The sequence below is a fragment of the Streptococcus sp. SK140 genome, assembly GCF_000259525.1.
Taxonomy (GTDB): domain Bacteria; phylum Bacillota; class Bacilli; order Lactobacillales; family Streptococcaceae; genus Streptococcus.
Map to the genome: position 1 here is coordinate 1 of NZ_AJML01000002.1, position 53,552 is coordinate 53,552.

Here is a 53,552-nt window from a genome sequence, read left to right on the forward strand (position 1 = left end):
TACTGGACTGTTGCCCCATTTGCAACACGATTAGCAATATAGTCCTCTGGTTCGTTTTTCAATAGATTTTCCAGTCCAACATTCTTCAAGTATTCGTTTTCACTTGCTTTTTTGAGATCCAGTGTTTGGAAATCATAGCTAGTCTTGGTTTCCATCTCTTTCTCATTTAAAAGAGTCGTTTCGATGGTAAATCCTGAAATTTTTCGAGCCGCTTGAACAGACTCATCCTTGTCCTCAGCTTCTTTTAGAGCTTTTTTAGCTTCATCTAATCCTCGCTCAGAAATATAATTTTTTAAATCTTCTGATACTGGACGCTTTTGCTGAATGGTCAAGCTTAAAAATTGATTGCCTTTGTAGGTAATGATTTGAGTTTGCTGTGCTCCACTCTCATCAGCTGGCAAAACCAAGGTCTTGGTAACAACTGTATTCTTGGTTGCATTTTCTAATACGGGCAAGGTAGACTGTAGGGCTTCTTGAGAACTCTCAGTAGTTGAAGCTGCTGTTTCTTTTTTCTGACCACATCCAACGAGCAAAAATAGTGCTGCGAATGTTCCAATAACTAACTTTTTCATAAATCCTCACATGTTATCCAATTTAAATATTAGAGAAGGCCAGGAGTCACTCCCAGCCTTGATGTTTTATAGAGCCGCACGTAAACGCGCTTCTGCATTTTCCACATTACGGACAGAGCGTGGCAAAAAGGCACGGATATCGTCTTCTTTATAGCCGACTTGTAGGCGTTTCTCATCTACAAGAATCGGACTTTTCAAGATACGTGGTGTTTCCATGATTAGGTTGAGCACTTCATTGACACTCAAATCTTCGATATCAACACCAAGAGCCTTTGCATAACGATTTTTCGATGATACGATACTTGCAATTCCATTGTCTGTTTTTGTCAAAATATCAAGTAGTTCTTCTCTCGTGATTCCTTCCTTACCGAGGTTTTGTTCTTTATAACTTAACTGGTGGGCATTGAGCCAGGTCTTCGCTTTTTTACAGCTAGTACAACTTGAGACTGTATAAATTTTGATCATGTACCTACCCCTTTCGCTACATGTTACTATCAGTTTAGACTATTATACCATAAAAAACATCGGACTTGCGACCTATTTTTAAAAATTTTTAACTTTTTTGGCAATTTTTGAACTTTTTTCTTGACAAAATACGAACTATAACCATTCTTTATACTTCTTAATGTAAAATTTCTTAATAACTGTAACGCTAAACATATACAAGAAAATAATACAGATTAAGAACAAGAAGTAAGGAAATCCTAAGGGTGCTAGACGAAGGATATTTACTAGTGGTCCATAAGGTAGGCTGGTTACGAAAAAGGCTGCAATCAGAGTCATCAAAATCACAAGCCAAGCTGGTCTGCTTTGTAGAAAAGGAACTTTTGCTGTACGAAGCATATGGATGACCATGGTTTGAGACCACATAGATTCGATGAACCATCCTGTTTGGAACAAGATAATAAACTGAAGGGCAGATTCAGATCCATGAACATAGTGATGGCCTGTCACCAAAGGAACAATGATAAAGTAGAGGAAGATAAAGGTCAAAATATCAAAGACAGATGAGATTGGTCCCATCCAAACCATAAATCGCGTAATGGATTTTGCTTCCCATGTATGGGGTTGTTTAAGGAAGTCTTGATCCACATTATCAAATGGCAATGCCACACAAGACAAATCATAGACTAGGTTTAGGACAATGAGATGAACAGGAGCCATTGGTAAAAATGGTAAGAAAATACTCGCAACAAGGAGTGAGAAGATATTCCCAAAGTTTGAACTAACGGTCATCTTGATGTACTTGGTCATGTTGGCGTAGACCTTACGACCCTCAACGATACCAGTTTCAAGAACCATGAGATCCTTGTCTAGCAAAATAACATCCGCAGTTTCCTTGGCGATGTCTACTGCTGTATCTACAGAAATACCGACATCTGCCACCTTCATGGATGGAGCGTCATTAATACCGTCACCCATATAACCAACACCGTGACCATTTTTCTTTAACTGTAGAATGATACGGGCTTTTTGATCAGGAGACAATTTAGCAAATACTGTTACACTTTCAACCGCTTCTGCCAATTCTTGATCTGTCATTTGGTCAATGTCAGCCCCTAAGAGCATATGCTCAACGTCCAAACCAACCTTTTCACAAATGGCTTGGGTTACTTTTTCGTTATCCCCAGTTAAAATTTTTGTTTTGACACCATGCTCAAGTAGAGCTTGAATGGCTGGTGCTGCAGATGGTTTTGGCGGATCCAAAAAGGCAAGGTAACCTGTAAGGATCATGTCACTTTCATCAGTCACAGCATAGGCATAATCTTCACGTAGACCTGACTTGTAACCAACACCTAAAACACGCAAACCTTGACGGTTTAATTGACCAACTTCTGCTAATACTTCTTGGCGAATGTCTTCGGTTAGGGGAATGATTTCTCCGCGATATTCCACATGAGTCGAAATGTTCAACATTTCTTCCAAAGCACCTTTAGTAACCATACTAACGACATTGCTGTCGTCTTTGACGATGACACTCATGCGTCTGCGTTCAAAGTCAAAAGGCAGTTCATCAATCTTTTGGAAGATTTTATCCAAATCTTGTAGAATAGCGTGTTCTTTGGATTCTTTTTCAGTTCTACTGATAATGGCACGGTCCATCAAGTTTTTCAAACCTGTTTGGAAATGTGAATTTAGATAAGCTCTTCTTAAGACCGCCATATCCAAATCACCATGGATATCCAAGGGATATTCTAAGACAATCTCATCTTGCGTTAGAGTTCCTGTTTTGTCCGTACATAGGATATCGATTGCTCCTAGGTCTTGAATAGCATTGAGTTTTTTGATAACCACCTTTTCCTTGGCCATGATAATGGAACCTTTGGCCAAGCTGGCTGTGATAATCATTGGAAGCATTTCTGGTGTCAGTCCGACACCGACACTCAAGGCAAAGACTCCAGCCTCTAGCCAGTCTCCATCGGTCAACCCATTTGCAAAAAACACAATCGGAACCATGACAAGCATCAAGCGGATCAAGAGCCAAGAAATGCTGTTCATTTCACGTTCAAAAGAAGTTGGCTCATCATAGGTGTTGAGAGTTTGCTCAATAGCTCCCATCATGGTGTCATCACCAACAGCGAGAACCATAGCTGTAGCACTTCCTGAGATAACGTTTGTCCCCATGAATGCCAAAGATTCTGCTTCTAAAAGACTCTCTATATTTTGACTAGTGGCTTTATTTAAAGCAAGCTTTTCGACTGCATCGCTTTCTCCAGTCAAACCTGACTGTTGAACAAAAAAGTCGCGGGATTCAAACAAGATAACATCTGCAGGAATCATATCTCCCGCACTCAATTTCACGAGGTCTCCCACAACCAACTCATCGATAGGTAACTCTTGTTCAAGACCATCGCGAATAACAGTTGCTGTGTTGACAATCATTTTTGAAAGATTGGTTGTTGCCTTATCGCTTCGCAATTCTTGGACAAAACGGATGCCTCCTGAAATCAAAACCAAGACAACGATAATGATAGATGTCGTTGGATCTTCTTGACCAGGTTTGGCAAGCCAGACATTTGTAACGAGAGAGATAAAGGCAATCACAAGCAAAATGATTGTGAAAGGATTGATAATGGACTCATAAATCTTTTTAAAGATGGAATCCTCTTGACCCTTGGTAATGGTGTTTTCACCATATAAGTCACGGTTTTCTTGAACTTGTTCTGAATCTAAACCTTTTTGACTTGTATGGTAAAAAGCTAGACTATCTTTTAATGGGGTTTGAATAGCTGCTGCTAGTCTTTCTTTTGTAGTTTTCATTGGTTTCTCCTATCTGTATGAATGGTAATTTCATACACAGGGACCAATCACTTTATAAGGACAAAACGACACAAATCAGCGATTGGCTGTGTATGTGCGGTTCTGGATGATCGTCAATTTGCATCGTTTGTCTCCTTTCTTCTAAAACAGCAGAAAGTCCTGCCATAAAATGGCAGGACTAAAAAACTTATGATCTGTTTTCGTTCAAGCTTTAACTCCATAGGGCGATGTAATGAGCTTAGTCTTGACCTTCGCGACCAGGACTGTTGACCAACGAGTAGTGTCTCCACTGCTTTGCGGTAGTCATCCGTATCCCTATGGTAGCCTCACCTACCGTTTTCGCCTTTCAGTATAAACCTTTAACTCGTAAAAGTCAACAATTTATCTCATTTTTCTTAGATTACGATTAATTCTTTTGGAGCAAGGGTTAATAACTCACAACCTGTATCTGTAATCAGGATATCATCTTCGATACGAACCCCGTATTTACCTTCAATATAAATACCTGGTTCATCAGTCAAGACCATACCAGTTTTGATAACTTCTTTGGAAGTTTGGCTAAAGTACGGTTCTTCGTGGATATCAAGTCCGATACCGTGCCCGATACCGTGTGTAAAGTATTCTCCATAGCCTGCTTCCACAATGATATCACGAGGGATTTTATCAAAATCACGGAAACCTAAGCCAGCCTTAGCTTGGTCAATCAATGCTTGGTTAGCCTTCAAAACGGTGTTGTAGATTTCTGCTTGTTCATCACTGACATGACCTAGGTAGATGGTACGTGTCATATCACTGACATAATGGTCATAAAGACAACCGAAGTCCATGGTAATAGCTTCGCCTAGTTCTACTGGCTTGTGCATTGGGTGGGCATGAGGTTTAGAAGAGTTGATCCCACTAGCTAGAATCGTGTCAAAAGACAAACCAGCAGCGCCTAAGTCACGCATACGGAAGTCCAGGAAGTTGGCAATTTCAATTTCTGTCTTACCTGGCTTGATAAAGTCAAGGGCATCGTGGAAAGCTTGGTCTGAGATGGAACAAGCCTTACGAATCGTCGCGATCTCTGTCTCATCCTTAATCATACGAAGGGTTTCAACAAACTGAGTTTGTGGAACTAGTTCCAAACCTTCAAAAGTAGCTTGCATACGGTGGTAATAAGAAACTGAAATCTCATCTTCAAAACCGATGCGAGAAAGACCCATATCTTTTGCAATCTTTGCGATAGTTGCCAACTCGTCACGCTCTGCAAAAATCTCAAAACCAGTTACTTCTTGCTTAGCAGCGATAATATAGCGGGCATCTGTCACCAAGACTTGACGGTCACGACTGATAAAGACTGTCCCATTTGAACCCCAAAATCCTGTCAAATAGTAGACATTTTTAAGGTTATTGATAATGATTCCATCTAGTTCTTTTTCTTGCATTTTATCTAAAAATACTTGCACACGTTTATTCATGATGTAACTTTCCTTTCAAATACTGTCCTGTATAGCTAGCTTCATTGGCAGCTACTTCCTCTGGTGTTCCTGTTGCGATAATAGTTCCGCCACCGACACCACCTTCTGGTCCTAAGTCGATAATATGGTCTGCTGTTTTGATGACATCCAGATTGTGCTCGATCACGAGAACTGTATTTCCATCATCGACAAAGCGAGACAAAACGGTGAGTAGGCGAGCAATGTCCTCGGTATGCAAACCAGTTGTCGGTTCATCTAAAATGTAGAAAGACTTACCTGTCGAGCGTTTGTGGAGTTCACTAGCTAACTTCATACGTTGCGCTTCTCCACCAGAAAGAGTTGTGGCAGGTTGTCCCAAGGTCACATAACCTAGACCTACATCCTTGATTGTCTGGAGTTTGCGTTGAATTTTTGGAATGTGTTTGAAAAATTCTACCGCATCGTTGACGGTCATATCCAATACTTGCGAGATATTCTTTTCCTTGTAGTGAACTTCTAGCGTTTCACTGTTGTAGCGAGTCCCATGACAGACTTCGCAAGCTACGTAAACATCTGGCAAGAAGTGCATCTCAATCTTGATAATCCCGTCACCCGAGCAAGCTTCACAACGCCCACCCTTGACGTTGAAACTGAAACGCCCCTTCTTATAACCACGAATCTTGGCTTCATTTGTCTGAGCAAAGAGGTCTCGAATGTCATCAAAGACACCTGTATAGGTCGCAGGATTAGACCTCGGTGTCCGTCCGATTGGACTTTGATCAATATCTATCAGACGGTCGATATGCTCGATTCCTGTAATGGTTTTAAACTTACCAGGCTTGTCTGAATTGCGATTGAGTTTTTGAGCAATAGCTTTTTTGAGAATACTGTTAATGAGGGTCGACTTCCCTGAACCAGATACCCCTGTCACTGCAATGAATTTCCCGAGTGGGAAGCGAGCGGTGATATTTTGCAAGTTGTTCTCACGCGCACCTGTCACTTCGATAAAACGTCCATTTCCAACGCGACGTTCTGACGGCACTGGAATCGCGCGTTTCCCTGACAGATACTGTCCTGTAATGGATTTGCTGTTGCGAGCTACCTGCTTAGGCGTTCCTGCAGCAACAATTTCTCCACCAAAGACTCCCGCTCCAGGACCGACGTCAATCAGATAATCAGCTTCTCGCATAGTGTCTTCATCGTGTTCTACCACGATCAAGGTGTTCCCCAAGTCACGCATCTTTTTCAGACTGGCAATCAAACGGTCATTGTCCCTCTGGTGAAGACCGATGGACGGCTCATCAAGGATATAGAGAACTCCTGAGAGATTGGAACCAATCTGGGTCGCTAAGCGAATACGTTGACTCTCCCCACCTGATAGGGTTCCTGCCGAGCGGGATAACGTTAAATAGTTAAGGCCCACGTTATTTAGGAAAGTCAAGCGGTCCTTGATTTCCTTGAGGATAGGACGAGCAATGATAGCTTCATTTTCAGATAAGGTTAGCTGGTCAATAACTTCCAAATGGTCTGCAATGGAGAGGTCTGAAATTTCTCCGATATGGAGTCCTTTTTCTCCCCCTACTCGAACAGATAAGGCCTGGTCATTGAGACGATAACCATGACAGGTGCCACAAGTCAGCTCGTTCATATAAAGACGCATCTGTGTACGAGTGTAGTCGCTATTGGTTTCATGATAGCGACGCTTGATATTGCCAAGCACTCCCTCAAATGGAATATCGATATCACGAACTCCACCAAATTCATTCTCATAGTGGAAATGGAATTCTTTCCCATCTGAACCATAGAAAATGAGATGTTTATCCGCCTCAGACAAGTCCTCAAAAGGCCTATCCATATCCACTCCAAAAGCTGTCATAGCTTGTTCCAGCATGTTTGGATAATAGTTAGAAGAGATAGGGTTCCAAGGCGCCAAAGCGCCCTCGCGAAGAGTCTTGCTAGCATCTGGCACTACCAAGTCCGTATCAACCTCTAGCTTGATTCCCAAACCATCACACTCACTACAGGAGCCAAAGGGTGCATTGAAGGAGAAGAGACGGGGTTCTAGCTCTGGAACTGTAAAACCACAGACTGGACAAGCGTAGTGTTCTGAGAAGAGCAACTCTGAATCATCCATAGTATCAATAACGACATAACCTTCAGCGATACGGAGAGCTGCTTCAATCGAATCGAAGAGACGACTACGGATACCTTCTTTGATAATGATACGGTCTACCACCACATCAATGTTGTGTTGCTTATTCTTTTCAAGTTCAGGAACTTCAGTCACGTCGTAGACAACTCCATCGACACGGACACGGACGTAACCATCCTTTTGAATCTTTTCAATCAGCGTCTTGTGTTGCCCTTTTTTCTTACGAATGACAGGAGCCAAAATCTGCAAGCGTTGGCGTTCTGGCAATTCCAAAACCTTATCCACAATCTGCTCTACAGACGAAGCCTTGATAGCCCCATGTCCATTGATACAGTAGGGTGTCCCTACACGTGCATAGAGAAGACGTAGATAATCGTTGATTTCCGTCGTTGTTCCAACCGTCGAACGAGGATTTTTACTGGTCGTTTTCTGGTCAATGGAAATGGCAGGGCTGAGACCATCGATAGAATCCACATCTGGCTTTTCCATATTGCCCAAGAACTGACGAGCATAGGCTGACAGACTTTCAACGTAGCGACGTTGTCCTTCTGCATAAAGGGTATCAAAGGCCAAACTAGACTTTCCTGATCCAGATAGTCCCGTCACCACAACTAGCTTGTCACGCGGAATTTCCACATCTATATTTTTTAAATTATGGGCGCGTGCCCCATGGATGACAATCTTATCTTGCATATTACTTCTTTCTAGTTCATTGTTGCTTTCCATTATACCAAAAAAAGTGAAATTCTATTACCAAAAAAGCCGATTTTGTAGTATAATAGTACGGTGTCAAAAATCACTGAAACACGGATTAGATTAGGAAAGGATAGGAGATATGAAACAAGTCTTTCTCTCAACAACAACTGAATTTAAAGAGATTGATACGCTCCAGCCGGGCACTTGGATCAATCTCGTCAATCCTACTCAAAGCGAATCGATGGAAATCGCCTCAGCCTTTGATATTGATATCGCCGATCTCCGTGCACCACTCGATGCGGAAGAGATGTCACGTATCACCATCGAAGATGAGTACACTTTGATCATCGTAGACGTCCCAATCACAGAGGAAAGAAATAACCAGACCTACTATGTGACTATTCCCTTGGGGATTATCATCACAGAAGAGGCTATTATTACCACTTGCTTGGAGCCTCTACCACTTCTTGATGTCTTTATCAATCGTAGGCTTCGAAATTTCTATACCTTCATGCGTTCGCGCTTCATCTTCCAAATCCTCTACCGCAATGCGGAGATTTACCTAACAGCCCTCCGTTCAATCGAACGTAAGAGTGAGCAGATTGAAAGCCAACTTCACAAATCTACTCGAAACGAAGAATTGATTGAACTCATGGAGTTGGAAAAGACTATCGTCTACTTCAAAGCTTCACTTAAGACAAATGAGCGCGTGATTAAAAAATTGACCAGCGCAACTAGCAATATCAAGAAATATCTCGAAGACGAAGACTTACTGGAAGATACCTTGATTGAAACGCAACAGGCCATCGAGATGGCGGACATCTATGGAAACGTCCTTCACTCTATGACAGAGACCTTCGCTTCTATTATTTCAAACAACCAGAACAATATCATGAAAACCTTGGCACTTGTGACCATCGTTATGTCCATCCCGACCATGATTTTCTCAGCTTACGGAATGAACTTTAAGGATAATGAAATTCCTTTAAACGGAGAACCGCATGCTTTCTGGCTCATCGTCTTTATCGCCTTTGCTATGAGTGTTTCTCTCACTCTTTACCTCATCCATAAAAAATGGTTCTAAACAGGAGTTATTATGTCACAGATTGATTTAAAAGAATTAACCAAGAAAAACCAAGAATTTATCCACATTGCAACCCAACAATTTCTCAAGGACGGAAAAACCGACGCTGAAATCAAGGCCATCCTTGAAGAAGTCATTCCTCATATCCTTGAAGAACAACCAAAAGGTGTAACTGCTCGTTCAATTTACGGAGCACCAACTCACTGGGCTCACAGCTTTAGCGAAAAAGAGCAATACGAGAAAGAACATCCAAAGGAAAACGACGATCCAAAATTGATGATGTTGGATTCAGCCCTTTTCATTACAGGACTGTTTGCAGTAGTTAGTGCCTTGATGAGCTTCTTCTCAAACCAACCAGTGGCTTACGGTTTGGTAACACTCATCAGTGTAGGGGCCTTCGGAGGAGTTGCCTTCTACCTTCTCTACCACTTCATCTACCGCTACTACGGACCAGATACTGACCGTAGCCAACGTCCTCCATTCTGGAAATCACTTTTGGTTATGTTAGCAACCATGTTTGCCTGGGTCTTCATCCTCTTCTTGAGTAACTTCCTTCCACAAGCCATCAACATCAGCCTACCACCTCTTGTTTTGATGGTTATCGGAGGAGCTCTCCTTGCCCTACGTTTCTACCTCAAAAAACGTTTCAACATCAAGAGCGCAAGTGCAGGACCTGCTAGATATTAAGATAAACAATGAAAGTAGTGTGTTTTGTAGACAGACTACTTTTTTTGTAGTTCCAAATCATTTATTGATTCGTCAAAATCATAAATAGACATTTTGTCTAAATTTACTTCAATGTAAAGTCTTCCATTGGAATCCCGAGGTTTTATCCTTGAATCCAAGTTGTTTTTCTGTTATACTAATAAAATAATAAGGAGAAATATATATGACTAAACAGAGAATTAATCAAATTGTTGGTTCAATTGGTGCCTTTATTGGGATTATTGTATTTATAGCCTACATCCCCCAAATTTTTGCCAATTTACAAGGGAACAAAGCTCAACCATTTCAACCTTTATCAGCAGCAATCTCTTGCTTAATCTGGGTCATTTATGGATGGACAAAAGAGCCTAAGAAAGATTGGATTCTAATCATTCCAAACTCGGCCGGGGTTGTCCTTGGCGGACTGACCTTCCTTACTGCTCTATAAGAAATTAACTACTATAATAGCAACCACATCGAGCGGTTGCTTTTTTACTACTTTCTCGATCTAAAAGCCTTTTTCTGATTCTAATTCTTGTTGTTTCCCCTCTTCTTTTGTGATACAATAGCATCAATTTATTTCTAGGAGGATGAGATATGATTTCTACTATTGGTATTGTTAGTTTGTCTAGTGGCATTATCGGAGAAGACTTTGTCAAACACGAAGTGGACTTGGGTATTCAACGTCTCAAGGATCTAGGACTCAATCCTATCTTTTTACCCCATTCGCTAAAAGGCTTAGATTTTATCAAAGAACATCCTGAAGCACGTGCGGAGGATTTGATGCAAGCCTTTTCTGATGATAGTATCGACATGATCCTATGCGCCATCGGTGGAGATGATACCTATCGTTTGTTGCCCTACCTTTTTGAAAATGACCAACTAGAAAAAGTTATCAAACAAAAGATTTTTCTTGGCTTCTCGGATACGACCATGAACCATCTCATGTTGCATAAACTAGGAATCAAGACTTTTTACGGCCAATCATTTCTAGCAGACATTTGTGAGTTAGACAAAGAAATGTTGCCATATAGCTGCCACTACTTTAAAGAATTGATTGAGACTGGAAAAATCTCAGAAATTCGCCCTAGTAACGTTTGGTATGAGGAACGGACTGATTTTAGTCCCAAAGCCTTGGGAACACCTCGTGTCAGCCATGCAAATACAGGTTTTGACTTGTTACAAGGCAATGCTCAGTTTGAGGGAGAAATCCTCGGTGGTTGTCTTGAGTCTCTCTATGATATTTTTGACAACTCTCTACACGCAGATAGCACAGATCTCTGCCAAAAATACAAACTTTTCCCTGACTTGTCAGACTGGGAAGGAAAAATCCTCTTGCTAGAAACAAGTGAAGAAAAGCCTAATCCTGACGACTTCAAAAAGATGTTGCGGACTTTAAAGGAAACTGGTATATTCGAGGTCATCAGAGGACTCTTGGTCGGGAAACCTATGGATGAAACTTTCTATGACGACTATAAAGAGGCACTATTGGATATCATTGATAGCAATATCCCGATTGTCTATAATCTAAATGTTGGTCATGCAACTCCAAGAGCTATTGTCCCCTTTGGAGTCCACGCCCATGTAGATGCAACGGAGCAAGTCATTCGTTTTGACTATAACAAAGAAAGCTGAGATGAATTTCTCAGCTTTTTCTCATTATCATTACTGGCATTCTCATCACATACTACTGATAGCTAAAATGATCAAGGAGAGGCTATTCCCTAACATATGAACAAGTAGGGGATAGTAAATATTCTCCTTTTCTTTCACATAAATAATAGAAAAAGCCAGGCCACCACCTAGATAACCGACTGCACCGACCCACTCTGATAAAGACAAACTGTGCATATGAGTAAGCGCAAAGGCAAGGCCGACCAAAAAGACACTCAGCCAAGTTGGCAGATTTTTCCTCAAATATCTCAATAAAATTTGACGGAAAAAGAGCTCTTCCACTAAAGGTCCGATGATGCAGGCGAAAACGGATATCAGTAATGGTTGTTCTTGAAAGGTACTTTGAATATTCGACTGATTTAGACCTTGTCCGACCAGCCCAAAAAACTGCCTCAACATCTCTGATACAAAACCAAAGACAACAGTCATCAGAATGAGAAAGAGCCAGCCTGTTAAGACGCCAAAGAAGAATTTTCTTTTAGTTTTTCTAATCTCATTCCATTGTTGGATTAATCTATCCTTGAACAAGAAAGAGCCGTATAGTGCTAATACTACATAGACTAGATAATTTGCAATGGTAGACGGCATCAAGGAAGCCAACCATCTAACGCCATCAAACACAAAGAGAATGGTATAGAGGAGCACAAAAATCAGAACTCCCTTATATTTTGTAGACATCATTTAAGACCCTTCCATTCACAAGCATTCTCATGGTCATCAACCAGACCTGCAGCCTGCAGATAGGACAAGACAGCGACTGGTCCAGTGAACTTAAAACCACGTTTTTTGAGATCCTTGGATATTTTTTCAGACAAAGGCGTTTTGGCTGGTGCTTGACTGTAGTCCGGGATATCATTAACAATGGTCTTCCCATCTACAAAAGACCAGAGATAAGCATCAAAAGAGCCATACTCTTTCTGAACTTGTAGAAAGGCCTGGGCATTAGCTCGCGTCGCAAATATCTTGGCACGATTGCGGATAATTACTGGATTATTCATCAAAACTTCTAGCTCTTCATCCGTCATGTCTGCAACAGCTTGAATTTGGTAACCATTAAAAACTTGACGGAAGGCCTGGCGTTTATTGAGCACCGTTTCCCAAGAAAGACCAGCCTGATAGGTCTCCATACAGAGCAACTCAAAAAGTGCCCTGTCATCATGGAGGGCCTGGCCCCACTCCTCATCATGGTAGGCTACATATAGCGGGTTGTTCATTTTGACCCAGCCACAACGTTTTGGCATAGACTTCTCCTATTTCACCAACATCTTGAGGGCAGACTTGATATAGTTCTCAGCTGTATCTGTCGTTCCTTCAAAGAATTTCTTGATTTTCTTAAGCTCAGTTGCCTTGTAGCCCAAAGCCAACATGGCTTCCATAGCTTCTTCCAGTTCTTGGTTGTCACTGCTAGATGGAGCTGCAGTTTTAGCAGGGAGATCGTCTCCTGCCACAACAACTTTCCCTTCTAAGTCCAACACCATCTGTTGGGCTGTTTTCTTACCGATTTTAGGGAACTTGGTCAAGTAGGTGATGTTCTTAGTCTCAATAGCTTGAACGAGACCTGCATTGTCATCAGCTGCGATGATGGCAAGAGCGGAAACAGGACCAATGCCTGACACAGAGATCAAACTGAGAAAGAGCTTTTTCTCGTCTTCTGAGCGAAATCCATAAAGCAGATGGGCGTCCTCACGCACGACTTGATGCACATAAATTTGAGCTTCTTGGTTGACTTGTCCTGAGTAGGCATAGGGGTTAGCTACGTGTAGGATATAGCCGATTCCGTTTGCTTCTAGAACGATGTATTTAGCAGTAATTTTGGTAATAATACCCTTTAGATATTCGTACATAATTTTCCCTTCAATTATACTCAATGAAAATCAAATCTAAACTAGGAAGCTAACCGTAGGCATAACTTGAGTTAGGCAAGGTAAGGCTGACGCAGTTTAGAGAGATTTTCGAAGAGTATTAGTATTTTCCTAGCTCTCGGAGGCTGGTATGATTTTCCTGAATGCGACGGAACATCTTTTCCATGTCCGACTTGGTAAAGTGAACCAAAACAGGACGTCCGTGTGGACAGTTATAGGGGTTATCACATTGAGAGAGTTGATAGAGGAGTTGTCTAGCCGAGTGATCATCGATACGGTGGTTAGCCTTGATAGACCTCTTGCAGGACATCATAATGGCTAGTTCAGCTCGGTATTTCTTGATTGAAACTTCCTTGGTCAAGAGGAGCATGTCGCACATCTCATAGATTCCAGATTCAATTTCCTCCTCTGCCATCCAAATGGGATGTTCGCGCAAGATAAATTGATTCTCCCCGTACTCTGCTAGAAAGACGCCAACTTCCTCTAAAAGAGACATTCTTTCCTTGAGGCGAAGGGAATCATCCGCAGGAAATTCAAAGATATAGGGCACTAGGAGTTGCTGCTGGCTCTGGTCAACATTGCCAATACTTTCGCGATACTCCTCATACTTAACCCGCTCCTGAGCTGCGTGTTGGTCTATGATGTAAAGCCCATCTCTACCTTGGGCAAAGAGATAGGTTCCATGCATCTGACCGAAAAATTCCAACTCCGGGAAGCTTGAAGATTCTTCTCGCTCCAGCTTGTCATAAGCCTTATCCAAACTAGCCATATCTAACTCAGGATGATCCAGTTGGTCGTAACTGATAGACTTTCTCTCTGCAAAATGCAGTTTTGCTGGTTTGGTCAGCTGATCCAAGGTTTCCTTAGCGAAGAGGTTCAAATCCTGTCTTTCTTCAGTCAGATTCACCTGATGGTCTGCTACCTCAGCTTGAGGCGGTCTTGTCAGCTCCGTTTGCTCGTAGTAAAGATTATTTTCTTTAAGCGGGAGAATGGTTTGCTCTACTTTTTCACGATTGCGTACGGTAGACTTTGCCAGATTTTCCAAGGCATCTGGAATCAAGGTCTGTTCCTTGAGACTCTTTGCGATAGCTTCTGAAACCAGTGCCATCAGCTCTCTTTCCTTAGAAATACGCACCTCTTGCTTGGTCGGGTGCACATTGACATCTGCTAGATAAGGATCGATATGGATGTGAATAACAGCTAGCGGAAAACGCCCCACCATAAGCTTGCTGCCGTAACCATCTAAAATGGCACGATTGAGCAGGAAGTTTTTGATATAACGACCATTGATAAAGAGACTGATATAGTTACGATTAGCCCGTGTCAATTCCGGCAAGGACACAAAGCCTGAAATTTCAAAGTCTAGGTCAGAATTCTCAATCTCAACCATTTTTTTGGCACTGGCTAAACCATAAATCCCAGCAATGGCTTGACGCAGTTGACCCGTACCAGCTGTTCGTGTCATTTCCTTGCCATCACTAATCAGGCTAAAAGAAATCTCAGGATGGGCTAGCCCCAGACGGTTGACAATATCAATGATGTGAGACAACTCTGCCTGCTGACTCTTCATATACTTGAGACGAGCCGGTGTGTTGAAAAAGAGATCCTCCACACAAACCTTGGTCCCAACAGGACTGGTCGCTGGAATGATTTCCTCAACTTCTCCCCCACGAGCCACTAGCTTGGTCCCGTGACTGGCACCGTCCACCGCTGTCAACAAAGTCAAAACACTGACAGATGCGATAGAGGGCAGGGCTTCACCACGAAAGCCGAGGGTCCGAATCCGAAAGAGATCTGCCTGATTCTTTATCTTACTAGTGGCATGACGACGGAGGGCCAACTCTACTTCGTCGTGGGCAATCCCGTGACCATTATCTGTTATTTGGATTTTCTTAAGACCAGCTTCTTCAATCTCAACGATAATCTGGCTTGAGCCAGCATCGATAGCATTTTCAACTAATTCTTTGACAACGCTCGCAGGACGCTCGATAACTTCTCCTGCTGCAATCTGGTTGGCCAAGATTTCTGGCAATTCAATAATATGAGACATTTTCCAGCCCCTTTCTCAACTATTTTTATCTATTTCTCTGAAAATAAGCTAGTGCTATTATACCATATTTCACTCGTTTCCAAAAAAGTCCAAGTAGCAACTTTCTTCCCGATTTTACTAGGTTATTTACCAAGTTTGTGGTACAATAGGTAGAAACAATATTTTACAAAGGAGAAAAGACACATGCACATTTTTGATGAGCTAAAAGAGCGTGGTTTGATTTTTCAAACGACTGATGAGGAAGCTTTGCGTAAAGCCCTAGAAGAAGGTCAAGTTTCTTATTATACTGGCTACGATCCAACTGCTGACAGCCTTCACCTAGGCCACCTTGTCGCAATCTTGACAAGTCGTCGCCTGCAACTAGCAGGTCACAAACCTTATGCGCTCGTTGGCGGTGCTACAGGTCTCATAGGAGATCCGTCCTTCAAAGATGCTGAGCGTAGTCTCCAAACAAAAGACACAGTAGATGGCTGGGTCAAGTCTATCCAAGGACAACTTTCTCGCTTTCTTGACTTTGAAAATGGGGAAAATAAAGCTGTCATGGTCAACAACTACGACTGGTTTGGCAGCATCAGCTTCATTGATTTCCTCCGTGATATCGGAAAATACTTCACTGTCAACTACATGATGAGCAAGGAGTCTGTTAAAAAACGGATTGAAACAGGGATTTCTTACACAGAATTTGCCTACCAAATCATGCAAGGGTACGACTTTTTCGTCCTTAACCAAGAGCACAATGTAACCCTCCAAATCGGTGGATCTGACCAATGGGGAAATATGACAGCTGGTACAGAATTGCTTCGTCGTAAGGCTGACAAGACTGGTCACGTAATAACTGTTCCACTCATCACAGACGCAACTGGTAAGAAATTTGGTAAATCTGAAGGGAACGCTGTTTGGCTTAACCCTGAAAAGACTTCTCCATACGAAATGTACCAATTCTGGATGAATGTTATGGACGCTGACGCTGTTCGCTTCTTGAAAATCTTTACTTTCTTGTCACTTGATGAGATTGAAGACATCCGCAAACAATTTGAAGCAGCTCCACACGAACGCTTGGCTCAAAAAGTCCTCGCTCGTGAAGTCGTAACACTTGTTCACGGAGAAGAAGCTTACAAAGAAGCTCTTAACATCACTGAACAACTCTTTGCTGGAAATATCAAAAACCTTTCTGTCAAAGAACTCAAACAAGGACTTCGTGGTGTACCAAACTACCAAGTACAAGCAGACGAAAATCACAACATCGTTGAACTTCTCGTATCTTCTGGCGTGGTTAACTCAAAACGCCAAGCCCGTGAAGACGTACAAAACGGAGCCATCTACGTCAACGGCGACCGCATCCAAGACCTTGACTATGTCTTGAGCGATAGCGATAAATTAGAAAATGAATTGACCGTTATCCGTCGCGGTAAGAAAAAATATTTTGTATTGACTTACTAAATTGTTCAACATTTACCTATAAACAAAGGAGTTAACCTCGATAAAGGTAACTCCTTTTTGCTGTGAATAGTCCCCACCTATCCCTTAATAGACAGGCTACGCAGTACAATGCGTAAGGTTGTTAGATTATGTAAGATAGAAAGATTTGAAGGGCTGAGCCAGTTAAACAAGCCAAAGCCAATCAAACTACTATTTACGACAACGGTATCTTGAATATTCTTCTTGATGAGTGTTTGCAAAGATGATGATAGCGAATCCAACTCTTGGAAGAAATCCAAGCGATTATCTAACAATAAGATATCACTCATCTGCTTAGAAATATCTGCACTCTCATTCATCACCACACCGATATCTGATAGGGTTAGAGCCGCTGAGTCATTCAATCCATCTCCAACCATCAAAATAGTGTGACCTGCTTTCTGCAGTTCCTCTACTAACTCAAATTTCCCATCAGGTTTCAAGTCTGTATAGACCTGATCAAAGGGCAAATCTTTGACTAATTCCTCTGTCCTAACCAGGGTGTCCCCTGTTGCCAGAATCAATTTTTTCCCTTGTGCCTTAAGTTTCTCCAAGGCTGCTTTTGCTTCTTTTCTCAAAGGAGTATGAATACAGAACATTCCAATCAATTCATTCTGGTAGGCTAAGAATAAGAGATTGTAGTGACTCTTGTACTCTTCAATTAAAGCATTTTGTTCTGAACTGATATGAATCTGCTCATCCTGCATCAAGACATAATTCCCAATAAGAACTGGTTGGCCATCTATATGAGATTTGATCCCCTTACTTGCGATATATTGGAGTTTCCCATGCATTTCCTCATGTTCAATTCCCTCTATCTCGGCTTGCTTGACGATGGCATTAGCAATAGGATGATAAATGTGTTCCTCAAGACAGGCACTGATTCTGAGAATATCTTCCTCACTATTGTCTCCAAAAGGTAACACCTTTTCAACTATCGGATAGCTAGTTGTGATTGTTCCCGTCTTATCAAATAAGAAAGTATCAACTTCCAGATATTTCTCCAGAACAGCCCCATCCTTAATCACCATTTCACGGTTCAACCCCTCCTTGATAGCTGTCAAATAAGCTACAGGAGTAGAGATTTTCAAAGCGCAGGAGAAATCGACCAATAGGAAAGAAATAGCCTTAGAAAAAGAACCTGTTAATAGGTAAGTCAGACCAGCCCCCAAGAAATTATATTTGACGACCTTATCCGCCATTTTGATGAAATAGCGTTGTTTCGTTTTCTTGTTTTCTTCAGATTTCTTCATCAACTCAATCAGTTGTAAAATCCGGCTGTTCATCTGATTATCGGTTACACGAATGCGTAACTCTCCAGTTTCTAATACTGTATTTGCACAAACCAAATCAGACTCTCTTTTTTCAACTGGAAAACTCTCTCCCGTCAAGGAACTTTCGTTGACCATACCTAAACCTGAAACTACTTGTCCATCAAACAGAATTTCATTTCCTTGAGATAATACCAAGACATCTCCTATTTGAACATTGGAACTCTTGATACTAACGACCGTATCACCCTGTACTAGGAATACATCGCTCTCTTTTGCAAGAAGACTCTGTTCTAAATCTGTTGCAGTTTTTTTCAAGGACCACTGATCTAAATGATTCCCCAAATCAAGCATAAACATGATATTGCTAGCTGTCTTGGATTGGTTCATAAACAAGGACAATAAAATCGCCGAACAGTCCAAGACCTCCATCGTTAGTTCCTTACGCGCTAGTGTTTGATAGGCTTCTCTAATATAACCCAAAGCCTGATAACAAGTCCATATATAGCGAATAGGATACGGCACAAAACTACGAAAAAGTACACGCTTAATCGCTGCACCTGAAACAATAGAATAAGCACTCTCTTCTCTACGAATGGGAAGAGTCATCAACTCAGAAACTTTCCCTTTATCAATTCTTTTTAAAAAGGCTTCTGCATTATCTAATACAGAAAAGCCTTCTTTTATGCGTAGAGTAAAGTGCTGTTGATCCATGTAAAACTGGATAGACTCAATCCCCTTTTCATCTCTCGCCAAGGAACGAAGATAGTCTTGAATATCCAAGGTGAGTGAAAAAGAAGATGATAGTCGGATATGTTGGTATCCTCTATGTAGCACTTTAAAAGACATATTATTCTCCTATAAGGCTATCTAATTGCTCTTCTTTTTTCTCTTGCTCGTACAAATATTTGGCATCTTGCAAGACATCGTCTCCATGTTGTTTCACAACAGAAACAGATGCATCTAGCCCGTCTTTCAACTTGTAAGCCTTAGCCAAAGCTTTAGAATAACCTTTTTTAGCTTCCTTACTTGCTAAGATTTTCAAACCAAGGGTACCAAATGCGACACCACCCAAAAAGAGTGATGATTTTTTCGCAACTTTTGCAACGGTTAGTACTTCTTTTAACATACTTATTTCCTCCTTATCATTATTATATAGCAATTTAGATATAAAAGCAATTTCATTCTATAAATTGGAGAATTAGTTTTATTTCTACTGAATCTCCCATTTACTTATTCCTAAAGTTGCTTTCATTTGCCTCTTTTGATACACTTAAACTATGAATACAAACCTCAAACCCAAACTCCAGCGCTTTGCTTCTGCTAGTGCCTTTGCCTGCCCTATCTGCCAAGAAAATCTGACCTTGGTAGAGTCTAGTCTTAAATGTGAGAATCGGCATTCTTTTGACCTAGCAAAATTCGGCTATGTCAATCTTGCCCCTCAAATCAAACAATCCGCCAACTACGATAAAGAAAACTTTCAAAATCGCCAGCAAATCCTAGAAGCTGGCTTTTACCAAACTATTCTAGATGCCATCTCTGATTTAATTGCAAGTTCAAAAACTGCCAAAACAATTTTAGATATCGGCTGTGGCGAAGGCTTCTACTCTCGCAAACTTCAGGAAGTGCACCCTGACAAGATCTTCTATGCCTTTGATATTTCAAAAGATTCGGTCCAAATCGCTGCCAAGAGCGAACCTAACTGGGCAGTCAATTGGTTTGTTGGTGACTTAGCTCGCCTTCCTATAAAAGACGCCAGCATGGATATCCTACTTGATATCTTCTCACCTGCCAACTACGGAGAATTCCGACGAGTCTTATCAAAGGACGGCATCTTAATCAAGGTCATTCCTACTGAAAACCACATCAAGGAAATCCGTCAAATGGTACAGGACCAGCTGACAAAGAAGGATTATTCTAATCAAGATATTAAGGAACACTTCCAAGAACACTTCAGCATCCAATCAAGTCAGGTTGCTTCCTTGACCAAGTCTATCACCGTAGAGAAACGCCAAGCCTTGCTCAGCATGACGCCCCTGCTTTTTCATGTCGACCAGAGCAAGATTGATTGGAGCCAGTTAACTGAGATTACTATCGAAGCAGAGATTCTAGTCGGAAAAGCCCTGTAAACTAGTTTATGAGATAAAACCAAGCCCGCACCTCTTCTTGAGATGCGGGTTTAAAACACGATTTTTCACTGTCTTTCCGAAAAGTATAAAAAATTTTGACCTCTCCATTTATTTTCGATTTGAAATGACAAATTTATCAATAAATAGCAAGTGATATAAGGCAAGTGATGCCCCATAACAACATCCATGAAAAGAGATTTCTTGATGAGTCAGTGGAAACGAAGAACTATTACCCATATAAAGGCATGACCAAATTACAAGAAGAATCCAAAATAAATCAGTCCATTTATATTTTGAAAAATATTTTTTCCACATAAGAACACCTTCTTTCTTTACTATAATACTATTATAATACTGTTTGTAAACGAATACAAGAAATTTGAGGTAACAGCTAAGAAGAACCTTAGGCTTAAAGGTAGTACAACCAACCTTCTTAGTGTTCTCTAGGTCTGATTTTTAAATCTAGAGATTATTGACAAATTATTTTTTTTTGAGACCAGTCAACCTCAAATCCATAACATTCAAAAAAAGCGAATTTCAATTGAAACTCGCTTTTTTGCTAGATAGTGTAATAACTATTAAATTTTATATCTTAGTTCAAGTGCCAGATATCTTCATTATACTGAGCGATTGTACGGTCAGATGAGAAGAATCCTGCTTTAGAAATGTTAACGATAACTTTATCCAACCATGCGTCACGGTCTTCGTAGTCAGCAAGCATTTGCTCTTTCACTTTGATGTAATCTTCCAAGTCAAGAAGAGTCATGAACCAGTCTTTGTTGATTAATTCGTTATAAAGACGTTCCAAGCGTTCAATCTTACCAACTGCAAGAACAGCGTCGCTCACGATAAAGTCAACCAATGGTTTGATCGCTTTACGAGCGTAGAATTCGCTTGATTTGTATGCTGCTTTCGCGTAAAGGTCGATAACAGTTTCTGAATCTTCACCGAAGATGTAGATGTTTTCGTCGCCAACCAACTCAGCGATTTCCACGTTAGCACCGTCCATAGTACCAAGAGTCAAAGCTCCGTTCAACATGAATTTCATGTTACCAGTACCTGAAGCTTCTTTAGAAGCAAGTGAGATTTGTTCTGAGATGTCACATGCTGGGATCAAGAAGCTTGCTGCAGTAACGTTGTAGTTTTCAACCATAACCACTTGCAAGTGTGGTGCTACTTCTGGATCGTTGGCAATTACTTCTGACAAGCAAAGGATCAAGTGGATGATGTCTTGAGCGATTGTGTAGGCAGGAGCTGCTTTACCACCAAAGAATACTGTGATTGGACGAGCAGGGATGTTACCAGCCTTGATGTCAAGATATTTGTGGATCACATACAAAGCGTTCATTTGTTGACGTTTGTACTCGTGAAGACGTTTGATCTGGATATCAAAGATAGAGTTTGTATTGATTTCCACACCTTGGTGTTCTTTCAAGTGACGAGCCAATTTACGTTTGTTGTGAGCTTTGATGCTTTCCAATTTTTCTTTGACAGCAGCTTTGTCTTCGTATGAAAGAAGGTCTTCCAATTTAGAAGCTTCATGGTGCCATTCGCGTCCAAGGATTTCATCCAAGTAGTGAGACAAGCTTGGGTTAGCATGCATGAGCCAACGACGGAAAGTAATACCGTTTGTTTTGTTGTTGAATTTTTCTGGGTAAAGATCGTAGAAAGCTTTCAACTCAGAGTTCTTCAAAATTTCTGTGTGAAGAGCGGCAACTCCGTTTACGCTGTATCCATAGTGGATATCCATATGGGCCATGTGTACACGATCGTTTTCATCAATGATTTGAACAGCTGGGTCTTTATATTCTGCTTTAACACGGCGATCTAATTCTTTGATGATTGGTACCAAGTGAGGAACCACTTCTTCCAAGAATTCAAGAGGCCATTTTTCAAGGGCTTCAGCAAGGATTGTGTGGTTTGTGTAGGCAGTCATGCTACGAACGATAGAGATTGCTTCATCAAGTTCGATACCACGTTCAGTCAAAAGACGGATCAATTCAGGGATAACCATTGATGGGTGAGTATCGTTGATTTGTACAACTGCGTAGTCAGCAAGGTCGTGCAAGTTGCTTCCTTTTTCGATTGCTTCATCGATGATCAATTGTGCACCGTTTGAAACCATGAAATATTGTTGGAAGATACGGAGCAATTCACCTTGTTTGTCGCTATCGTCTGGGTAAAGGAAAAGAGTCAAGTTGTGAGCGATATCTGTCTTGTCAAAGTTGATACCATCTTGGATGATTGAAGAATCAACTGAATCCAAGTCGAACAAACGCAAACGGTTTTTAGTAGCTGTTTTGTAACCAGGTACATCGATATCGTAAAGAGTAGATGTCAATGTAAAGTGTGCAAATGGCACTTGGTAGCTACGGCTTGAGCGAACCAACCAGTTTTGGTCAGTCAACCAAGCGTTAGGAATAGTTTCTTGTTGGTTATTTTTAAGGACTTGTTGGAAAAGACCGAAGTGGTAGTTCAAACCAACACCGTCACCATTCAAACCAAGTGTAGCGATTGAGTCGATAAAGCAAGCTGCCAAACGTCCCAAACCACCGTTACCAAGTGATGGTTCCAATTCTACTTCTTCAATTTCGATCAACTCTTTACCTGCATCAGCAAGTTCTTTTTTAACTTCGTCATAAAGACCAAGGTTAATCAAGTTGTTTGACAAGAGTTTACCAATCAAGAACTCAGCTGAGATATAGTAAACTTTTTTCTTACCAGTGTTGACTGGTTTTTGGCTACTTGCAAGTTTGCTGTAGTTAAGAAGAGCAAGATAAAGCTCTTCGTTGCTGCATTCTGCGATAGATTTATTGTAACGATTTTGTACAAATTCTTTTAATGGTAACATTTTTGTGTCTCCTGATAATGTCTTATTTCTTTAATTCTACCAAATTTTCATTGATACGGCGATAAATTGTAGTCAAGTCAAGCAAAGTTTCTTCGACAGCAGGAGTCAATTGTTCCTCTGTCATACGCCATGACCAGTTTCCACCAAGAGTAGATGGGAAGTTCATACGAGCTGAACCATCCAACTCTAGCAAATCTTGCATAGTAGCAATCGTCATGAAACTTACTGATGCGAAAGCTGTACGAAGCATAGCATGCACCACTGTTTCGTACTCTTTACGGTTTGTGTAACGAGCCATGTACTCACGAGTTGGATCATCAATCTCATCACGGTACCAACCAAGAACAGTGTTGTTATCGTGTGTTCCAGTGTACATAACTGAGTTGGCTGGTGCCAAGTGTGGGCTGTCGATACTTTCGTGTTCTGGATTGAAAGCAAATTGAAGGACTTTCATTCCTGGGAATCCAGTGCGCTCGCGAAGCTCGATAACTTCGTCAGTCATAAATCCAAGGTCTTCTGCGATGATGTTCAAGTCACCAAGTTCTTCTTTAACCGCTGCAAAGAGTTTGTAGTCAGGTCCTTTCACCCATTTACCAGGTGCTGCTGTTTCAGAACCAGCTGGAATTTCCCAATAAGATTCAAATCCACGGAAGTGGTCGATACGCACGATATCGTAGATTTTGAAGCTTTCACGCAAGCGTTCAATCCACCATTTGTAGCCATCTTTATCCATTGCTTCCCAGTCATAGATTGGGTTCCCCCAAAGCTGACCAGTCGCAGAAAACTCATCTGGTGGGCATCCTGCGATGCAAGTTGCTTTCCCGTTTTCATCTGTTTTAAAGAGGTGTGGATTTGCCCACATATCGCTTGAATCTTCAGCAACATAGATCGGCATATCCCCCACAATTTCGATGTGGTTTTCGTTAGCGTATGCTTTCAATTTCAACCATTGTTGGAAGAAGAGATATTGGGTTACACGGTGGTAAACAAGTTTGTCTGCCAATTGTTCACGGTAGCTTTCAAGAGCTGAAGCTTTACGCGCACGAATATCTGCATCTGGCCACTCTGTCCAAGCGAGATTATCAAAATGCTCTTTGATAGCCATATACTCTGCAAAAAGTTCAAGCCATGATTGGTTCTCTTGAGCAAATTTTTCAAAATCTTGGACATCCCCAACTTCAAGGAAACGTTTAACTGCTTTTTCTAGAAGCGGACGACGTGCGTAATAAATCTTAGCGTAATCAACTTCAGTTGGGTTGCTACCGAAGTCTACTCCCTCAAGATCACTTGCTTCTAACAAGCCCTGCTCTACCAAAATATCAAGATCGATAAAATGAGTGTTCCCAGCAAAGGCTGAGAAAGATTGATAAGGAGAATCTCCGTAGCTTGTTGTTCCTAAAGGAAGGATTTGCCAGTAACGTTGTTTGGTACGAACCAAGAAGTCAACGAAATCATAGGCGCTTTGACCAAATGATCCGATTCCGTAAGCTCCTGGAAGTGATGAGATGTGCATCAACACACCACTTTGACGTTTTTTCATAATAGCACCTCAAGTGTTTTTTTAATTAATTGTTTCAAATTTGTGCGCAAACGTTTGCGCTAAGTAAAGTATAACCCATTTCAAAAAGAAATGCAAGCGTTTTTAAAAAACTTTTATGATTTATTTTTTATTGATAAACTTTTAAGTTACTATATTCTTATTTTTAAAATCCTTTCATTAAGCATCCCAATCATGCAATCGTTTCCCTTCAATTATTTTTGAATCGAAATTTGCATGATTTCCTATTTCTCTTCTATTATACAAACAATTTTAGGAATTAGCCAGCAACAAGCTTTTTAAAATTTTTTCAAAAAAACGCTTGCAACCGTTTTCTGTTTGTGCTATACTATGGTCATAAGGGAAAACGTTTGCGTTTCCTCGAAATTAAAATTTGTTATTCTTTAGGAGGAATACACTATGTCAACTAAATTCATGAAGAGCGCAGCTGTACTTGGTACTGCTACTCTTGCTAGCTTGCTTTTGGTAGCTTGCGGAAGCAAAACTGCTGATAAAGCGGCTGATTCTGGTTCATCTGAAGGTAAAGAACTTACTTTATACGTTGAAGACCAATATAAAGCATTTGCTGAATCAGCTGCACAAGCTTACGAAAAAGAAGCTGGAGTAAAAGTTACTATCAAAACAGGAGACCAAATGGGTGGTCTCGATAACCTTTCTCTAGATAACCAATCTGGTAAAGCTGCTGACGTTATGATGGCACCATACGACCGAGTAGGTAGCCTTGGTAAAGACGGACAACTTTCAGAAGTGAAATTGAGCGACGGTGCTAAAACAGATGATAAAACTAAATCTCTTGTAACAGCTGCTGACGGTAAAGTTTACGGTGCTCCTGCTGTTATCGAGTCACTTGTTTTGTACTATAATAAAGACTTGATTAAAGAAGCTCCAAAAACTTTTGCTGAATTAGAAGAACTTGCTAAAGATAGCAAATATGCCTTCGCTGGTGAAGATGGTAAAACAACTGCCTTCCTTGCTGACTGGACAAACTTCTACTATGCATACGGACTTCTTGCTGGTAACGGCGGTTACGTATTCGGCCAAAACGGTAAAGATCCTAAAGATATCGGACTTGCAAACGAAGGAGCTATCACTGCTATCAACTACGCTAAAACTTGGTACGAAAAATGGCCTAAAGGTATGCAAGATACAGAAGGAGCTCCAAACCTAATCCAAACTCAATTCCAAGAAGGTAAAACAGCTGCTATCATCGATGGTCCTTGGAAAGCTCAGGCCTTCAAAGATGCTAAAGTAAACTACAGTGTTGCAACTATCCCAACTCTTCCAAACGGTAAAAACTATGAAACATTCGGTGGTGGTAAAGCTTGGATCATCCCATCAAGTACTAAGAACCTTGAAGCTGCTCAAAAATTTGTAGACTTCCTTGTTTCAACTGAAGAACAAAAAGCCTTCTACGATAAAACTAACGAAATCCCAGCTAACACTGAGGCTCGTTCATATGCTGAAGGTAAAAACGATGAGTTGACAACAGCTGTTATCAAACAGTTCCAAAATGCTCAACCAATGCCAAACATCCCTCAAATGTCAGCTGTTTGGGACCCAGCTAAAACAATGCTATTTGAAGCTGTAAGTGGTAAGAAAGATGCTAAGACAGCTGCAAACGATGCTGTAACATTGATCAAAGAAACAATCAAACAAAAATTTGGTGAATAAAAAATTTGTTCAAGGGGGGTGGAATTCAAATCCCCCTTTGAATTTATCAATAGAAAACATATATAGTTTAGGTTTTAATTAGAAACCAGTATCCTATGAAAGGAGTTATTATGGAAAAGCAACAACCTAGTAAAGCAGCACTGCTGTCTCTCATTCCTGGGTTAGGACAGATTTACAACAAACAAAAGGCAAAAGGTTTTATCTTCCTTGGTGTAACCATCGTATTTGTCCTTTATTTCCTAGCACTTGCAGCCCCTGAATTGAGCAACCTCATTACTCTTGGTGACAAGCCAGGTCGTGATAATTCCCTCTTCATGCTGATTCGTGGTGCCTTCCATTTAATCTTTGTAGTCGTTTATGTACTCTTTTATTTCTCAAATATTAAAGATGCACATACTATCGCAAAACGTATTAACAATGGAATTCCAGTACCACTTACGCTAAAAGATATGATCAAAGGAATCTATGAAAATGGCTTCCCTTATCTCTTGATTATTCCGTCTTATATTGCCATGACCTTTGCAATCATCTTCCCCGTTGTCGTAACCTTGATGATTGCCTTCACAAACTATGACTTCCAACACTTGCCACCAAACAAATTGTTAGACTGGGTTGGTTTGACCAACTTTACAAACATTTGGAGCTTGAGCACCTTCCGTTCTGCCTTTGGTTCTGTTCTTTCTTGGACTATCATTTGGGCTTTATCTGCCTCAACTTTACAGATCGTGATTGGTATCTTCACAGCTATCATTGCTAACCAACCATTTATCAAAGGAAAACGTATCTTTGGTGTTATTTTCCTTCTTCCTTGGGCTGTCCCAGCCTTCATCACTATCTTGACATTCTCAAACATGTTTAACGATAGTGTTGGAGCAATCAATACCCAAGTTATCCCTCTCTTTGCTAAGGTTCTTCCTTTCCTTGATGGGGCGCTTATTCCTTGGAAAACAGACCCAACTTGGACTAAGGTTGCCTTGATTATGATGCAAGGCTGGCTTGGATTCCCATATATCTACGTTTTGACTTTGGGTATCTTGCAATCTATTCCTAACGACCTTTACGAAGCAGCTTATATTGACGGTGCCAATGCTTGGCAAAAATTCCGCAACATCACTTTCCCAATGATCTTGGCTGTTGCAGCACCTACTTTGATTAGCCAATACACCTTCAACTTTAACAACTTCTCTATCATGTACCTCTTCAATGGTGGAGGACCTGGTACTGTCGGAGGGGGAGCTGGTTCAACTGATATCTTGATCTCATGGATCTACCGCTTGACAACAGGTACATCTCCTCAATACTCTATGGCGGCAGCTGTTACCTTGATTATTTCTATCATTGTCATCTCAATCTCTATGATCGCATTCAAGAAACTACACGCATTTGATATGGAGGACGTCTAAGATGAATAACTCAATTAAACTCAAACGTAGACTGACTCAAACCCTTACTTACCTTTACTTGATTGGCCTTTCAATCGTGATTATCTATCCACTGTTGATTACTATCATGTCAGCCTTCAAGGCAGGTAACGTGGCAGCCTTTAAACTAGACAGCAACATCGATTTTAATTTTGATAACTTTAAAGGACTCTTCACTGAAACCTTATACGGTACTTGGTACCTCAATACTTTGATTATCGCCTTGATTACCATGGTTGTGCAAACAAGTATTATCGTACTTGCTGGTTATGCTTATAGCCGTTACAACTTCTTGGCTCGTAAACAAAGTTTGGTCTTCTTCTTGATTATCCAAATGGTGCCAACAATGGCCGCTTTGACTGCCTTCTTCGTTATGGCACTTATGTTGAACGCCCTTAACCACAGCTGGTTCCTCATCTTCCTCTACGTTGGTGGAGGTATCCCAATGAATGCTTGGCTCATGAAAGGCTACTTCGATACAGTGCCAATGTCTCTAGACGAATCTGCAAAACTAGACGGTGCAGGACACTTCCGCCGCTTCTGGCAAATTGTTCTTCCACTGGTTCGCCCAATGGTTGCTGTACAAGCTCTCTGGGCCTTCATGGGACCTTTCGGAGACTACATCCTCTCTAGTTTCTTGCTTCGTGAGAAAGAATACTTTACCGTTGCCGTAGGTCTCCAAACCTTCGTTAGCAATGTGAAAAACATGAAGATCGCCTACTTCTCAGCAGGTGCTATCCTCATCGCCCTTCCAATCTGTATTCTCTTCTTCTTCCTACAAAAGAACTTTGTTTCAGGACTTACAAGTGGTGGCGACAAGGGGTAATATACTCCCGCCATCCTTTTTCTTTTTTGAACTTGTGCTGATATAGTCTGATGAAAAACAAGAACTTATTGAAAATCCCCTCATGGTTAGTTGATAATTTTTATTAAAAGTCTACTTTTAACAAGGATTTGTCTCCCCTGCTTGAAATAAAATACATTTCTCTATATAATACTCATATAGAAAAATGCCTATAGAAAGAGATTTATGTTACCATATCCATTTTCTTATTTTAATAGTATCTGGGGATTTCGTAAGCCCCTATCTCAACGTTTTGGTCTCAACTGGTTTCAACTGATTTTTACCAGTATTTTCCTGATTAGCTTGTCTATGGTCCCTATTGCCATCCAGAACAGTTCTCAGGAAACTCATCCTTTAGAAACTTTCATCGATGATGTCTACACTCCTTTGACGGATAGTGTGGTTCAGGATTTGGCTGCCAATGCAAAGATTGTAGATGGTAAGTTGAGCTATACAGGTTCATCTCCTCATCAAGCTTCTATCCAAATCGGAGACCCTTCTAGTTCAAACTTCCCTGAGGAATTACTTCTGAACTTTGAACCTGAGAAACTCATCATCAGTAAGCAAGGAAAAGAATTGACCAGCATTCGCTATCACGCGATAACGACTGAGAGCTTCCAAAGCAAGGAAAGCTTAACACAAGCCATTTCTAAAGACTGGTATCAACAGAATCGCGTCTATATTAGTCTCTTTCTTGTGCTTGGTTCTAGCTTCCTCTTTGGACTTAATTTTTTTATTGTTGCTTTAGGTGCTAGCCTCTTGCTCTACTTTACGAAAAAATCGCGTCTCTTTTCATTTAAAAGCTACAAAGAGTGCTATCATTTCATTTTGAACTGTTTAGGATTACCAACCTTACTTGCCATGATTCTCGGTCTCCTAGGCCAAAATATGGCAACTTTGATTACTGTTCAAAACATTTTATTTGTTCTATACCTGGTCACTATCTTTTACAAAACGCATTTCCGTGATCCAGACTACCATAAGTAGGAGATTATTATGCCTGTTACGATTAAAGACGTGGCCAAGGCTGCAGGTGTTTCACCCTCAACCGTAACCCGTGTTATTCAAAACAAATCAACCATTAGTGATGAAACCAAAAAACGAGTTCGAAAAGCTATGAAGGAACTCAACTATCATCCTAATCTTAATGCCCGAAGCCTGGTTAGTAGTTATACGCAGGTTATCGGCTTGGTTCTTCCAGATGATTCAGACGTTTTCTATCAAAATCCTTTCTTTCCTTCTGTCCTTAGAGGGATTGCACAAGTTGCTTCAGAAAACCACTATGCCATCCAGATTGCAACTGGAAAAGACGAAAAAGAGCGCTTAAATGCCATTTCACAGATGGTCTATGGAAAGCGTGTAGACGGTCTTATCTTCTTGTATGCCCAAGAAAATGACCCCTTGGTTAAACTCGTTACTGAAGAACAATTTCCCTTCCTCATCCTTGGGAAATCACTATCACCTTTTATTCCGCTTGTTGACAACGATAACATCCAAGCCGGATTTGATGCAGCCGAATACTTCATCAAAAAAGGATGCAGCCGCATTGCTTTCATCGGTGGTACCAAGAAACTCTACGTTACCCAGGATCGTCTAAGAGGTTACGAGCAAGCCCTTCAAGAACACAATCTACCTCTTGATAGTCATCGTACTTTCTTTGCAGATGAATTTCTTGAAGAAAAGGGATATAAATTTAGCAAACAACTTTTTGAATACGATCCAAAAACCGACGCTGTTATCACAACAGATAGTCTCTTAGCTGAAGGTGTTTGTAACTACCTCAACGAACATCAGCTTAATGTTCCTGTTCTCAGCTTTGATTCTGTCAATCCAAGATTAAACCTAGCGGCCTATGTCAATATTAATAGTCTTGCTCTTGGCCGCACTTCGTTTGAGACGATTCTTCAAATCATCAATGATGTCAAAGAAAATCGTCAAATCTGCTATCGTCAAGTGATTGCACATGAAATCATTGAAAAATAAGAAAAACCAACTCTAACATCTTTTGCTTAGAGTTGGTTTTTTGTAATCTATTTTTATAATTGATTAGTTTTCGACTTCGACAAATCGGCCTAGAATATGAACATTTTCTGAAACAGAAACAAAGGCTGTTGGATCAACTTGCTTCATGATCAGTTTAAAATCATTGAACTCTGCACGAGTGATAACCGTAATCAAAACAGCCTTACGTTCGTGGTTATAAGTTCCTTCAGCATCATGGATCATGGTTGCTCCACGATGCAATTTATTATGGATCTTCTCAATGACGGCATCTGGATTACTAGTGACAATCATAGCCTGCATGCGTTTTTGCTTGGTGAAAACTGCATCTGTCACACGACTTGAGACAAAGATGGTAATCATGGAATAAAGGGCATATTTCCAACCAAAGGTCACTCCAGCAATCAGCATAATTGTACCATTGACCAAGAAAGAGATACTTCCGACGTTACGACCAGTCTTCTTACGAATGGTTAAGCTGACAATGTCTGTTCCACCACTGGAGATGTTATGGCGTAGAGCAAATCCGATTCCCAGTCCCATGACAACACCACCAAAAAGGGCATTGATGATGGGATCCTCTGTTAAGACCACCACTGGCACAAACTGGATAAAGAGTGAGCTCATGGATACCGTGATAAAGGTAAAAATCGTGAACTTATGCCCAATTTGATACCAGGCCAAAATCATGAGAGGAATATTGATGGCATAAAATGCTACTGAAATCGGGAAATGAAAACCAAACCAGTGGTTACTAAGGGCAGATATAATCTGGGCCAAACCTGTCGCACCACTTGAATAAACGTGCCCTGGTTGGAAAAAGAAATTGACGGCTACTGCTGATAGAAAACCATATACCAGAGAAGCTGAGATTTTTTCATCGTATTTTTCTCGAGAAATACTTTGTAAAACACGCAAAATCTTTACTCGATAAGCAAAGCGGCGAAGATAATGGTACCACTTTTTAGTTAGTTTCGTTTGTTTCATCTTGTTCTACTTGTAGATTAAGTTCCTCTAGTTGTTTAAGAGCTACTGTTGATGGTGCTTGCGTCATTGGGTCAGTTGCCTTATTGTTCTTAGGAAAGGCGATGACTTCGCGAATATTTTCCTCTCCAGCGAGCAACATGACAAAACGGTCAAGACCGATAGCCAAACCACCGTGTGGTGGGAAGCCATAGTCCATAGCTTCCAAAAGGAAACCAAACTGGTCATTTGCTTCTTCTGCTGAGAAACCAAGAGCTTTGAACATACGTTCTTGAAGTTCTTTTTGGTTGATACGAAGACTACCACCACCAAGCTCATAACCGTTCAAGACGATATCGTAAGCAATAGCACGAACCTTAGCCAAATCACCTTCAAGCTCATGAGCAGTTTCTGCTTGAGGAAGGGTAAATGGATGGTGGGCACTCATGTAACGACCTTCTTCTTCTGACCATTCAAACATTGGCCAGTCAACAACCCAAAGGAAGTTAAATTTATCGTTATCAATCAAGCCCAGTTCTTTAGCAATACGTCCACGAAGGGCACCAAGTGTTGCATTGGCTACTTCAAGCGTATCTGCTACAAAGAGAACCAAGTCCTTATCTTCAAGACCAAGTGCTGTTGTCAAATCTGCCTGAACGCCAGTCAAGAATTTAGCAACTGGACCATTTAATTCACCGTCAACAACCTTGATCCAAGCCAGACCTTTGGCACCGTACTGCTTGGCTACTTCAGTCATCTTGTCGATGTCTTTACGTGAATAGTTGTCCGCAGCTCCTTTGACCACAATGGCTTTAACGGCAGGAGCTTCTGAGAAGACTTTGAAATCTACACCCTTGACAAGATCTGTCAAGTCTTGAAGCAACATCTCAAAACGAGTGTCAGGTTTGTCAGAACCATAAAGAGCCATAGCATCATCATACTTCATTCGAGGGAATGGCAGTGTTACTTCGATGCCTTTTGTTTCCTTCATCACGCGCGCAATCAAGCCTTCTGTGATATCTTGAATTTCTTGCTCAGTCAAGAATGAAGTTTCCAAGTCGACCTGGGTAAATTCAGGTTGGCGATCACCACGCAAGTCTTCATCACGGAAACATTTAACAATTTGGTAGTAACGATCAAACCCAGCATTCATCAACAACTGTTTTGTAATCTGCGGACTTTGAGGAAGGGCATAGAAATGGCCCTTATTAACACGAGATGGTACCAAATAGTCACGCGCCCCTTCTGGCGTTGATTTAGAAAGGAATGGTGTTTCTACGTCGATAAATTCCAACTCATCCAAGTAGTTACGGATAGAATGAGTTACCTTGGCACGAAGTTTAAGGTTTTCCAACATTTCTGGACGACGAAGGTCAAGGTAACGGTAACGTAGACGCGTATCATCGTTTGCTTCAATGCCATCCTTGATTTCGAATGGTGTTGTTTTGGCTGTGTTAAGCACAGTAAGAGCTGTTACATTCAGCTCAACTGCTCCAGTCGCCAACTTATCATTGGCTTGCTCACGTGCAGCAACTTGACCAGTCACCTCGATGACAAATTCACTACGAAGGCTTTCAGCTGTTGCCATCACCTCTGCAGATACTTTTTCTGGGTTGATAACCAACTGCATGATTCCTTCACGGTCGCGAAGGTCGATAAATATCAAACCACCAAGGTCACGACGACGGGCAACCCATCCTTTCAAGGTAATTTCTTGTCCGATGTGCTCCTCACGAACACGACCAGCATACATACTACGTTTCATGTTTTCTCTCCTCTTTTATTCTGTTACTATTTTACCATAAAAGCGCAGGCTCTTCATGAAAATCATCAGAAAAGTTGAGAAGAATCCTGCTATAAATGAAAAAATCCAGCAAAGTCATTAGCTGGATCTTATTTTACTTGGAATTTCTTTATTTTTTACGCTTTTCAGCAATCTCTGCAGCCTTTTTAGGGAGAACAATCTCCGTTGCATAGGCTGTCGCAAATCGCATAATACCTGCAATTGGTGCAAAGATAACTGCTAGATTGTTATAAAAGAAATCCCCTTTAAAAGCATAGGCAAGCGCTCCAATGATAAAGAAGAGAACAACTGCCTGAATCACTGCTAATAATATCACTCGTTTCATGACTTCCTCCTGAGTCTATTATAGCATCATTATCATGACAAATGAAATTAAATTGTTCAAGGCATGCAATCCCATACTATAAGCCAGACCACCTTTGCTGATATAAGCCAATCCCATGCTAAACCCAAGGGCACTATAAACTAGAAATTGTTGAGGAGAAGTAGGGAAATGGACAAGTGCAAAAATTACAGTGCTTACAAGAAGAAAGAGAGCTGTCTGCTTAAGATTATCCTGTTGGGGGAAGACAAAGCGAGCCAACATACCTCTAAAGGTTAACTCTTCTGTCAGAGGCGCAAAGACCACCACCATAAAGAAAGAGAAGAGAGGATGATTATGAGTCAATTGTTCTGCCATCTGTTGACTGACTGATGGATCATTTGGCAAAAAGAATTGAGCAACAATGACAAGGGCCCATACCAAGGCAGGCAACCAGATGTATTTGTTAAGGGCTGTTTTTTCAATCGTAACGGTTCCTGTCTTATACCACTTGTAGGTAACGAAGGTGAAAATTCCTGCTAATAAGACATAAATTGGGACAGCAACATATTCAGGCGCACCCATTTTCATGGCTTCTAAGCCTACGCCCTGAATAAAACTATAGACCATAATAAATGATAAGAAAGTAAGACTATACCAACCGATATTTTGAAGTGTTTTCATAAGATTCTCCTATTTGAAATAACGTTTTGTTTTTCGTAATTGTGTAATAGTTATGTAAAGATGGATGATAATCAAAAGAACTAAGGCGACCAATTGTATTTCTCGTAAAATAACTGATAATACTATCAATAAAATATAGAGCAATGGCAGTATAATTTGATCCAGCCTAAACAGAGTTAAAAAGGCACTCTCCATCTCTGCCTGCTTTTCTCCCTCATCATAACTGTTAAGATAATCTAAAATATCTTTTGGAGTGTAATAAGCAGACAGTTTATAGTGTCGAACGATAAAAATAGTTCGCAACAAGTAATTGGCAACAATAATGTATAAGCATAATAGAATAAGAGCTGGAAGAATTAGCAAGGTATTCTTAAATATCGGAGAAATCAGTATAATCCCACTGGTCATCATTGCTATCATCAAAACATTGGAAGAAACCGAACCATAATCCAAGTAACGATAGGCTCTTACATAAGTCTGATCACTATTTTCTTCCTCTGTCCCCCTTTGATAAAGAGTATAAACTTCTCGACTCTTACCAAGATAATACATGGCTAAGATGAAGGAAAGTCCTCCAATAACGAGAGCAAGTCCATAAATAGTAGGTAAGACTTGTGACATTTGAATCTGTTCAACTATACCTCTAAGAGTGTAAGCAAAGACTCCTACAAAAGCACTTAACATACACACTCCCACTCTCCACCATCTACGATTATTATTCATTTTCTGGCCCCTATCTAAACCAACTAATAACTTTTAGTAGTTTCAGTGATTGTTCCTATTTGAAATAACGTTTCACCATAGGTATTTGCATTACATTGATATAAATATGGACTACCGCTACGGCTAAAAGAGCTAATAACTGAATTTCTCTTGTAAGCACAGAAACGATAGTAATAAAAATATACAAACCTTGTAAAATATATTGGTTTAATTGAAATAAAATCCGAAAACTCTGTTCCAAATTAGCTTGTCGCTCTCCTTCATCGTAAGAATTGACATAATCTAACACATCCTTTGGCATGGAGAAAAATGCCAAATCAAACTGACGAACAATAGAAATTGTCTTCAAAAGATGTTTTTGAACAACAAATAGCAACATCAACCCTAGAAAAGAGAGTGCTAAAGTTAGATAACTATTACCAAGTATAAGCACTTCAGTCGCCGATATAAAAAATGCTAACAAAGTCGTAACTGAAACTATGTTAGAAGCAATTGTTCCAAACTCAAGATTTCGATACATTTGCACATAATAGGTTTCATTCAGATTATCATCCATTTCCTCTTGATACAAGGAGTGAAATTCCCTACTTTTCTTTAGGAAATTGAAAGCCAAAAGGATACTAATCAATGCCAATAATAAACTAGAGCCAGAAAACCAAGGAATCAAATCTGTTAGATTGAAACTGACTCCCATTGCCAAAGCACGTCCCATAAACATACCTGTAATAAATACTGATATAAACAATAATAAGAAATATAGTACTCGTTTCTTTTCCATATTTTAACCTCTTTCTAAAACAATCCAGCCAACCACTGACCAAAGGCTTTACCTGATTCAAAAATAGCTGTCAAACCTTCTGCTCCAAGCGACACCAAAAGCAAACAAACAACAAATAAGAGAATAGCTTGATTTCTTGCTTTTTTTGCTCCATCTTCTAAGGGCTCTTTACTTAGCCAACCTGCTAGATAAGCATAGAGAGTTACTGTTATAATTCCGAACTCAGTTGAAGAGAGAAACAACAAGACTGTCACCAAACGAACGATATTGGCTTGAATGTTAAAATAATTTCCTAAACCTGCACAGACACCTGCAAGTTCTTTGTTCTCAGTATCTACTTGAAAACCTGCTAAAAATTCTTTCATAATTATTCCCCTCTTACAACTTCTACATTTTTTGATTTCTTTTCAATCCATTCAACTACTGGGATGAGACCAAAGTAAATCCAAAAGGATTGCTCACTTTGATACAGATTAAACCAGCCTAAGTCTGTCCCAATAATTAGAAACACGCCGACCAATAGAGCTACAAGTGCTACATAATAGAACAGTTTATATCTCAACATCATTTCTCTCCTTTTACGAGCTCTTTGAATTTTATCTTTCTCTCTACCCATCTAAAGACTAATAGTAACACTAAATTTATCCAGAAGAGATACTTACTTTCAATGATCGTAAACCAACCAAATAGGGTTCCAATCATAGCCAAAAGATTCACGATAAACACAACGATACATAGATAATAAACCACTTTATACTTGTTCATCACTCATCCTCCTCTAAGCGAAAAACTGACTCGACTGGCTCATTGAAGATCTGAGCAATCTTCAGAGCAATGACGATGGATGGCGTGTACTCATCCCGTTCTAGCAAACTGATGGTTTGCCTGGACACGCCAGCTAGCTTGGCCAGTTCGGTTTGATTGAGGCCATCGCGAGCCCGAAGCTCTTTTAGACGATTTTTTAGTTGCATGTTACACACCTACTCTCCGTCAAATTGAATTGTTTGGATATCCTCAATGCGTTGTAGTTTGAATTTTTCTTTTCCCTTTTTATCTACACGTCGTAGCTTGACCCATTCCTCATCAACATCCACAACTTCCCAGTTATCTGTTCCAAATAATTGTCCAACGATGACCGGCGTTCTCCCAATCATTTCTTTTAATAATCTTGACATTTCTGTATTTCCTTTCTCTTTTTGCTCAATTCTTTTGATTTTATTCTCTAGTTTCTTTACCTTTTGGGAATAGTAGATACAAAACATAATCACAAGAGGTACAAATCCCAATGCCCACATAATCGTTCCTTTCTGCTATACTTTTCTTAACTTGATTTCATTGTAACACATCTTTTTATTTTTGACAAGCATCTTTGTCAAAAAGTTTAGTATTTTTGTCATTTTGCAAAAGAAAAAGGTCAGGAGTAAGATCCTGACCAGTTTATCTGTTATTAATACTCTTCGAAAATCAAATTCAAACCACGTCAGCTTCACCTTGCCGTACTCAAGTACAGTCTGCGGCTAGCTTCCTAGTTTGCTCTTTGATTTTCATTGAGTATAAAATCCTAGTTTTTCAAAGATTTCTGAGAAGTTTTGGCTAATAGTTTCAAGTGAAACTTGAACTTCTTCGCGAGTTTGGTTGTTCTTGACTGTCACTTGTCCGCTTTCGACCTCGCTCTCTCCAAGAGTGATAAGAGTCTTAGCAGCAAAAACATCGGCTGACTTAAACTGAGCTTTAAGCTTGCGATTGAGGTAATCACGCTCTGCTTTGAAACCTTGTAGGCGAAGAGCTTGCACCAACTCCAAGGCTTTAAGATTAGCTCCTTCACCGAGAACAGCGATATAGACATCTAGGGCGTTTTCGATAGGGAGAGACACACCTTGCTTTTCAAGGATGAGAAGCAGACGCTCTACACCAAGTCCAAAACCAAATCCAGCAGTCTCAGGACCACCAAAGTAAGCAACCAAGCCATCGTAGCGACCACCTGCACAGACTGTCAAGGCATTGCCCTCGATTTCAGTGATGAACTCAAAAATCGTGTGGTTGTAGTAGTCCAAACCACGAACCATATTGGTATCGATGATATAGTCTACTCCAAGATTTTCCAACATTTGACGAACAGCATCAAAGTGAGCTTGGCTTTCTTCATCCAGGTAATCCAAGATAGACGGCGCATTCTCTACCGCCACCTTGTCTTCTTTTTCCTTAGAGTCCAAGACACGGAGAGGATTTTCCTCCAAGCGACGTTGGCTATCCTTAGACAAGCTATCTTTCATAGGTGTCAAGTAGTCAATTAAGGCTTGACGGTAAGCCGCACGACTTTCAGGATTTCCAAGAGTGTTAAGATGTAGTTTCACACCTTGAACACCGATTGCTTTCAAGAAGTGGGCTGCCATAGCGATTGTTTCCACATCTGTCGCTGGATTGCTAGAACCAAAGCACTCCACACCGATCTGGTGGAATTGACGCAAGCGACCTGCTTGTGGGCGCTCATAGCGGAACATTGGCCCCATGTAGTAGAACTTGCTTGGTTTTTGAACTTCTGGTGCAAAGAGTTTATTTTCCACATAAGAACGAACGACCGGTGCTGTTCCTTCTGGACGGAGAGTGATATGACGGTCACCCTTGTCATAGAAATCGTACATTTCCTTGGTTACGATATCAGTTGTGTCTCCAACAGAACGACTGATGACCTCATAATGTTCAAAAATAGGCGTGCGTACTTCTGCATAGTTGTAGCGTTTGAAAATTTCACGCGCAAATCCTTCAACGTACTGCCATTTGGCAGACTCAGCAGGTAAAATATCCTGCGTTCCTTTTGGTTTTTGTAATTTCATAGAGAATCCTCTTTATAACTTAATAGTCCTATTTTACCATAAATGAGGGGATTGGGACAGTGTGAAAAGAAGACTAACACCTAAATTTCATTTTTGAGATTGAGACTTGTCAGAAGAATAGCTATCAGAGAAAGACCTACGAAAAGCATCCAAGTCAACTGTATATCCCATACCGCCACCAGTGAAAAACAGGCCGTCCCCACTGGTATAGATAGAGTAAACAACAAACCTAAAAAATTACTGGTACGAGAGAGAACCTCCGGAGCGAGATTTTTCAGCAACATAGCACTAATTTTGGGGGAAATTTTACCAGAGATATACATGGTAAAAAAGACGAAAAGCATCCCGAGCAAGACTTGGTTTACCAAATTAGATAGACCAACTAGACTGGCTCCTAATGTAACCCACATCATCAATCTAGGCAAAGATTGCTTCCCAAAATAGTCATTTCCCGTAAGGCTACTGATGATGACTGCTAATAAGGTAATCAATTGTAAGATAAACAATGCATCCTTGTAGGAAAAATTCAGTAAGGAATGATTTAAAAGGAAGATGTTATAGATACCACCTAAGGCACCACCCAAAGCATTGATAAGCAAGATAGCAAAGAGCATAAAACCAAAGTTTTTCTGTCCACTTTTAAGAAAAACGAGACGTAGGTTTCGGTAAATCGTTAAAAACTGATCTTTGATAGAAAGCTTCTCATTTTTCAGTGATTTACTATCAGCAAATGGAGTTGATAAGCTTAATTCAGCCCTTCCTAAAAAGAGAATGAGAGCTGACACTAGGAAAAATATGGCATTGATTCCCGCTACAAGCGAAAAGTTCTGTGTTGACACCCCTAATAGCCAAACTCCAAAAGCTTGGCCGCCAATAGCAGAAATATAGGTGATAAACTGGGAAAATGAGTAAGCCTCCATCAAATCTTGCTCCGCGACCTTTTCTTTAACGAGAGGCATTCGCAAGCCACCCGCAAAATCACTAGCTACATCACTAATGACATTGATGAGACAAAGGGTCGAAAAGGCAAAGAAACTAGCTTGCTGAACAACTAGGGCTGCTAGAAAAAATAAAACCGCCTGAAATAAACCGACATAGGTCATCCATTTGACCTTGTCCTTGGTATAATCTGCCCGAATTCCCACAAAAACTGTAAAAAGAGTTGGAAGCATCATCACAACATTCGCCATTGCAACGGCAACAGAAGCCTCTGGCAAAGTCGAGGCATAGACCACAAACACTAAATTAAAAATGGAAGCTCCAAAAGCATTGAAAAATCGTGATAAACTCAAAACTCTGTAAGCTTGATTTCTTAGTAATAGTTTCATATAGATTCCTCTCTTTCTCACATACTACTTTTATGGTAGCTCTAGTATAGCATCAAGAATCTTACGAGAAGACATTTTTGAATATATGCAACAGACTAAACTGATAACGAAAACGATAGAATTTGTCTAATGCTAATAAGTATCTTCATAGTCCTATCGTTTCAAGTTATTTTATCTAGTTGCAGATATTCAACACTCCATGGCACTTCTATAATAGTCAGCAGATCTGCTACAACCAATCATTTCAAAAATACGGACAGCGTCCTCCATCTTTCTCTGCCCTTCCTCTGCTCTTCCTTGCTTACTATCAAGCAAACCTTCTGCCCATAGGTAGACTATTCGAAAATAGGTTTCATTTTCTTCAAAGAAGTTCTTTTCAATTTGTTTTTTAAAATAGAGGGCATTGGTAAAATCATCAATTTCAATACAGGCCATAAAAGCATTGAGGAGCAAGGTATGCATCATATTTCGATTTTTCCCAACTCCTTGCAAGAAATCTGACTTCCGCAACATTTCTCGAGTGTACTTTGTAAAAAGCTGGATTGACAAAAGAGGAGAGCAAGAAGAAAAGAACAACAGTTCATAGTGCCCCCAAATTTCGACAGAAAATAGATAATCATGTAGGACTCTTTCTTCCTCAGCAGTCAATGTAACCGTCTCATCAATAGCTTTCATATAGGATTTTATTAAAATCGCATTGAGAATGTGTTGCTGTCTATCTTTTGAAAAAGGAAGTTGTTGATACTCTCTCTGGTAGAGAGTGCGCAAGGATGTCAAATCTTGAGGGTCAATAGCCTCAACTATTCTGTTTCTAAATTCAGAATAGGCATCCTGATGAAAACCTCTCGTCAAAAATAACAATTCTTCCATACTCGCATGAATATTCTCCAAAGCTGTGATTAACTTTGGAGCAGATATTTCACTCTGACCATTTTCAAAACGCGACAATAAGGATGCTGAAAAGCGTCCACCTGTTGCTTTTCTCAAGGAAATTTTTCTTGATTCTCGTAACTCTTTAAAAACTTTTCCTAAATTCTTCATCCTCTTACCACTCGTCTTTTATTTTTTCCTATTTTACCACATTTCCTAATAAATACTAGTTCCAAGCTAGCATTTACAATCTGAGCTAGGCATGATACAATGAATAACATCAGATATACGAAGGAGAACTTATGAAAAAGAATATCTTGACGACCCTTGTAGCTGCTCTTGTCTACTTTCTCTGTATCGGAGTGGGTGTTCTACTAGGAAACCTTGTCGACCACACTGGAAATATGTTTTACGCCCCTGCCTTTTCTGCTCTTGTGGGCGGTAGCGTCTATATGATCCTTTTAGAAAAAGTGCCTCGTTTTGGAGCTATTACTACGATTGGGCTCGTTATCTCTCTCTTTTTCCTCGGAAGCAAGCATGGTGCTGGTGCCTTTCTTCCAGGAATCATATGCGGTCTTGCAGCAGATGGCATTGCTCATCTTGGCCACTACAAAGATAAGGTCAAGAACCTTCTTTCCTTCCTAGTTTTTGCTTTTGGTACTACTGGTCCCATCCTACTTATGTGGTTGACACCTCAAGCTTACATAGCAACCCTAGTTGCTCGTGGAAAATCTCAGGACTATATTGATCGCATCATGGTTGCGCCAAATCTCACTACCATTCTTCTCTTTGTAGCAAGCGTCCTTATCGGTGCTCTACTCGGTTCCCTTATTGGACAAGCGCTGAGTAAGAAATTAACACATAAACAGTAACAAAAAAGCCCCTTGTCTCTAATATTTATTTGAGACAAGGGGCTTTTTTTTAATGAAATATTTAAAATTCACTGTAAATGAATTCTTGGATGTTGGAAAAATCTGTGACAAGAGAATAAATCACGATGCTTAAAATAACCGTGTAGAAAAACAAGGTCCACAATAGTAAACGATGTGTGTTAGTTAGTTTCGTTTGCAAATTTGTAAAGTTCTTTTTCAACTTCCATCCATCCTTTCACCCCAACGTGCATCACGTCAAATAAAAAGTAATCTTCATATTCCTTATTTCCATAGTTTAACACAGTAGCACCGTGGTTTTTGGCAATTTTTTCTATTTTTTTGTAAGTTTCTTCACGCATCTCTCGTGAAACACCTGTGTAATCATTCCATTTACCATTTACAGGAAAGATAATGACTTCAACTTCAATTCCCAATTCCTTAGCAACTGTCAAGAAGAGTTCCATATCTGAATATTCTGGCGACTCCAGGTAGCTCAAATCTTTATTAGAATCTTTTAATGAAGCATAGCGATCTCTCAAATAAGTATTGTAATAGTTGTTATCAACAGCATAATCATTATTGTCTGTTTTCTTTTTGACCTCTTCTACAAACTGATTCGTCATTTTTTCCCAATCATAGTCTGGGGTTTTATCCCCTAGTGAAGGATAATCTGATTTGGCATGTTTTTGATAAAAAGTCTGTTTGAGTTTAAAGGAATAAATCGCATTATCGAACTCTAATAGTTTTTTATCAATAATGGTTCCTTTCCCATCTATGAAATAACTTTTGTATTTTTTGTAGATGTCATTTTGTTGCTTGTTCCCCTTTGTAATTTCGATAATGCGATTGATTAGTTTTTCTTTCGTTTCCTTACTAATCTTATCATTACCTAGCATATGGAAAATATGTTCCTGAGAAGCCTTGTTCAAAAAGGCATCTTGATGAGTCCCGTCTTTTTCAAACCACTGAACCGACTCTATTATAGCCACTTTTCGCTTAGTCATAGCTCCTTCAATCGAGCCCAAGGTTGTAGCTTGAATGATATTTTGAGAATAACTGGTTCCTATCTGCATGATATTAAAATCATTGTAGTTAAAAATTTTATTGGGATGGTAATCTTCATTTATCGTCGCAACCAACTCAGATGATCCCAATAAAACAAATGTATTGGGAGTAATATTGCTTGTTAAAATATCCCTACTTTTATACTTTTCATACGAAGTGCTATAGCGAATACTGTTATCCTTTACTTTATAATAATCATCAATCTTCTTGACGTATGTCACATTTAAAAGGGCAAGCGTCGCAATTACAAGCACTAGCGATAGCAAAAATGCTTTTAGTTTAATCATCTCGTTTTATCCTATCCCTTCGATTCTTCCAACCTCTTTTCAATTTCTTATCTCTTTAAAATCGTCAGTAAGATTTTGTAGGGTTCACCTGAAAAGATAAAGAAACCAACCATAACTAAATTCATGGTCACAAACCAACTCATTAGTTTGTACCAAGTTTTATTTTTATGTTGCTTATAAAAATTGCTTTTCTTTTGATAAATTTCAAATCCAGACATCAGAACTCCATGGTAAAATCCATAAGCGATATAGCTAACACTAATTCCATGCCAAAATCCCATGACCAGCATATTGACCATATAGGCATAGACTGCATTGTGCAATCTATTCTTAAACCATTTTTTTCTGATAACCTGCATCAAAACTCTTGAAAATACAAAGTCTCTCAACCAAGTTGACAAGGTGATGTGCCATCTAGTCCAGAAATCCTTGATATCAACACTCAAGAAAGGTTTATTGAAATTCATCGGTGTCTGAATGCCCAAAATATTACTGCTTCCAACAGCCATCAAACTATAACCCGCAAAGTCAAAGAACAGATAGAATGTATACAAGTACATATATTTGAGTGAGTAGACAACTGTACCAGTATTGCTTAGAGCAAGTAGCATCTGGTAAACATAGGTTGATAGAACCACCTTGTAGAGAAGGCCTAGAACAATGCGATAAATACCATCACCTGCTAACTCTAGGTAGTCTTTTCTAGGCATGACTTCATTGATCTCTTTTAGAAATCTTCTGCTACGATCGATTGGTCCCGAACTAACTGTAGGGAAAAAGAGTAGAAACTGAAGATAATCTTTTACACTGATTTTTTCTTTGATTAAACCATCCGATATTTCCAGCATGATTTGGATAGTTTTAAAGGACATATAAGAAATCCCAATAAAAGCCAACAAATGTAGCTGGGTTAAGGCAAAGACTTTATTGACTACTAAAGGTAAAATGGATAACATAACCAGTGGCTTCAACCGTTTTGAATCCATTCTTTGTGCTATGAAAACCAGAAAATACTGGTAAATGATAAATGCCAGTAGATAAACAACCATAGCTTTACTCTTACCATAGATGGCTCCTGCAAATAAAATTGACAGACTTAAAATATAATAATCCCTACGCTTGCCAAAGTAGTTTAAAACAAAGCCAATCAGTAAAACTACAAATAGTAGAAGGAAAAACTCATTCCCCTCAAAATAATTCATACTAGCCGAACTCCTTTATCATTTCATAATTCTCTACAGATAGATTACTACCTTAGTCATATCGAAATATGCTTTCTCATTATACCATACTTCCAAAAGTTTATTCCACTTGAATAACAAATATAGTTTATAAAAAGAACCACACGGCTCTCAGAAGGTAGACAAACCCTTTCGGTAATTTTACTACATCTTGAAAACTCTTAGAAATGCTGAAACATGCTATTTTTAAGAGTTTTTTTATTTTCTCTAATAAAAGAAAAAGATTGAAGAAAATTGTCCAAAATTGACTTTTTCTTCAATCTGAGAGCTAGCTGGCTCTTTTTTTATTTATGACTTAATTTCTTGGTCAAAAAGTCTCCCAAGAACTGAATTGTAAAGATAATCAGGATAATGATGAGTGTCGCAAGGACTGTTACATCATGATTGAAACGGTTAAATCCATAGGCGATAGCTACGTTACCGATACCACCTGCTCCGACCGCTCCCGCCATAGCTGTTTCACCAACTAGTGAAATCAAGGTCACAGTTGTCACACGGATCAAGTCTGGTAGACCTTCTGATAGGTAAACACCTACGATGTCCCAGAAAGTAGCTCCGCTAGCTTGAGCTGCCTCGATGACACCGCCATCTAGCTCTGCCAATACCACCTGTACCTGACGAGCAAAGAAGGCAAAGACTGCAAAAGATAGGGGTACAATAGCCGCATTTGGTCCGATACTTGTCCCTACGATTAGATGAGAGAAGGGTGACAAGACAGCCAAGAGAATGATAAATGGCACCGCACGGAAGATAGAGGTAATCTTGTCTAAAATCCAGAAAACAACTTTATTTTCCAAGACACCACCTGGAGCTGTCAAGACAAGGAAAAGCCCTGCAACCAGCCCTAGGAAACCTCCGATGAGGAAGGAAAGAACCGTCATATAAAGGGTCAAGTAGATTGCTGTCCCCCAGCCAGCCTGACCAGACCAACCCATCTTGTAGACGTTTGGTAAGTATGCTTTAATCAATTCTGCCATCTTACTGTCCTCCCCTCAATACTTTTAGTTGCACACCAGCCTGACGAATGGCATCTTGAGCGCTTATCAAGGCTTCTTTTTCTCCTGACAAGACAACCACAAGTTCACCTACAGGAGTACCATCCAAAATTTCAATGTTTCCATAGAGAATATTGGCTGTTACTTGGTAGTGCTTGTACAATTCATTCAAAAGCGGCTCATCTGTAGAAGCGCCTGCATACTTGAGTTGTACCAAAATGCTGTTTTCAGATAAGTGCTCTACGATTTCCTGTTTCTCAATCTTGACCATAGCTTCATCAATACCTGTCGCAGTTGAGATAAAGTCCTGAGTCAATGGTTGCTTAGGATCAGAGAAGATTTCAAGAACGCTACCTTCCTCAATCAAGCGACCATCCTGCATCACTGCCACACGGTTAGCAATGTCTTTGACAATCTGCATCTCGTGTGTAATCAAGACAATGGTCAAACCTAGTTTACGGTTCAATTCTTGCAAGAGTGACAAGATTTGTTTCGTTGTCTTTGGATCAAGAGCTGAAGTTGACTCGTCTGAAATCAAGATTTTTGGATCATTGGCCAAGGCACGCGCAATAGCCACACGTTGTTTTTGACCTCCAGATAGTTGTGAAGGATAGTTTTCGGCACGGTCAGCCAAGCCCACCAAGTCCAACAACTTAGCTACTTTAGCCTTCTTTTCTTCCTTGCTGAGTCCAGAGTGTTTGAGAGCAAAGGCTACATTTTCCTCTGCTGTTTTCTGGCTCATGAGGTTGAAGTGTTGGAAAATCATCCCGATATCTTGACGTTTATGTCGTAATTGCTCAGCAGTTAAGGTAACCTTACCATCAAAAATTACATCATTATCTACAGTAATTCGACCTGCAGATGGTTTTTGCAAGAGGTTAATAACACGAACTAGGGTTGATTTCCCTGCTCCAGAATATCCAACGATTCCGTAGATATCCCCTTCTTGGATGTGAATAGTCACATCCTTGACCGCTGTGATGGTTCTTTTCTTTTGGTGAAAAGTCACATCGATCTGATCTAACTTGATAATATCTCTACTCATAGCTTCTAATCAGCTCCTCTACTAATTCAATATGGGTGTAATAATCGGCGATTCGTACATTCTCATCTCCACCATGGTCTCGGCTATTAGCATTTCCTAGACCAAAGGCAACCATAGGTACTTCTAAAGCATCAAAGACCGTATGCATAGGTCCTGTCCCAGCTGTAGTCGGCAAGACAGATACGCCCTGTGGATAGAATTTCTTGGCTAACTCAATAACATTGAGAATAGATGGTGCACTCATATCGCTTCGATAACTCATCTCACCCAAGGTATAGTATAATTCTACCTTATCAAAGCCATTTTTGTCTAGTTGTTTCCGGATTTTATCCAAAACATCATGTGGGTCCAAGCCAGGAACCAAACGAACTTCTAGCTTGGCACTAGCCTCTGCTGGTAGAATCGTTTTAACTCCTTGCCCCTGATAACCAGACTGAATCCCTTCGATATTGAGTGCTGGTTCAAAGAAGAAACGCTTTAGAAAGGCTGTACGTTCCTCTTGTAAAAGTGGCAATTCCAAGCCATAAATCTGGCTGATTTCCTCTGGATTGCGTTGAGCATAGGTTTCAACCAAGGCTAACTCTCGTTCATTAGGCTCTTGAACCTCATCGTACAAGCCCTCAACTAAAATACGTCCATCTGCAGCTCGCAAACTAGTCAAGGCTTGAATCAGATACCAAGGCGCTGACTCTACAATACCGCCATAGCTAGAGTGGATATCCACATCGGCACTCTTGACCTTGGCATCAAAAGTCACAATTCCTTTGTTCCCACCAGAGATTTCTAGCTGTTCCAAGGCATTTTTGGTTCCTTGTTCCCAGACCAATAAATCTGCACCACGAAGCTTGTCCGCATGTTTTTCTAGATATTTGTCCAAGTCCATAGAGGCAGATTCCTCTGCGCCTTCCATGATGAAACTGATATTGACTGGTAGATCATCATGATGCTGCATGTATTTTCTAAGAGCACTCAAGCGGGCAGTGATATGTCCCTTGTCATCATCAACCCCGCGTCCATACATGATGCCATCACGGACAGAAAGCGTAAATGGATCCTCTGTCCAGACTTGGTCGCCATCCGCAGGTACTGTGTCATAGTGGTTGTAGAAAATGATAGTCTTGGCATTTGGGCGTGAACTTTTAAAATGCGCCATGACAAAGGGTGCCGTATAACTCTCATCAATCTCGACCTCTGCACCTACACGCTTGAAGATCTCGCCTAGATAACGAGCCACTTCTTTCAAGCCGACTTGTTGGGCAAAGACTGATTTTTTAGAAATCAAGGTCCGCAAAACTTCAAAGTAATGTTGCGCCACATGATCCTTTTCAAACTTTTCAATTTGTTCTTCTTGGCTAGGGAAAACCATTTTCTCTCTACCTTTCTACTAGGACTTGTACCTTTGGAATCAATACAAGTGGATGTTCCTTTTCTTTAGTCTCTATATAAAAGCAAGAGGTGGAAAAAATCTCTCCCACCTCCCTGTGTTTATTACCAAACTGGTTGATCCAAGCCGTCTGAAGTTTCTTCGATGACTTTTTTCACTTCGTCAGTGTGGTAAGCTGCGATAATTTTCTTGATTGCATCAGCTTTAGGTGATGATTCCCAATCTTTTTTCGCAACGATGATGTTGTACCATTGTTTTGAGTTTTCGTCAGCTTGCTCTTTAAAGAGTGCTTTCTTGTAGTCCAATTTTGCTTCTGTAACAAAAGTGTTGTTTACAACTGCTGCATCAACTGATGTCAATGAACGAGCTGTTTGGCTAGCATCCAACTCAGTGATTTTCAAGTTCTTTGGATTTTCTTTGATGTTTGCGATTGTAGCAAGTTCAGTTCCTGAAACATCCAATTTAATCAAACCTGCTGATTGAAGAAGGTAAAGGGCACGGCTTTCGTTAGTAGCATCGTTTGGAATTGCGATTTCACCGTTATTTGGGATTTCTTCCACTTTAGTGTACTTGTTTTCTTCCCCGTTTTTACCTGAGTAAAGGCGGATTGGTGAGATATAAGTATCTGCAATCGCTACAAGGTCCTTACCGTTTTCTTTGTTCCAGTTGTTCAAGAAGTTGTAGTGTTGGAAAGCGTTCAAGTCTACTTCACCATCAGCAGTTGCTTTATTTGGTTGTGAGTAGTCTGTAAACTCTGTGAATTCCAATTTAATTCCGTCTTTTTCAACCAATTCTTGGACTTTGTCCCAGCGTGCTTCTTCTGAACCGCTACGGTTAACAGTCGCAATTTTAACTGTAGTTGTATTGTCTGCTTTCTTGTCTGAATTTCCGCAAGCTGCAAGTGCAAGGCCTGCTACTGTAGCGATAGCTGCTACGCCTAACCATTTTTTGATTTTCATGATTCTTTCTCCTTTAAAAATAATACCGTAATAGTATCTCATACTTTATTTGATTTCGCAAATTGTTAATAGATAGGAAGACCTATAGTTTGAAACTATATACCTACAGAATGGAAAATCATCCATCTACCAGAGAATGGATGATTTAAAAATTTATTTAATATCAGCTTCTGCTGGCAGATAAGAACCGCCAAAGAACTGTTGAGATAGCTTTTCAAGGGTTCCATCTTTATATAATTCTTGGATGCGTTTGTCCACAAATGCCTTCAACTCATCTTGACCTTTGGCAAGAAGTGGGTATACGTAAGGTTGTTGGTCGCTTGGAAGTTCGATAACTTTCAAGTTATCCAAACCTTGGTCCTTGATGACTGTCTCTACACCGATTTTATCAAAAATCTTGTAGTCAAATCGGCCATCACTCAAACGTACCATGATTTGTTGGAAGTCCCCTTTAACGTAGTTAAGGATAGTTGGGTTATCTGAGTGTTGTTTGTTGTAGTCTTCTAGCTGTTTAGCAGATGTTGTTCCTTGAACAACTTCTGTTGATTTTCCACCGATATCATCAAACGATTTGATGCTAGAGTCATCTTTTTTCACTACAAGAACGTTAGGGTTTTTAGCAGTTGGAGCTGCATAAAGGTATTTTTCAGCACGTTCTTTAGTGTAGCTGATGTTGCTAACAGCCATTTGGTAACGATCAGCATCAAGTCCTGCAAAAACACCTGACCACTCTGTCTTCTCAAACTTGACAGTATACTTGTCAGAATCTTTAAAGATAGCGCGAACCACTTCAATCTCGTAACCAGTCAATTCGCCATTTTCTTCATAGTTGAATGGTTTTGGTGTAGCATTGGTTACAACGATAATTTCTTTTTTACCAGATGTTGCTTCACCAGATGCAGCATCTTTCTTTTCACTGCCTGAGCAAGCTACCAATACACCTGCGGCTACAAGCCCTAGAGCAGCAAGTGATGAATATTTAATAATTTTCTTCATAATATTTCCTCCAAAATAGAATATAGTCTTATTTTAACAGAAAAAAAGGAATTACGCTATTATATGATTTCTATATTTGTGATAGGTTTTCTTTATGGCTGATTAAAAGACCAAACGTAGGACTGCTATCAAGACCACTCCAAAGAGAACAGTCCCTACCAGATTGCGGTAACGAAAGGCTACAAAGGCCGTTGGAAAGACTGCTAAAAAGTCTAACCACTTTATTTGCGGAAGGCTTCCAACTTTTCCTGTCACCACACTTGAAAGAATCAAGGCAAAGATAATAGAAACTGGTAGAAATTTCAAAAAGCGCTCTACGATAGGCGGCAAACCCTTGTACTTGGCTAGGATAAAAGGAATCATTCTTGGAATCCAAGTCACCAAGCCAGAAAAGACAATTGCTAATAAAACATACTTACTGACCATCCAAGACCACCCCCATAGTACAACCTAGCAAGGTCGCAAACAAGACAGCTAATGACTGAGACACCACCGTCAAGAGCAAAAAGAAAGATACAGCTACAACTGCTAAAATTATGAAGAGATTGCGCAAAGGAATCCGTTTTTGCATAATCTGAAACTGGGAAGTAAAAATCCCAATAAACATCCCCACTAGGGCAAAATCTAAGCCAAACATTTCTGGATTTGGTAGAAGTCCACCTAGAGCAGTTCCGACAACAGTTCCGACAAACCAAGCCACATAGCTGTTAAGGTTGTTTCCGTGCATCCACATAGGATTGACCTTATCCGTACGCACCAACTCGCCCATCAAAACGCCATAGGTCTCATCGGTCAAGAGGCTGGACATGCCGATATTGTGCCAGAGGCTGGTATGACGAAAATAGGTCGATGCATGCAAACTCAGCAAAAAGAGACGCAGATTAATCAAAAAGACCGTCATCGCAATAGCAGCTACTGGAGCTTGAACTGCAATCAAAGCTATCATGGCAAACTGAGCGCTCCCAGCATAAACAAAGAGACTCATCAGACCCATTTCTACTGGTGTCACATAGGGCGAACCGATAATCCCACAGGCAAGACCGATGCTAACATAGCCCAGAGCAGTCGGTACCGCAGCCTGCACACCCTCCCAAAATCCTTTTTCTTTCATAGACTTCCTCACTAATCATTCCTTCAGCAACTGTTTTCCAAACAGTCACAGCAAAAATTATTATAACATATTCGTAAAATAGAAAAAAGTTTAGAGTTTGAAGCTAGTAAAAAGTACTCATCCAGGATACATTCGAAATTGATCCACTCGAATAGGATATTTGTCAACTTCAGGTTTTTCAACATATTCATTTTCTATCGGGTAAACATCAACCCAGAGTTCTTCTCTCTGCCCTTTTAACTTGACCTTAAATCGATAACCAACATCATCACCTGCCAAGGCATCAACTTTCAAGGACTGAAAGTTTGGTAGAGCTTCGATTTCTGCTTTTATATCTTGGGTCATGTGATAAAATATTTCTTTCTGTTGCGCTTTAGAAGGCATCGGAAAATAAATCGTCGCTTCTTGTAAACGATGCGATTTTGAAAAGGTGAAGATTGCTCGACCGCTATAATTCTTCCAATTAACCTTGTCATAATTATAAAAAAGACGCCCTGTTTTATAGAGATAAGGGTCTTCTGCATGCCAAGTATCTCGATAGCCAGTTGCTGTTTCTTCCACTACTTCATTTGGTTCTCCAAACGCTTCTTCAAAAGACTTCGTAGGCATATAAAATGAAAGTGACTCAAACACGACCAGTTGCGTCTTGGAAAAAGTCTGACAAGCTATTAGAATCAGGAGGAAAGTTCCAAGTACAAGCAGACTACTGATTATTTTTGTAAATTTCATATTTCTACTATACAAAAAAAATCGGTCATTTGTCCAAGATAAAAGAGTTAACTCTAGGCTAACTCTTTATTCTATAGTATCAAAAGCGAGGCTAGGTTTGGCATTTATCTCCAATCCTGCAAAGTTTTCTTTGTTCCACTCACTAACGCTTGCGTAGGCAATCATGCCTGCATTGTCCCCGCAAAGACGCAGAGGTGGAATGATAACCTTGACGTCAGTGATTTCAGCTGCCAAGCGTTCTCTTAATCCTTTGTTTGCTGCTACACCACCAGCTACAACGAGGGTTTTAACAGGGTATTTCTCTAAGGCTTTTTTAGTTTTTGCCATGAGAATATCCATGACTGCAGCTTGGAAAGAAGCAGATAGGTCTTCCTTGGACAAGCTTTCTCCCTTTTGCTCGGCATTGTGGTGAAGATTGATAAAGGCAGACTTCAAACCTGAAAATGAAAACTCCAGATTGTCTTCCTTAATCATGGCACGTGGGAAATCATAAACATCCTGACCTTGGTGAGCCAACTCATCAATCTCCCGACCTGCTGGATAGGTCAAGCCCATGACACGTCCGACCTTATCATAGGCCTCACCAACCGCATCATCACGGGTTTCACCAACAATCTTATAATCACCAGCCTCAGAAACATAGACCAACTCTGTGTGTCCACCACTGACTAATAGAGCTAGTAAGGGGAATTCCAAAGGCTCCACACTTTGAGCTGCCATGAGGTGGCCAGCCATGTGGTTAACGGGAATCAGCGGAAGTCCATGTCCCCAAGCAAAGGCCTTGGCAGCTGACAAACCAACAAGCAAGGCTCCGACCAAGCCTGGTCCATAAGTAACCGCAACAGCTGTTACATCTTCTTCTGTAATCCCTGCTTCTGCCAGCGCCTCCTCGATACAGGCTGTAATGACCTCAACATGGTGACGACTAGCCACTTCAGGAACTACGCCCCCAAAACGTTTGTGACTTTCAATTTGACTAGCAATGACATTGGATAAGAGCTCGTCATCGTTTTTCAGTACGGCGACACTGGTCTCATCACAGGATGTCTCAAATGCTAAAATATATCTATCCTTCATCTATTTCTCTCTTCATGATAATGGCATCCTCAACTGGATCATGGTAGTAGGACTTTCTCTCAGCGATGACTGCCATTCTTTCTTTCTTATAAAATGCCTGTGCTCGTTGATTTGACTTTCTGACTTCGAGGAAAATCTCCTTATCTGTCGTTAATTGAGCAAACAAGGCTGACGCGATTCCCTGACCTTGATAGGCTTTTTTGACAGCAATTTGCAGGACTTCTGCTTCAAATAGATTCTCCTGCACAGCTAGAAAGCCAATCACTTCTTCCCCATCATAAGCTAGAGCATACCAGGTCTGGTCTTGGGACAGGTCTGCTTGGATTTGTTCCAGAGTCCAAGGACTGACTGGGTATACATCTACCATGACAGCATAGATGACTTGTGCCAAATCAGGCTGTTGTTGGATTCGTTTAATTTCTATCATAGGCGTTTAATGTAAGACTCGCCAGACTCGGTGTGATTCTTAAGCCAGTTTTCCTCAGCTTCTACACGCTTGAGGTAATTTGGCACAAAGTCATGCAAGGAGTCTGCTTCCTTATCCCAAGCCCAGAGGGCTAGATTCGCTGCATTTGGCAAGGTTTCCTGATAGTTAGCCTGTGGTAGTTGTTCTTGAATCTGCTCCACAAAGGCTCCCACTTCACCAACAAAAGTGACTTGTTCAGCATCTTTGACTTGCTCCAAAACTTCTGCAAAGGACAGATGCGCCTCTGGAAAGACAGGCTGAGCATTTTCATAAAATCCTGCGTAAACATTGTTGCGACGCGCATCCATCAAAGGTACTACAAGACCTACTTGCTGGCTTGGTAC

Annotated in this window: 52 protein-coding genes, 1 pseudogene and 1 riboswitch; of the genes and pseudogenes, 12 read left to right on the forward strand and 41 right to left on the reverse strand. The window is 40.4% G+C overall.

Features of this window, described 5'->3' with window-relative positions:
* The 5 genes from HMPREF1116_RS02755 to uvrA form a co-directional block, all read right to left on the reverse strand.
* Positions 1 to 572: SP0191 family lipoprotein (locus HMPREF1116_RS02755; RefSeq protein WP_000737513.1), on the reverse strand; the 572-nt coding region annotated here is incomplete at its 3' end.
* Between the two features lie 66 nt (positions 573 to 638).
* On the reverse strand, positions 639 to 1,037 hold the full coding sequence (spx, locus tag HMPREF1116_RS02760) for a transcriptional regulator Spx (RefSeq protein WP_000591165.1): 399 nt from the start codon (positions 1,035 to 1,037) through the stop codon (positions 639 to 641).
* A 135-nt stretch (positions 1,038 to 1,172) separates the two neighbouring features.
* Positions 1,173 to 3,833, reverse strand: a complete 2,661-nt coding sequence (mgtA, locus tag HMPREF1116_RS02765) for a magnesium-translocating P-type ATPase (protein ID WP_000858845.1) — start codon at positions 3,831 to 3,833, stop codon at positions 1,173 to 1,175.
* Between the two features lie 188 nt (positions 3,834 to 4,021).
* A riboswitch (M-box (ykoK) riboswitch) is annotated at positions 4,022 to 4,175 on the reverse strand.
* A gap of 53 nt (positions 4,176 to 4,228) precedes the next feature.
* A complete protein-coding gene (locus HMPREF1116_RS02770) occupies positions 4,229 to 5,290 on the reverse strand; it encodes a M24 family metallopeptidase (protein ID WP_001042894.1) in 1,062 nt (353 codons plus the stop codon).
* Positions 5,283 to 8,114, reverse strand: coding sequence for an excinuclease ABC subunit UvrA (uvrA, locus tag HMPREF1116_RS02775; protein WP_001152913.1), 2,832 nt, complete (start codon positions 8,112 to 8,114; stop codon positions 5,283 to 5,285). Before uvrA ends, HMPREF1116_RS02770 begins: the two co-directional genes overlap by 8 nt.
* A 142-nt stretch (positions 8,115 to 8,256) precedes the next feature.
* Here uvrA and HMPREF1116_RS02780 point away from each other — a divergent pair, with 142 nt between their 5' ends.
* The 4 genes from HMPREF1116_RS02780 (at position 8,257) to HMPREF1116_RS02795 (ending at position 11,541) form a co-directional block, all read left to right on the forward strand.
* The gene (locus HMPREF1116_RS02780; protein ID WP_000815631.1) at positions 8,257 to 9,201 is read left to right on the forward strand and encodes a magnesium transporter CorA family protein; all 945 of its coding nucleotides are present in this window, start codon (positions 8,257 to 8,259) and stop codon (positions 9,199 to 9,201) included.
* 12 nt (positions 9,202 to 9,213) lie between these two features.
* Complete coding sequence (locus HMPREF1116_RS02785; protein ID WP_000077985.1) at positions 9,214 to 9,888, forward strand: DUF1129 domain-containing protein; 675 nt, start codon at positions 9,214 to 9,216, stop codon at positions 9,886 to 9,888.
* Between the two features lie 202 nt (positions 9,889 to 10,090).
* Complete coding sequence (locus tag HMPREF1116_RS02790; RefSeq protein WP_000166358.1) at positions 10,091 to 10,354, forward strand: SemiSWEET family transporter; 264 nt, start codon at positions 10,091 to 10,093, stop codon at positions 10,352 to 10,354.
* Positions 10,355 to 10,503: 149 nt separating this feature from the next.
* Positions 10,504 to 11,541 carry a S66 family peptidase gene (locus tag HMPREF1116_RS02795; protein ID WP_000626029.1) on the forward strand — a complete coding sequence of 346 codons (1,038 nt, stop codon included), beginning with the start codon at positions 10,504 to 10,506 and terminating at the stop codon, positions 11,539 to 11,541.
* 45 nt (positions 11,542 to 11,586) lie between these two features.
* Here HMPREF1116_RS02795 and HMPREF1116_RS02800 read toward each other — a convergent pair whose 3' ends face one another.
* The 4 genes from HMPREF1116_RS02800 to mutL form a co-directional block, all read right to left on the reverse strand.
* Positions 11,587 to 12,261: a CPBP family intramembrane glutamic endopeptidase gene (locus tag HMPREF1116_RS02800; protein WP_000987933.1), complete on the reverse strand. Its 675-nt coding sequence runs from the start codon at positions 12,259 to 12,261 to the stop codon at positions 11,587 to 11,589.
* Complete coding sequence (locus tag HMPREF1116_RS02805) at positions 12,258 to 12,821, reverse strand: DNA-3-methyladenine glycosylase I (RefSeq protein WP_001126056.1); 564 nt, start codon at positions 12,819 to 12,821, stop codon at positions 12,258 to 12,260. Before HMPREF1116_RS02805 ends, HMPREF1116_RS02800 begins: the two co-directional genes overlap by 4 nt.
* A 9-nt stretch (positions 12,822 to 12,830) precedes the next feature.
* Positions 12,831 to 13,424 carry a Holliday junction branch migration protein RuvA gene (gene ruvA, locus HMPREF1116_RS02810; RefSeq protein ID WP_000273405.1) on the reverse strand — a complete coding sequence of 198 codons (594 nt, stop codon included), beginning with the start codon at positions 13,422 to 13,424 and terminating at the stop codon, positions 12,831 to 12,833.
* Positions 13,425 to 13,542: 118 nt separating this feature from the next.
* The gene (gene mutL / locus HMPREF1116_RS02815; RefSeq protein WP_000018153.1) at positions 13,543 to 15,492 is read right to left on the reverse strand and encodes a DNA mismatch repair endonuclease MutL; all 1,950 of its coding nucleotides are present in this window, start codon (positions 15,490 to 15,492) and stop codon (positions 13,543 to 13,545) included.
* A 183-nt stretch (positions 15,493 to 15,675) separates the two neighbouring features.
* On the opposite strand from mutL, the gene tyrS reads away from it, so the two are divergent.
* Positions 15,676 to 16,932: a tyrosine--tRNA ligase gene (tyrS, locus tag HMPREF1116_RS02820; RefSeq protein WP_000546896.1), complete on the forward strand. Its 1,257-nt coding sequence runs from the start codon at positions 15,676 to 15,678 to the stop codon at positions 16,930 to 16,932.
* Positions 16,933 to 17,009: 77 nt separating this feature from the next.
* Here the strand turns inward: tyrS and HMPREF1116_RS02825 are convergent, their stop codons facing one another.
* Positions 17,010 to 19,070 (reverse strand): heavy metal translocating P-type ATPase, encoded by a 2,061-nt coding sequence (locus HMPREF1116_RS02825; protein ID WP_000008777.1) that lies wholly within the window; start codon positions 19,068 to 19,070, stop codon positions 17,010 to 17,012.
* 1 nt (position 19,071) lies between these two features.
* Complete coding sequence (locus HMPREF1116_RS02830) at positions 19,072 to 19,350, reverse strand: DUF6110 family protein (RefSeq protein WP_000910910.1); 279 nt, start codon at positions 19,348 to 19,350, stop codon at positions 19,072 to 19,074.
* A gap of 151 nt (positions 19,351 to 19,501) precedes the next feature.
* Between HMPREF1116_RS02830 and HMPREF1116_RS02835 the strand changes: the two genes are divergently transcribed.
* Positions 19,502 to 20,350, forward strand: a complete 849-nt coding sequence (locus tag HMPREF1116_RS02835) for a putative RNA methyltransferase (protein ID WP_001095499.1) — start codon at positions 19,502 to 19,504, stop codon at positions 20,348 to 20,350.
* 108 nt (positions 20,351 to 20,458) lie between these two features.
* Here HMPREF1116_RS02835 and HMPREF1116_RS12475 read toward each other — a convergent pair whose 3' ends face one another.
* The 3 genes from HMPREF1116_RS12475 to malQ form a co-directional block, all read right to left on the reverse strand.
* Complete coding sequence (locus HMPREF1116_RS12475; RefSeq protein WP_033586337.1) at positions 20,459 to 20,665, reverse strand: hypothetical protein; 207 nt, start codon at positions 20,663 to 20,665, stop codon at positions 20,459 to 20,461.
* 277 nt (positions 20,666 to 20,942) lie between these two features.
* The gene (gene glgP, locus HMPREF1116_RS02845; RefSeq protein WP_000937134.1) at positions 20,943 to 23,201 is read right to left on the reverse strand and encodes a glycogen/starch/alpha-glucan family phosphorylase; all 2,259 of its coding nucleotides are present in this window, start codon (positions 23,199 to 23,201) and stop codon (positions 20,943 to 20,945) included.
* A gap of 22 nt (positions 23,202 to 23,223) precedes the next feature.
* Positions 23,224 to 24,741, reverse strand: coding sequence for a 4-alpha-glucanotransferase (malQ, locus tag HMPREF1116_RS02850; protein ID WP_000747308.1), 1,518 nt, complete (start codon positions 24,739 to 24,741; stop codon positions 23,224 to 23,226).
* 417 nt (positions 24,742 to 25,158) lie between these two features.
* Here malQ and HMPREF1116_RS02855 point away from each other — a divergent pair, with 417 nt between their 5' ends.
* From HMPREF1116_RS02855 to HMPREF1116_RS02875, 5 genes are all read left to right on the forward strand, one after another.
* Positions 25,159 to 26,430 (forward strand): extracellular solute-binding protein, encoded by a 1,272-nt coding sequence (locus HMPREF1116_RS02855; RefSeq protein ID WP_000104721.1) that lies wholly within the window; start codon positions 25,159 to 25,161, stop codon positions 26,428 to 26,430.
* 110 nt (positions 26,431 to 26,540) lie between these two features.
* Positions 26,541 to 27,833 carry a carbohydrate ABC transporter permease gene (locus HMPREF1116_RS02860; protein ID WP_000414976.1) on the forward strand — a complete coding sequence of 431 codons (1,293 nt, stop codon included), beginning with the start codon at positions 26,541 to 26,543 and terminating at the stop codon, positions 27,831 to 27,833.
* 1 nt (position 27,834) lies between these two features.
* The gene (locus HMPREF1116_RS02865) at positions 27,835 to 28,677 is read left to right on the forward strand and encodes a sugar ABC transporter permease (RefSeq protein WP_001065639.1); all 843 of its coding nucleotides are present in this window, start codon (positions 27,835 to 27,837) and stop codon (positions 28,675 to 28,677) included.
* 204 nt (positions 28,678 to 28,881) lie between these two features.
* Positions 28,882 to 29,682: a DUF1189 domain-containing protein gene (locus HMPREF1116_RS02870; RefSeq protein WP_000938212.1), complete on the forward strand. Its 801-nt coding sequence runs from the start codon at positions 28,882 to 28,884 to the stop codon at positions 29,680 to 29,682.
* A 9-nt stretch (positions 29,683 to 29,691) separates the two neighbouring features.
* Entirely contained in the window at positions 29,692 to 30,678 is a 987-nt protein-coding gene (locus HMPREF1116_RS02875; RefSeq protein ID WP_001145447.1) for a LacI family DNA-binding transcriptional regulator, read from the forward strand.
* Between the two features lie 63 nt (positions 30,679 to 30,741).
* Here the strand turns inward: HMPREF1116_RS02875 and HMPREF1116_RS02880 are convergent, their stop codons facing one another.
* From HMPREF1116_RS02880 to HMPREF1116_RS02945, 14 genes and pseudogenes are all read right to left on the reverse strand, one after another.
* Positions 30,742 to 31,683 (reverse strand): YitT family protein, encoded by a 942-nt coding sequence (locus HMPREF1116_RS02880; protein WP_000814911.1) that lies wholly within the window; start codon positions 31,681 to 31,683, stop codon positions 30,742 to 30,744.
* Entirely contained in the window at positions 31,661 to 33,424 is a 1,764-nt protein-coding gene (gene aspS, locus HMPREF1116_RS02885; protein WP_000830860.1) for an aspartate--tRNA ligase, read from the reverse strand. The genes HMPREF1116_RS02880 and aspS overlap by 23 nt, the downstream gene beginning before the upstream one ends.
* A 148-nt stretch (positions 33,425 to 33,572) precedes the next feature.
* On the reverse strand, positions 33,573 to 33,788 hold the full coding sequence (locus HMPREF1116_RS02890) for a hypothetical protein (protein WP_000832173.1): 216 nt from the start codon (positions 33,786 to 33,788) through the stop codon (positions 33,573 to 33,575).
* Positions 33,789 to 33,806: 18 nt separating this feature from the next.
* On the reverse strand, positions 33,807 to 34,448 hold the full coding sequence (locus HMPREF1116_RS02895; protein WP_000854843.1) for a CPBP family intramembrane glutamic endopeptidase: 642 nt from the start codon (positions 34,446 to 34,448) through the stop codon (positions 33,807 to 33,809).
* A gap of 9 nt (positions 34,449 to 34,457) precedes the next feature.
* Positions 34,458 to 35,171 carry a DUF3169 family protein gene (locus HMPREF1116_RS02900; protein WP_025171229.1) on the reverse strand — a complete coding sequence of 238 codons (714 nt, stop codon included), beginning with the start codon at positions 35,169 to 35,171 and terminating at the stop codon, positions 34,458 to 34,460.
* A gap of 55 nt (positions 35,172 to 35,226) precedes the next feature.
* Positions 35,227 to 35,949 carry a DUF3169 family protein gene (locus tag HMPREF1116_RS02905; protein WP_000412640.1) on the reverse strand — a complete coding sequence of 241 codons (723 nt, stop codon included), beginning with the start codon at positions 35,947 to 35,949 and terminating at the stop codon, positions 35,227 to 35,229.
* A gap of 14 nt (positions 35,950 to 35,963) precedes the next feature.
* A complete protein-coding gene (locus tag HMPREF1116_RS02910) occupies positions 35,964 to 36,314 on the reverse strand; it encodes a PspC domain-containing protein (RefSeq protein ID WP_000657663.1) in 351 nt (116 codons plus the stop codon).
* Positions 36,315 to 36,316: 2 nt separating this feature from the next.
* A complete protein-coding gene (locus HMPREF1116_RS02915; RefSeq protein WP_000947004.1) occupies positions 36,317 to 36,514 on the reverse strand; it encodes a hypothetical protein in 198 nt (65 codons plus the stop codon).
* Positions 36,514 to 36,714, reverse strand: coding sequence for a hypothetical protein (locus tag HMPREF1116_RS02920; RefSeq protein WP_001046147.1), 201 nt, complete (start codon positions 36,712 to 36,714; stop codon positions 36,514 to 36,516). The genes HMPREF1116_RS02915 and HMPREF1116_RS02920 overlap by 1 nt, the downstream gene beginning before the upstream one ends.
* Entirely contained in the window at positions 36,714 to 36,920 is a 207-nt protein-coding gene (locus tag HMPREF1116_RS02925) for a helix-turn-helix transcriptional regulator (RefSeq protein ID WP_001176235.1), read from the reverse strand. Before HMPREF1116_RS02925 ends, HMPREF1116_RS02920 begins: the two co-directional genes overlap by 1 nt.
* A gap of 9 nt (positions 36,921 to 36,929) precedes the next feature.
* Positions 36,930 to 37,397, reverse strand: a pseudogene (locus tag HMPREF1116_RS12480) (hypothetical protein).
* Positions 37,398 to 37,493: 96 nt separating this feature from the next.
* Positions 37,494 to 38,783 (reverse strand): histidine--tRNA ligase, encoded by a 1,290-nt coding sequence (gene hisS / locus HMPREF1116_RS02935; protein WP_000775837.1) that lies wholly within the window; start codon positions 38,781 to 38,783, stop codon positions 37,494 to 37,496.
* Between the two features lie 80 nt (positions 38,784 to 38,863).
* Positions 38,864 to 40,111 (reverse strand): hypothetical protein, encoded by a 1,248-nt coding sequence (locus HMPREF1116_RS02940; RefSeq protein ID WP_000771486.1) that lies wholly within the window; start codon positions 40,109 to 40,111, stop codon positions 38,864 to 38,866.
* A gap of 189 nt (positions 40,112 to 40,300) precedes the next feature.
* Positions 40,301 to 41,152: an Rgg/GadR/MutR family transcriptional regulator gene (locus tag HMPREF1116_RS02945; RefSeq protein WP_000792936.1), complete on the reverse strand. Its 852-nt coding sequence runs from the start codon at positions 41,150 to 41,152 to the stop codon at positions 40,301 to 40,303.
* A gap of 131 nt (positions 41,153 to 41,283) precedes the next feature.
* Here HMPREF1116_RS02945 and HMPREF1116_RS02950 point away from each other — a divergent pair, with 131 nt between their 5' ends.
* A complete protein-coding gene (locus tag HMPREF1116_RS02950; RefSeq protein WP_000739521.1) occupies positions 41,284 to 41,853 on the forward strand; it encodes an MptD family putative ECF transporter S component in 570 nt (189 codons plus the stop codon).
* 179 nt (positions 41,854 to 42,032) lie between these two features.
* Here HMPREF1116_RS02950 and dltD read toward each other — a convergent pair whose 3' ends face one another.
* The 13 genes from dltD to HMPREF1116_RS03015 form a co-directional block, all read right to left on the reverse strand.
* A complete protein-coding gene (gene dltD / locus HMPREF1116_RS02955) occupies positions 42,033 to 43,205 on the reverse strand; it encodes a D-alanyl-lipoteichoic acid biosynthesis protein DltD (protein ID WP_000593506.1) in 1,173 nt (390 codons plus the stop codon).
* Positions 43,206 to 43,252: 47 nt separating this feature from the next.
* The gene (dltB, locus tag HMPREF1116_RS02960) at positions 43,253 to 44,407 is read right to left on the reverse strand and encodes a D-alanyl-lipoteichoic acid biosynthesis protein DltB (protein WP_001105735.1); all 1,155 of its coding nucleotides are present in this window, start codon (positions 44,405 to 44,407) and stop codon (positions 43,253 to 43,255) included.
* Positions 44,408 to 44,730: 323 nt separating this feature from the next.
* Positions 44,731 to 45,423, reverse strand: a complete 693-nt coding sequence (locus tag HMPREF1116_RS02965) for a methionine ABC transporter permease (protein ID WP_000818851.1) — start codon at positions 45,421 to 45,423, stop codon at positions 44,731 to 44,733.
* 1 nt (position 45,424) lies between these two features.
* On the reverse strand, positions 45,425 to 46,486 hold the full coding sequence (locus HMPREF1116_RS02970) for a methionine ABC transporter ATP-binding protein (RefSeq protein WP_000085697.1): 1,062 nt from the start codon (positions 46,484 to 46,486) through the stop codon (positions 45,425 to 45,427).
* Positions 46,479 to 47,852 carry a M20 family metallopeptidase gene (locus HMPREF1116_RS02975; RefSeq protein WP_000231835.1) on the reverse strand — a complete coding sequence of 458 codons (1,374 nt, stop codon included), beginning with the start codon at positions 47,850 to 47,852 and terminating at the stop codon, positions 46,479 to 46,481. The genes HMPREF1116_RS02970 and HMPREF1116_RS02975 overlap by 8 nt, the downstream gene beginning before the upstream one ends.
* Before the next feature lie 122 nt (positions 47,853 to 47,974).
* Entirely contained in the window at positions 47,975 to 48,829 is an 855-nt protein-coding gene (locus HMPREF1116_RS02980; protein WP_000694516.1) for a MetQ/NlpA family ABC transporter substrate-binding protein, read from the reverse strand.
* Between the two features lie 153 nt (positions 48,830 to 48,982).
* Entirely contained in the window at positions 48,983 to 49,825 is an 843-nt protein-coding gene (locus tag HMPREF1116_RS02985) for an amino acid ABC transporter substrate-binding protein (protein WP_000720340.1), read from the reverse strand.
* Positions 49,826 to 49,927: 102 nt separating this feature from the next.
* Positions 49,928 to 50,251: an AzlD domain-containing protein gene (locus HMPREF1116_RS02990; RefSeq protein ID WP_000253953.1), complete on the reverse strand. Its 324-nt coding sequence runs from the start codon at positions 50,249 to 50,251 to the stop codon at positions 49,928 to 49,930.
* Positions 50,241 to 50,936 carry an AzlC family ABC transporter permease gene (locus HMPREF1116_RS02995; protein WP_000659759.1) on the reverse strand — a complete coding sequence of 232 codons (696 nt, stop codon included), beginning with the start codon at positions 50,934 to 50,936 and terminating at the stop codon, positions 50,241 to 50,243. Before HMPREF1116_RS02995 ends, HMPREF1116_RS02990 begins: the two co-directional genes overlap by 11 nt.
* 117 nt (positions 50,937 to 51,053) lie before the next feature.
* Positions 51,054 to 51,665 (reverse strand): hypothetical protein, encoded by a 612-nt coding sequence (locus tag HMPREF1116_RS03000; protein ID WP_007554427.1) that lies wholly within the window; start codon positions 51,663 to 51,665, stop codon positions 51,054 to 51,056.
* A 66-nt stretch (positions 51,666 to 51,731) separates the two neighbouring features.
* On the reverse strand, positions 51,732 to 52,742 hold the full coding sequence (tsaD, locus tag HMPREF1116_RS03005) for a tRNA (adenosine(37)-N6)-threonylcarbamoyltransferase complex transferase subunit TsaD (protein WP_000655065.1): 1,011 nt from the start codon (positions 52,740 to 52,742) through the stop codon (positions 51,732 to 51,734).
* A complete protein-coding gene (gene rimI / locus HMPREF1116_RS03010; protein WP_000569843.1) occupies positions 52,732 to 53,169 on the reverse strand; it encodes a ribosomal protein S18-alanine N-acetyltransferase in 438 nt (145 codons plus the stop codon). The genes tsaD and rimI overlap by 11 nt, the downstream gene beginning before the upstream one ends.
* Positions 53,166 to 53,552, reverse strand: a 387-nt coding sequence (locus tag HMPREF1116_RS03015; RefSeq protein WP_000324573.1) for a tRNA threonylcarbamoyladenosine biosynthesis protein TsaB, incomplete at its 5' end; no start/stop codon positions are given. The genes HMPREF1116_RS03015 and rimI, both read right to left, overlap by 4 nt.

Coding starts and splice junctions, on each gene's coding strand:
- spx (WP_000591165.1), bottom strand. CDS start 1,037: ATGATCAAAATTTATACAGTCTCAAGTTGTACTAGCTGTAAAAAAGCG.
- mgtA (WP_000858845.1), bottom strand. CDS start 3,833: ATGAAAACTACAAAAGAAAGACTAGCAGCAGCTATTCAAACCCCATTA.
- HMPREF1116_RS02770 (WP_001042894.1), bottom strand. CDS start 5,290: ATGAATAAACGTGTGCAAGTATTTTTAGATAAAATGCAAGAAAAAGAA.
- uvrA (WP_001152913.1), bottom strand. CDS start 8,114: ATGCAAGATAAGATTGTCATCCATGGGGCACGCGCCCATAATTTAAAA.
- HMPREF1116_RS02780 (WP_000815631.1), top strand. CDS start 8,257: ATGAAACAAGTCTTTCTCTCAACAACAACTGAATTTAAAGAGATTGAT.
- HMPREF1116_RS02785 (WP_000077985.1), top strand. CDS start 9,214: ATGTCACAGATTGATTTAAAAGAATTAACCAAGAAAAACCAAGAATTT.
- HMPREF1116_RS02790 (WP_000166358.1), top strand. CDS start 10,091: ATGACTAAACAGAGAATTAATCAAATTGTTGGTTCAATTGGTGCCTTT.
- HMPREF1116_RS02795 (WP_000626029.1), top strand. CDS start 10,504: ATGATTTCTACTATTGGTATTGTTAGTTTGTCTAGTGGCATTATCGGA.
- HMPREF1116_RS02800 (WP_000987933.1), bottom strand. CDS start 12,261: ATGATGTCTACAAAATATAAGGGAGTTCTGATTTTTGTGCTCCTCTAT.
- HMPREF1116_RS02805 (WP_001126056.1), bottom strand. CDS start 12,821: ATGCCAAAACGTTGTGGCTGGGTCAAAATGAACAACCCGCTATATGTA.
- ruvA (WP_000273405.1), bottom strand. CDS start 13,424: ATGTACGAATATCTAAAGGGTATTATTACCAAAATTACTGCTAAATAC.
- mutL (WP_000018153.1), bottom strand. CDS start 15,492: ATGTCTCATATTATTGAATTGCCAGAAATCTTGGCCAACCAGATTGCA.
- tyrS (WP_000546896.1), top strand. CDS start 15,676: ATGCACATTTTTGATGAGCTAAAAGAGCGTGGTTTGATTTTTCAAACG.
- HMPREF1116_RS02825 (WP_000008777.1), bottom strand. CDS start 19,070: ATGTCTTTTAAAGTGCTACATAGAGGATACCAACATATCCGACTATCA.
- HMPREF1116_RS02830 (WP_000910910.1), bottom strand. CDS start 19,350: ATGTTAAAAGAAGTACTAACCGTTGCAAAAGTTGCGAAAAAATCATCA.
- HMPREF1116_RS02835 (WP_001095499.1), top strand. CDS start 19,502: ATGAATACAAACCTCAAACCCAAACTCCAGCGCTTTGCTTCTGCTAGT.
- HMPREF1116_RS12475 (WP_033586337.1), bottom strand. CDS start 20,665: ATGTGGAAAAAATATTTTTCAAAATATAAATGGACTGATTTATTTTGG.
- glgP (WP_000937134.1), bottom strand. CDS start 23,201: ATGTTACCATTAAAAGAATTTGTACAAAATCGTTACAATAAATCTATC.
- malQ (WP_000747308.1), bottom strand. CDS start 24,741: ATGAAAAAACGTCAAAGTGGTGTGTTGATGCACATCTCATCACTTCCA.
- HMPREF1116_RS02855 (WP_000104721.1), top strand. CDS start 25,159: ATGTCAACTAAATTCATGAAGAGCGCAGCTGTACTTGGTACTGCTACT.
- HMPREF1116_RS02860 (WP_000414976.1), top strand. CDS start 26,541: ATGGAAAAGCAACAACCTAGTAAAGCAGCACTGCTGTCTCTCATTCCT.
- HMPREF1116_RS02865 (WP_001065639.1), top strand. CDS start 27,835: ATGAATAACTCAATTAAACTCAAACGTAGACTGACTCAAACCCTTACT.
- HMPREF1116_RS02870 (WP_000938212.1), top strand. CDS start 28,882: ATGTTACCATATCCATTTTCTTATTTTAATAGTATCTGGGGATTTCGT.
- HMPREF1116_RS02875 (WP_001145447.1), top strand. CDS start 29,692: ATGCCTGTTACGATTAAAGACGTGGCCAAGGCTGCAGGTGTTTCACCC.
- HMPREF1116_RS02880 (WP_000814911.1), bottom strand. CDS start 31,683: ATGAAACAAACGAAACTAACTAAAAAGTGGTACCATTATCTTCGCCGC.
- aspS (WP_000830860.1), bottom strand. CDS start 33,424: ATGAAACGTAGTATGTATGCTGGTCGTGTTCGTGAGGAGCACATCGGA.
- HMPREF1116_RS02890 (WP_000832173.1), bottom strand. CDS start 33,788: ATGAAACGAGTGATATTATTAGCAGTGATTCAGGCAGTTGTTCTCTTC.
- HMPREF1116_RS02895 (WP_000854843.1), bottom strand. CDS start 34,448: ATGAAAACACTTCAAAATATCGGTTGGTATAGTCTTACTTTCTTATCA.
- HMPREF1116_RS02900 (WP_025171229.1), bottom strand. CDS start 35,171: ATGAATAATAATCGTAGATGGTGGAGAGTGGGAGTGTGTATGTTAAGT.
- HMPREF1116_RS02905 (WP_000412640.1), bottom strand. CDS start 35,949: ATGGAAAAGAAACGAGTACTATATTTCTTATTATTGTTTATATCAGTA.
- HMPREF1116_RS02910 (WP_000657663.1), bottom strand. CDS start 36,314: ATGAAAGAATTTTTAGCAGGTTTTCAAGTAGATACTGAGAACAAAGAA.
- HMPREF1116_RS02915 (WP_000947004.1), bottom strand. CDS start 36,514: ATGTTGAGATATAAACTGTTCTATTATGTAGCACTTGTAGCTCTATTG.
- HMPREF1116_RS02920 (WP_001046147.1), bottom strand. CDS start 36,714: ATGAACAAGTATAAAGTGGTTTATTATCTATGTATCGTTGTGTTTATC.
- HMPREF1116_RS02925 (WP_001176235.1), bottom strand. CDS start 36,920: ATGCAACTAAAAAATCGTCTAAAAGAGCTTCGGGCTCGCGATGGCCTC.
- hisS (WP_000775837.1), bottom strand. CDS start 38,783: ATGAAATTACAAAAACCAAAAGGAACGCAGGATATTTTACCTGCTGAG.
- HMPREF1116_RS02940 (WP_000771486.1), bottom strand. CDS start 40,111: ATGAAACTATTACTAAGAAATCAAGCTTACAGAGTTTTGAGTTTATCA.
- HMPREF1116_RS02945 (WP_000792936.1), bottom strand. CDS start 41,152: ATGAAGAATTTAGGAAAAGTTTTTAAAGAGTTACGAGAATCAAGAAAA.
- HMPREF1116_RS02950 (WP_000739521.1), top strand. CDS start 41,284: ATGAAAAAGAATATCTTGACGACCCTTGTAGCTGCTCTTGTCTACTTT.
- dltD (WP_000593506.1), bottom strand. CDS start 43,205: ATGATTAAACTAAAAGCATTTTTGCTATCGCTAGTGCTTGTAATTGCG.
- dltB (WP_001105735.1), bottom strand. CDS start 44,407: ATGAATTATTTTGAGGGGAATGAGTTTTTCCTTCTACTATTTGTAGTT.
- HMPREF1116_RS02965 (WP_000818851.1), bottom strand. CDS start 45,423: ATGGCAGAATTGATTAAAGCATACTTACCAAACGTCTACAAGATGGGT.
- HMPREF1116_RS02970 (WP_000085697.1), bottom strand. CDS start 46,486: ATGAGTAGAGATATTATCAAGTTAGATCAGATCGATGTGACTTTTCAC.
- HMPREF1116_RS02975 (WP_000231835.1), bottom strand. CDS start 47,852: ATGGTTTTCCCTAGCCAAGAAGAACAAATTGAAAAGTTTGAAAAGGAT.
- HMPREF1116_RS02980 (WP_000694516.1), bottom strand. CDS start 48,829: ATGAAAATCAAAAAATGGTTAGGCGTAGCAGCTATCGCTACAGTAGCA.
- HMPREF1116_RS02985 (WP_000720340.1), bottom strand. CDS start 49,825: ATGAAGAAAATTATTAAATATTCATCACTTGCTGCTCTAGGGCTTGTA.
- HMPREF1116_RS02990 (WP_000253953.1), bottom strand. CDS start 50,251: ATGGTCAGTAAGTATGTTTTATTAGCAATTGTCTTTTCTGGCTTGGTG.
- HMPREF1116_RS02995 (WP_000659759.1), bottom strand. CDS start 50,936: ATGAAAGAAAAAGGATTTTGGGAGGGTGTGCAGGCTGCGGTACCGACT.
- HMPREF1116_RS03000 (WP_007554427.1), bottom strand. CDS start 51,665: ATGAAATTTACAAAAATAATCAGTAGTCTGCTTGTACTTGGAACTTTC.
- tsaD (WP_000655065.1), bottom strand. CDS start 52,742: ATGAAGGATAGATATATTTTAGCATTTGAGACATCCTGTGATGAGACC.
- rimI (WP_000569843.1), bottom strand. CDS start 53,169: ATGATAGAAATTAAACGAATCCAACAACAGCCTGATTTGGCACAAGTC.